Genomic DNA, 57,671 nt, shown 5'->3' with positions numbered 1-57,671 from the left:
GTGTGCGGGGCTGCTGCCCGCTGGCCAGCTTGGGAAGTACCTCCCGCAGCAGCGCGCCAAGTGCATCCATGTGCTTGTCGTACAGGGATCGCGCCGTTTCGTCCCGCGCCACATGGAAATAGCGTTGCGCCAGGATGTCGCCATCGTCGGTGCCCTCGCCTATCCAGAACAGGCTGGAGGCGGAAATGGGCTCATCCAGGAGGATGGTCCAGGGGATCGCCGCCCGCCCCCGCAGTCGCGGCAGGGGTGCCGGGTGGTAACCGATGGAGCCTCTCGCCGCGATGTTCAGGAACTCGGCGTTCACGATCTGTGACCAGCCCACGACGAAGACGTAATCGGGCTGGGCAGCCCTCACGGCCGACAGTGTTGCAGCATCGTTCGTGCGCGCCACATAAAGCAGTTCCGCTCCCGCCGCAGCAGCGTGCGGCGCCAGATCCACGATGTCAGAATGGCGGCCATGCAGTTCGGGGGGCAGAGTCACCACGAGCGGTACCTCCCAGCCTTCGGCCCTCGACAGCTCCGCGAGAAGGATTTCCGTGCTTCCCACGGCACCGACCACGGCAGCGCGCAACAATGCCGTGGCTTGCTCGGTCGAACATTCAATATCAGCGATCGGCATGCTCTATCCCGCGATCGGATGTACAGTGGTTTCAGCCTTCGCAAGGCCGGCCGGACAGGCGCCTGCCGCACCCGGAGAGGCTTCTCGATCGTTTGCCGGCTGCCCGGGATCGATCACCTGCGGCTTCCAGGTTTCCACGAGGAGATCCATTTCGTCGAGAAGCTGCCGATTGACCTTCCGCACGTCGTACGTGGCTTCGGCGATGGCTCTTGATCGCGCGCCCATGGCCCCGATGAGTTCGGGATTGTCGATGAAGCGTTGCATGGCGATCGCAAGGGCATCCACGTCACGCGGCGGCACCAGGAACCCGTTTTCACCTTCTGCCACCGGTTCGCGGCACCCTGGCGTGTCTGTGGTCACGATCGGTCGTCCGCACGACATGGCCTCGATGATCGTGCGTGGCAGGCCTTCACGGTAGTAGGAGGGCAGCACGAAGACCGAGCAGCCGGCGAGATAGGGTCTCACATCCGTGGTGCCGGGAACGAACCTGACGGGGTACTCCGCCGCAAGCTTGAGGCATTCCGCCTCGTCGATGCCGGTGGGGTTTGCCCGTTCGTAGTGGCCGAGCACCATGAACTCGCAGGTAGGATGATGCCGGCTGATCCGGCGTGCCGCTTCCAGAAACTCGTACACGCCCTTGTCGCGCATGAGCCGGCCCACGAAAAGGAAACGGATGACCGTCCGTGGCAGCGGAACATGGGGAAAGTGTGCAAGGTCAACCCCTGACCCGGGTACCTGTACCACGCGATGGGAGGCGTTCACGATCCCGAAGTCGAGCATGTCCTGGCGGTCGTCGGCATTGAACACGAAGATCGCACGCGTGCGTCGCACAGCTTCCCGATAGAGGAACGAGACCGCCTTGCGCAGCAGCTGTCGCTTGTCGTTATGCGGGCTGTAGACGTAGCCGAGGCCGGACATGAGCGCGAAGAACCGACGTCCACCGACAAGACGCGCCGCCAACCCGCCGTAGATGATCGGCTTCTGCGTGTAAGCGAGGATCAGGTCCGGCTTCTCATACATGATCAGCCGGGCGTATCGATAGAGTAGCGCCACATCGTGTATCGGGTTGGTGCCGGTTCTCTGCATCGGCACCACGCGAAAACCGATACCGGAACTCTTGAGTTCCTGTGCGACAGCGTCGTTGTGGTCAGGCGCGACGGCCAGGACGGTGTGGCCATTCGCGATCATTTCACGCAGCAACGCGCCCCGGAAATTGGTAAGCGAATAGGCCAGGCTCGAGAGTACCAGGATCTTCATGAGACAGCGTAGCCTTGGCTGCGATGAACGAGCGACCGCTGCATGCCGGAGCCGGGGGTGAACGGGGAATGCAGAGGTCTGAAGAGATCATGCGTCCGCACGCGCGAAGAGCAAAGGATCATAACGGCTGATAGCCCTTGGAGATCATGCACTCCAATTAAGAACCGGCGCTTCGAATTGTCGCTAAGACCTATGAAGTATCCGGATGAGCGAGAGGATGCGCCGTCTCCTAGGAGAACGGGCGTGGCAATTCGGGTTGATAACACATGCTCAGGTGCGCCGGGGGCAAGGCCGCCGTAAACGGTGCGTTACGACTGCCGCGACGGCAGTCTGATGTATTCCGCCGCTTTGCGAAGGTCGCCTCAATGGACCAGATCGTCTCCGGGAGCCGGCTCCCCTTTGCCACCGGCGCAATGCGCAACCGCCTCGTGAGCGTTCGAAAGATCGGCCCCAGGCGTGCAATCTCCGCCAGCGCTCAGTTCAGCCTGCGGCGCATGATCCGCAGCCTGACACTCATGTCGGTCGATTTCGCGGCTCTTTGCGCAACTCTCGTCATGGCCTTTTCGGTCGTTGGACGCACCGATTTCCCCGACAGCGAAATCGATACGCTTGCCGTCATGATCTTCTCCGCCACCGTCGTCATGATCTTTCTGGGCACGGGACTCTATCGACGCAGCTGGCGCTTCTTCAGCTTCACGCACGCCGTCCAGCTTTCCGCGCTTTCCCTGCCCAGCTTTGCGCTGGGCTGGGCGATCCTGTTTCTCTTCCCGGGCGTGCAGCAGGAGCGCGGGTTATGGGCGGAGATCGGCCTGGCCCAGTGGCTGCTCGGCCTTGCCGCGCTGATGTTCATGCGGGGCGTGCGCCGGGTCATCCGCGAGCGGGTGAACAGTCCGGCGCCGGTCAACCGCTTCGATCCGCGTATACAACACCTGCGGCGCGCTATCCTTGTCGGGTCACCGGACTGGGTGCTTTCGGTGATCCAGATGGTTCGGCGTGAGACCACTCCCACACTCGCGATCACCGGCATTCTGCTTCCCACCGTTGATGGCACTCTTCTGCAGATCGCCGATGTGCCCGTGCTGGGCAGCCACGACGACGTGCTGCAGGCCGTGGACGTCCTCGACAGGGAAGACCTGCGCCCGTCCCTCATCATCGCATGTGACGATGGCAACGACCTCAGCAATCGCGAGATGGCACGTCTGGCATCGCGCGCCCGTGGACTGAACATCGAGCTGTCGCGGGTACGCGAGTGCTGGAGCCACATCCTCCAGCGCAACCGGAGCGTCCAGCTTGAGGAACTCTCAGTCAAGGACCTGCTGGGTCGCAACGAACTGACGCTCGAAGGCGAGCAGATCACCAGCCAGATCGCCGGAAAGTGCGTTCTGGTGACCGGGGCTGGCGGCACCATCGGCGGTGAACTGTGCTGGCAGCTTGCCAGCTTCCGCCCCTCACGCCTCGTCCTGCTGGAGCAGAGCGAATTCCACCTCTACGCGATCGAGATGAAGCTGCGCGAGGTCTATCCCGACCTCGATATCCAGCCCGAGCTGTGCAACATCCGGCAGCGCAACGAAGTGCGACGGGTCTTTGAAAAGCACCGTCCGGTGATCGTCTACCACGCGGCGGCGCTGAAGCATGTGCCCATCGTGGAAACGAACCCCTGTGCGGGGGTACACACCAACATCATCGGCACCCGGATCGTCGCGGATGCGGTCTGTGAGTTTTCCGCCAAGGCCATGGTGCAGGTGTCGACCGACAAGGCAGTCAACCCCGTAGGCATGATGGGCGCGACGAAGCGCGTGGGCGAACTCTATAGCCAGGCCCTCGACATGTGCGGGGTCGACGATGCGGACGCCCCGCGGTTCATGACGGTGCGCTTCGGCAATGTGCTCGGATCGAGCGGATCCATCGTGCCGCTCTTCCATCGTCAGCTGCGTGAGGGCAAGTCCCTGACGGTCACGCATCCGGATATCGAGCGGTTCTTCATGACCGTGCGGGAGGCCGTGCAGCTCATCCTCCAGAGCAGTTCCACCGTCCTCAGCGAGGACTCCCGTCGCGGCACGATCCTCGTGCTGGATATGGGCAAGCCCATCCGCATCGTCGACTTGGCTTACAGGATGATCCGGCTCTACGGCCTGCAGCCGGAGATCGACGTGCCGGTCGAGTTCGTGGGGCTGCGACCCGGCGAGAAGCTCTACGAGGAGCTGTTCGATATCTGCGAGGAGCAGGTTCCCTCCGCGATCAAGGGCATCTTCGAAGCGCAATCGAAGCCGATACCGCTTCCCTACATCACCCATAGCATCGATCGGCTAAGCCGTGCCGTCGAGTTGGGCGACCACGCGGAGGCTCGTCGCATCACTCACACTCTGGTCAAGATACCGAGTGGAGCCGCCTTGCTGACACCGGTCGAAAACGATCTGCCCGTGCTGTCGGGCCGCAATGGGGAGCCTGTAAACGTATGAATGCTCTGTCCATCGAGAAGATCGAGAGCACCATCGCGCTCGTCGAACCCGCAGCACGGCAGGTCCGAAGCCGATGGCCCTGTCACGAAGCCGACGAGATCGAGGCCGTGTGCGAGGTGCTGCAGTCAGGTAGGGTGAACGCGCTCGTTCACGGCACGCATAACATAGCGTTCGCGGCCGAGTTCGCCGACTACATCGGTATGCCGCACGGCCTGTGCATCGCGAACGGCACCCTCACGCTGGAAGTCGCCTTGCGCGCTCTGGGAATCGGCCCCGGCGACGAGGTGATCGTGCCGGCGCGCAGCTTTTTCGCCTCAGCGAGCTGCGTACTTGCGGTGGGGGCGCTCCCGGTCTTCGCCGACGTGGCAGCCGACAGTCAGAACATCGATCCCGTGTCTGTCGAACGGATGATCGGGCCGCGCACCAGGGCCGTCCTGTGCGTGCACCTTGCCGGGTGGCCCTGCGACATGGATGCCATGGTTGCCCTCTGCCGGGATCATGGGCTTCTCCTGCTTGAAGACTGTGCGCAGGCACACGGCGCGACATGGAAAGGCCGCAGGGTCGGTTCCTTCGGCGCCGCTTCTTCCTTCTCTTTCTGCACGGACAAGATCATGTCCACGGGCGGTGAAGGAGGGGTTCTCCTGCTTCGCGACCAGATGACTTGGGAGGTCGCCTGGTCGATCAAGGATCACGGCAAATCTCACGCGATGATTGCGCCGCAGTCACCGCCATCCGGAGCGTTCCGCTACATCCACGACCTTGCCGGGTCCAATTACCGCATGACCGAGATGCAGGCGGCCATCGGGCGTCGGCAGCTCACGAAGCTTCCCGGATGGCTGGACATGCGCCGTCGCAACGCACGCATACTTCTGGATGCGTGGAAGGACCTGGACGGGCTTCTCCTGCCCCGGCTGTCTCCCGACGAGGGGCATGCGTGGTACAAGTTCTACGTCCAGCTTGCCGCTGAAGGGCGCGAGCCGGCCGCGGAGCGGGAGCGAATCCTCCAAAGACTGCTGGCTCGCGGGATTCCCGCCGGGACGGGCTCCTGCCCGGACATGAGCCAGGAAAAGGCCTTCACTCACCTGCCGGTGCGCCGTGATGGCGACTTGCCGAGGGCGCGCGCGCTTGGGCGGCGGACCCTCATGTTCCCCGTCGATCACACCATGGAGACTTCCGACATGAATTACATCGCAGAAGCCGTCCGGGAGGCGTTTGCGGAATGAGCGGTCGGGATTGGTATCCAAGCTTCATCGTCATCGGAGCCGTCAAGGCTGCCACTACCTGGATACAAATGCGGCTTCAGGAAAATCCACGGATCTTTCTGCCGGACTGCGAGCCCCATTTTTTCAGCGCCGGGTTCGAAAGAGGCGAGGAGCACTACCGCACCTTCTTCGAACCTCGGCCCTCCAGCGTGGAGATCGTCGGCGAGAAGTCTGCTGACTACCTTGCGCATCCGCTGGCGGCCCAGCGTGTGGCCAAGATGCTGCCGGACGTGCGGCTGGTCTTGCAACTGCGCAATCCGGTGGAGCGGGCTTATTCCGACTACAAGATGTTCTATCGCCGAGGGACGATTTCCGGCCCGCCCGAAGAGTATCTGTCACGGCCGGACTCGTCCGTCCCCCGATTTCTGGAAGACGGCCTCTATGCGCGTCACTTGCGGCGCTGGCTCGACCTGTTCCCTCGTGAGAACATCCTCGTCTATCTCTACGAAGACGTAGACAGGCGACCGGAAGAGATCGTGCATTCGGTCTCTCGCCACATCGGCGTGGAGCCCGTCTACGCGCCCGAGCGCGTAAGCCAGCGCGAGAACAACAGCCGGTCGGCAATCCTGCCTCTGCCTCTGCGCAGGGCGCTCGCCCCGTTGAAGGGTGTCGTGCGCCCCTTGCGCGGGAACCCTCTTTTCGAGGGAACGCGTTCGTTGATGGCGCGCGAAATCGCCTACCCTCCTCTGTCTCCGGCTCTGCGCCGGCACCTGATCGATTTCTACGCCCGGGATGTGGAGCAACTTGCATCCTTGTGCGATCTCGACCTGACTTCCTGGAATTTGAGTGGCCTTCAAAAGGTGCACTCCATCACGGCGGCGCCGTCTAGCACGTCGTCGCCCGTTCTTGCGCGGAGAGGTAGTGCCGCCAACTCGCGCGAGAGAACCGGATAATCCTTAATTCCCAAGGATTTTCGGAGCTTTACCGCCTACCCTCGTCAAACCGTTGTGAGCGCCCGGAACCAGGGCGCCTATCTCTTCAGGGGAGCGCACCATGCCCTTCAAAAGTCCTGTCTTGGCGCCCGTTCGCGCAGCCATGCTCGCCGCCACCGCCGGAGCCATGCTCCTGGGCGGCTGCGGATCGCCCACCAAGTCGATGCCAGCTCTTTCGGCAGCTCCCGCCGGCGCGTACCGGGTGAACGCTGGCGACAAGCTGCGCATCGTCATTCAGGATCTGGCCGCCGCGAACGGCGAATACACCGTGGAGGACAGCGGCATGATCTCGCTGCCCTACGTCAAGCAGATCGCTGTGGGCGGGATGACGTACCGCGAGATCGAGCAGAGCCTCGCGACCACCCTGCTGCGTCAGGGCATCATGACGGGTGATCCCGTCGTCAACGTCGCCCCTGTCCAGTTGCGCCCGTTCTACATCGTGGGTGAGGTGAACAAGCCCGGTGAGTTCGAATTCCGCCAGGGCATGACCGTACTTTCGGCACTCTCCGCAGCCGGCGGATATACATACCGGGCAAGCACCGGAGCCGTTTCAATAACTCGGACGGTGAACGGTGCTCCGATGACAGCCCGGGCCGACGAACACACCCCGATCCTGCCTGGTGATCAGATCCGCGTCTACGAACGGTGGTTCTGATCGATGCAGGTTCGCGCCCTTCTCCTTGCAGCTCCGGTGCCGCTTCTCCTTGTGAGCCCGCGCGCCATGGCTCAGTCGCAAGCGCGCGACATCGGCGAAACAGCGCCCGCCGTCTTTGCCAACGATTCCATTTACCGGGAGCGGCCCAGGCGGATCGGCAACACGAGCCTAAGCCTCGGGCTGGAGGCGAAGCTGGAATACGACAGCAACGTCTACGCGGAACCACGCGATCGAAACGACGACATCCGCACCGAGATCATGCCGCGCATGCGGTTGGCGACGGCGCCCGGTCCCTTATCGGCAGAGCTAGGCGCCTCGGGAAACATCCGGCGGTTCGCGGATCTCAAGACCGAAAATGCCGAGGCGTGGAGCATCGACGGCGCACTGCGTTGGGCGCCCACCGATTCCTCGGCAGCGTCCGCCCGCGGCTTTGTGCAGCGAGCGATCGAAGAGCGCGGCGATCCGGAGTCCAACGTCAGCCAGCAGACCGGGCCGCGAAAAATTGACGTTCTCGGCGGAAACCTGCGTTATCGGCGTGACAGCGGGCATGTACTGATCGACGTGGAAGGTGCGGCAACGCAATACGACGCGGTGTCGCAGCGGGACGCGGACCGTGACTTCACCAACTACAACGCCCGGGCGACCTTTGGCCTGCGTACGCGCTCCACGGTTTTCCTGACCGCGACGGGATTCGTCACGCGCCGCGACTTCCGCCTTGAAAAAACGGCAGCCGGCACCGGTCGGAACTCGACGACGTTCGGCGGGCGCGTGGGTGTCGACATTCAGCCGGGCGGGCCTCTCGAAGGCAACTTTTCCGCCGGTGTATTCCGTTTCGATCCCAGCGACGGGGGCGTGAAGGGGAGGACGGGCATCTCGATCGCGGGAAGCCTTGTCTACCGGCCACGCCGTCGAACGGCGATCCTGCTGGATGTTTTCCAAGGCGACGTGGCCACTTTCCGCACGGGTGCCCAGCAGCGCACGGACACCTCGTTCCGGCTGGCCGTGCAGCAGGAGATCCGCCACGACCTGTTCGCCACGCCGACGTTCGGTTTTCGACAGACCAAATATAACGGGTCAGGGGACAAGCAGAGAATATTCACTGTTGGCGGAGAGGTCGAGTACGTGATCTCACGCAGCATATCCGTTGTTGCCATGGCCAGCTACGGTGACCGGGATGCCGAGATCGACGCGAGGGACAGGTACAAGCGCTTCAGGGGCGGCGCTTCGGTCCGGATGCGTTTCTAACGAAGCCCGGCGCCCCTTTATCGCCCCTATTTCAACCGTCATGGCGAAGCCAGACGATCGTAGATCTTTGAAATCTGACGTACGTGATGCTCGCTTGAGAAGCGCAGACGTGCCTGCGCTGACGCCACTTCGCGCATGGCCTGCGCCTTGGCTTCATTCGCCAGAAGTTCGGCCGCAGCTGCCGCCATCGCGTCCGGATCATCAAGGGGGCAGAGCACGCCGCAGCCGCCATGGAGAGCCTCGGCATTTCCACCGGAATCGGTTGCTACCACCAGGGTGCCCACAAGCATGGCCTCGACGAGCGTGCGTCCCAGCGGTTCGCGCGCAGCCGGCACCAGCAGAAGGTCGCAACCGGCGAGCCATTCATGTCCCGGCGAACAGTAGCCCATCATATGGACGGCGCCCCTGCGCATCGCTTCTATCCGTCGGGGCAGGGCATCGCCCAAGTCCGTATTGCTTTCGTCGCCGAACATGAGGCCTGCCACCGGCCGTTCGCTCCTCTCCGCCAGGCGCTCGACGGCAGCCACAAACTCAAGCGGCCGCTTTCGGCTGATGAAGTTGCCGAAATATCCGCAAAGGACGGTGTCTTCCGAAGAGCCGATGCGCTGCAATATTCGTGCCCGCATGCTGGCCCGATCCGCTTGTATCGCTGTGTCGAAGGGGCTGTAGACAACCTGTGCCGTACTTAAGGCTCCCCGCTTCGTCGATGGAAGGGCAAAGCGTGAAACCGTCACCACCTGGCTGGCGAGAACGGGGGCGACGTGACGCAGGCCTTTGGCCTCCGGATCACCCCGGTGGTGCCATAGCAATCGCGCACCTGCGATCCGCGCGGCAAGCGCCCACGAAGCATGAGTCCGTCCGTCGTTGGTATGGACCAGTGCGACGCCCTCGCCACGAAGGAACCGGGCCCGCTTCATGGCACCCGAAAGGGCCTGCACCGCCTTCAGCAGTCCGAAGGGCTCCCCCGGAACGAACGGTCGCGAGGAGCGAGCGGGGTCGGCCTTTTGTTCGTATCCCGCGAAGCTGCGCGCTATCTTCCCGCCGGATACTTCCGGAACGAGGATGACCCGATAGCGCTCATGGTCAAGACCTTCCAACAGACCGCGCACGGAGACGTGACTTCCGCCCAGTTCGTCGCCGGAGAAAGGGAGGCAAATGGTCGGCCGGCCTTCGACCGGCGCCGGCACACGCGGCGCAAGGCCCGTCATGGCAAAAGCGTTCAAAGCCCCATACCCTTTTCGCGGAAGGTCAGGAATTCCTCGAAGTTGGCGATGCCGTCGCCATCCTGGTCGGCCCAAGGATCGGCAGCGGCCGGATTCATGCCCTGCGATCGTTCCCACGTGTCATCCATGCCGTCCTTGTCTGCGTCCGGGTAAGGAGCTGCGGTTGGCTGGCGCGGTATGGCGGGGTTCGGATAGTTGATGCGCCCGGTTCGGTTGCGCACGTCGGCGACCACTTGTGCATCGATCGCGTCTCTCGGAAAGGCCCCGGACTTCAACAGGACATCGGCGTAGGCAACGGCCGCAGTTCGCGGTGGGGCGGTGAGCGGACAGGGCGATGTCGTCACGACAGCGGCTTTCACTTCCGGGCTGATGTGGCTGAACGATCCCACGAATGCATTGTCCCACATGTAGATCTTGGCCATGCCGCGTGTGCCGGTGGTCTCACGCGCGATGCCGCGGCTCCCCGGGTTCGTATCGCCCCCGGCAACGAATGTATTGCCCACGATGGACACAGGTGTCCCTCCGTAACTTTCCCATACCTCCGCAAACTCGGACTGTGCGTTGTAGAGGATGTTGTTGACCACCTCGACACAGGACGCCGGCGGGAAGTTGATGTCTGGATTGCGATCTCCATTGTGCGCGCAGATGTTATTCACGAACGTCATACGCTGCTTGTCCTTCGGATCGCTTGCCAGCAGCGCGCACTTGTCATGCTTGGGGATGCCCCAGGCGAAGATCGAGTTGCTGATCGTCACGTCGTCGTTGTCACCGAAACCGTTGATGACCTCGTCCCTCGCCCAACTGCCGCTGACGTGGTCGATGATGACTCGGGTGCTGTTCTCGATGGTGATGTCGTCTTCGGCGCCCTGGAAGCCGCCTATCCGGTCCGTTCGCACCCGGACGTGGCGGATGATCACGTCGGTCGTATCCTTGATGACCAGCGGTGTCCGACCGTTGTCTCCCCCGCCGTGGGAGAGCGTGATGCCGCCACCTGGCGCCGTTTGCCCGGCGATGGTGATATACGGGTTCACGATCCACGGAGGCCTGGAGGTGAACCGGATGACGCCGTTCACGCGGAAAACGCAAACGCGCGGGCCCCGGGCTTCGATGCAGGCGCGAAGCGTGCCGACTCCGCTGTCCGCAAGGCTCGTCACGTGGATTATTCTGCCGTTCCTTCCCCCTGCGGCCAACGCCCCGTAGCCGAGAGCACCGGGGAAGGCCTTCTTCCCCGCAAGGTTCTTCACCGCAGGCTGCTGGCCCTGAGCCGGAGCAAAGAGGAAGAGCGCTGCCGATATGGAAAGAGCGGCAAGCGCAACGCTGCGCAGCCTCCTTTCGGGCTGAGGCTTGCGCGCCGCAATGAGCTTCGCCACCGGCATTTCGGCCTCCCTTGTCAGACGATCGCAGCCTCAAGGCGCGAGCGCCTGCCCCAAGCTGAACGACTGAACCTATCCCGCCCCCTCGCACGCGGCCAGCTACCAATAGGGCGTAGCGAACCGGGCCTTCTAACTCGTATGTGCTACCCTCTCTGCACCACCGCCTGACCTCCCTCGCCTTTGCTCCACAGAGCCGGGCCGCCCATCATAGGGTCATGGCAACAGCAACGTTCAAGGCTTCGCCGGATAGCGCTCCGAGACGATCGCATGGAGTGCCTCGTGGGCAGGAGCGTACGCCCTTCCCGGCATCCAGCATTGCGACCCCGCAGGAACGCGTGGTGGCGCTCCTCCTGCCAGTGGCGGCATTCTTCCTGTCGTGGTGGCAGGTGGGCCGGCTGCCCAACCTGAACATTTCGATTTGCGACATTCTGCTGCTTGTCTGCGCGGTCGCGATCCTCACCTCCCGAGGGCTGAACGGCGCTATGTTCGGGCGCATGTCGATCGCCTGGATCATGGGTGTGATCCTGTTGATCGGGGGAATGCTCGTCGGATCGCTGGCCCATGGCGAGTTCCTGCGCTGGCCGGTCGTCGGCGGGCAATACGCCTTTGCGTTCCTGCTTATCCCGATGCTGCTGACTACCTGTTCACGATCCCTGCTGGAGCGTTGCGCCATCGCCTATGTGCTTGGTGTGGCGACGTCTCAAGCGATCGGCGTCGCTCTGACCGGAACGCTCGATTACGAAACGATCACCCGGTATGTGAACCGGCACGTCGTCACCGGCAACGGGCGCCTCGGTGCCATGACCGGAGAGCCCAACTCGAATGGTGCAGTCTGCACGTTCGCGCTCATCTTCCTGTTGCACGCGGTCATAAACAACCGAATCCGTCGGGTCTACGCGGCTGGACTGGCGCTGCTGATCATCGCGGGCCTCGTAGCCAGCGCCAGCTTCACCGGAGTGGCTGCGGCCACCATAGCGGTCCTGCTCGTGCTCGTCCTGTCACAGCTTCGTTTGGTGGTCACCCTGGCGATACCCGTTGCTCTTGCCATCACCGGCTACGTCGTTCTCGACGGACCCGTTCCTGCCGCATTCGAACAACGTGTGGGCGAAGCGGTAATGACCGGCGATCCCACAAAGGCGGGCACGTTCGTGGGCCGGACCGTGCTCATAAAGGAAGCCTGGGACATGGCGGACCAGAACCTTGTCATAGGCCTCGGGAGCGACGGATACCGGCGTACCAGCGTCTACGGAATGCCGGTGCACCAGCTCTACCTGCTCGTCCTGAACGAAGGCGGCGTGCTCTCTTTCCTCGGCCTGTGCCTGATCATGGTCGCCATGCTCGTGGAGGCGATCATACTGATGGGGCGAAACCGGGTGGACGGCGTATGTTGCCTTGCCGGCTTTGCCGTCTTCTTCATTTACACGATGTCCCTTCCGCACATGTTCGGCAGGATGTGGAACGGGCCGCCCCTCCTGCTGTTCGCCCTTGCCAACGCCGGGATCCTCGCCCTCGGGCAACGTGTGCCGGCGGGAATACGTGAGCACCATCGGCGGGTCGCGCCTTGAGACAAGCAAACAATCCGGCTGCAGGAGCCGCCTGGACTCGTCGGGCAGGCGGGCTGGCGCAAGTCTGGCTGAAACGCTGGCGGGGCAGCGCGCTGCTGCGTCCGCGCCTGATCAGCGTTGCTCATCTGCTCTCCGGCAATCTTGGCAACGTGACGCTGATGATGGCCAGCCTTGCGATCGCCACGCGTGCGCTTGGTCAGCAGGAATTCGGGGTGATGGCCGTCGTGCTTACGATCGGCCGCGTGTGCGAGCGGTTCGTCCGCTTTGAATCCTGGCAACCGCTCGTCCGCTTTGTAGCGGCTGAAGAAGAGCGCGGCGATCCGGGGCGTCTGGCCTCGCTCTATGCCTATGGCCTTTTGCTGGATATCGCCGGATCGTGTCTTGCCGCCATACTGACGGTAATGGCTGCATGGCTGATAGGGCCGCTGGTGGGGTTGGATCCCAGCCATGTAGATCTGGTCGCGATCTACGCCCTCGCCATCGCTTTCAACATTCGCGGGATGGCCAGTGCAGCCCTGCGGCTCGCCGGCAAGTTTCGCGTTCTCGCATACATCCAGCTGGCGGGGTGCCTCTTGCGCCTGGCGCTCTCCGCGATCCTGCTGGCGGGCGGGGCTGGCCTCGTCGGGTTTGTCGTGGTCTGGACAATCACCCAGATCTTCGATGCCTTGCTGTTCAATCTCCTTGGCTTCAGGGCACTTCGGGCGACAGGGGTGCCCAACCCGATCTTCGCGGACAAGAGCGACCTGCCCGGGCGTTTTCCCGGCTTCATGCGGTTTGCCATGTCGACGAACCTGTCGTCGATGATCGGCACCGTCACTCACGAGATGGACACGCTTCTCGTCAGCACTTTCGCGGGGCCGAAGGCGGCGGGGCTCTATTACCTTTCCCGCCGCATCGCACGGGTTGCGCAGACGGCAGGCAACATGATCCAGACGGTAATATACCCTGATCTGGCCCGGCTCTGGACACAGGCCGGCGGGACCGCGTTGCGCCAGCTCGTCACAATGCTGCAGATGACACTGGCAGCCATGGCCCTCACCGCCATCGGGGCCTGCTGGCTGGCCGGCAAACCCGCGCTCGATCTTGCGTTCGGGGCGGGCTACGCGGAGAGCTACCCCATGCTGCTTGCCCAGCTTGTCGCCGTGATGCTGACGCTGCACGCCGCGCCGGCACGTTCGGCCCTTCTTGCGATGAATCGGCCCACGCACGTGCTTTTCGCCAGCGTGGCGTCCTTGTGCGCCTTCCTTGTCGCAGCATTCATGCTGGTGCCCCGCTACGGTGGCATCGGCGCAAACCTGGCCCATGTCGCAGCCGGCGCCGCCGCCGTGGTGATTACCGACACCATCTTCTGGCGAACCCTGAGACGAAGGGCCGCAGTCGCCGCAGTGGCGGGAGCCGAAGCATGAACGCACAAGCCGCACGGGTACCGCAAGCCGACGAGCGCCAGTCCGCTCGGATCTGTTCGATCCTGACGAGTCTCACGTCCGGAGGCGCAGAAAACCTGGTCACGAACCTAAACGTCGTATTCGCGGCCGAGATCGTGTCGCCCACGGTGCTCACGATGTGCGAGGCAACAACGCTGGGCAACTCCGCCTCAATGGAAGCAACTCTCGGAAGGCGCCTTGCGGACGCAGGATGCCGCGTGCGATCACTGTCCCTTGGCGCCGGACGTGGCCTGCTGAAGAGCTCCCTCGTCCTCAGGCGCTTCCTGAAACGGGAGCAGCCGCAGCTTGTTCACGCCCATACCGTGCGGGCGGCGCTCATGCTGGGCCTGGCGGGCTACCGCGGTGCCGTCGTATGCACGCACCACAACAGCCGCTTATCGTTTCCACCCTCCCTCTTCAGGATACTCGATCGTATCGTGGATCATTACGTGGCGATAAGCGCCGACGTGGCGGGTCTCTACCGCAGTCACTCCCGACGCCCGTTCACCGTGATCCCCAACGCGCCGGCACCGAGCCTGCGAGCGACCTCCCCGCGCACGCGAACGGGTTCGCGTCCTCGCATCCTGACCGTGGGGGCTATCTCCCAGCAGAAGAACTATACTCTCCTGATCGAGACTGCGCGAGTCATGCAGGCGCGTGCCGGTCCGGGACGGCCCGCGCCTCTCTTTCGCATAGCCGGCGGAGGAGCGGATCTCGCGCGGCTGCAGGCACAGGTTTCATCGCTCGGTCTCACGGATATCATCGAGTTCCTTGGCGAGCGAGCGGACGTGCCGGATCTCCTGGTCGAGAGCGACGTCTACCTGAACACTTCGCTTTACGAGGGATTCTCGATCGCCATACTCGAGGCCCTGTCCAGTGCCGTTCCTGTCGTTGCCACGGACGTGCCAGGCAACAGCGGCCTTGTTCGAACCGGCTATAACGGCCTGCTTTGTGCGGAACGTCCAGCAGCCCTGGCGGCTGCGATAGAGCGAGTGACCTCGGAGTCCACCTTGTACCGCCGCCTTTCGGAAGGCGCCCTTGCTTCAGTGGCCAATTTCACACTGGATGGAGCCGCACGGCGCCACCTCGATCTCTATGACTCGCTTTTGCGCAGGAGGGCTGCTCGAAGGGACTAGTCTCTATTGGAGCGCCATTCTGACGGATGCCCTTTTTGCCGCCTGTACGATCCGAAGCATACTCTCCTCAAACGCGAGCGGTCGAATGCCGCCTCGCACGCCGACTGGGTGGAGAAGCTAAATGTCGAATGCGATTACGGCAGGAGCCGCCGGCAACGTACCGAACCGATACAGAGGCCGGGCCGCTCCGCTTGAACCGACACTGAGCGGCGGGGCCATGAACCAGCAGATCGGGCCGCGCGACCTCATGCGCGTTCTGTATCGCTATCGCGGTCTGATGCTGGGCATCGTCGGCGTCGTTTCGCTGCTTGTTCTTTTTCAGCAGCTGCTTTCCCCCACGCTTTATCGTTCGACGTCCAACCTTCAGATCGAGCTTATCGACGAGGTCGGTACGAACCAGGCGGATGTCAATTCGCGCAACGCGGAGCGCGTCGCCAATGCCGTAAGGCTCCATCGCTCCCGCTCGGCCGCAGAGCAGGTCATCAAGGACCTGAACCTGCTGGAGGACCGCCGCTTCCTCCGCGAGTTGGGCAGCAGCCCGCCCCAGAAGAAGACGCTGTCGCAGGTCGCCACAAACCGGTTGCTGAGCATGATAGCGATCAACGCGCAGGCCGGCTCCGACCTTGTGGAGATCACGGTCACGTCGCGTTCGCCGGAACTGGCCGCCGCGATCGCCAACCAGTTGCCGGCATCGGTCCGCGCGCTTCGCCTCACGATGAGCAACGAACGCCGCGCCAAGCTGCTGAAGTCGCTGCTGAGCGACCTGAAGGTGCGCGATGAGGCGGCGAAGAAGGCCGCCAGCAACGTCGCGGAATTTCGACAGAAGAACCAGATGCTTGTTGGCAGCGGTAGCGAGGAGGATCTTGCCCAGATCAACCGTGTGGCAGCGCAAAGCGCCGTAGCCAGCGCCGCACGCGACGGCGCTCTGGCCCGCGCCGCGGGTGTCGCACGGGCCGCCGGCATGCGCAGCACGGCAAACGCGACTTCGGGATCGCTTGACCAGCTTGATCGTCAACGGGGCGAACTGCTTGGCGAGATATCGCGGCTAGGCACCAGCCTGGGACCCAATCACCCGGACGTGAAGCGTCTCAACGCGCAGCTTTCCGTTGTGGAAGGCACCATCGCGGCCGAACGCAACCGCGTACAGTCGGCCGCTCAGGCGGTAAGCAGCGCCGAGGCATCGCGCATGACGGAACTGGCCCGGAGCGAAGCCGCCAGCGATTCCGCGCAGGCGCTTCGACTCTCCGGTATCGTGGCTAGCCTCAACGGCAAAGCCTTCGCGAATTCGCGCAACATGGTCGAACTCCAGCGCCTCATGCGCGAGGCAAGTCTCACCAACGATGCTTACGAATCGGTTGTTAGCCGCGTCGAACAGGTGCGTGCGCAGATGCAGAACGAGGGTGTGTCCTCGTCGCTGCTTTCGCCCGCCGTGCCAAACTTCGACGCAGTGTCGCCGGCGCCCTTCAAGATGACGCTTACGGCGATGATCAGCTCTGCCGTTCTGGCCTTCCTCATCGCATTCACACGCGACTTCATGGATGATCGCCTTCGTACCATGGTGCAGATCCGCCGTCTGTTCGGTCTGCCCACATTGGGCATGTTGCCGCTCATGGATCGTGATCTTCCTGACGATCCCAACCAGAGCCCCGTCATCCAGGAGCCCCAATCCCTTTTCGCGGAAGTCGCCCGGTCAGCCTACTGCGAAGTGCGTGCGCTTCGTACCCGCCCCGGCGCACAGGTCGTCCTCATCAGTTCGCCGCTACCGGGCGACGGCAAATCCACGGTGTCGTTGACATTGGCTGCAGCAGGGCTGGCGATGGGGGAACGCACCGTCATTCTCGACCTCGACCTGCGCAAGCGGGGCGTGCTCCAGCAGCTACAGAACGAAACGATGGCACCCGACCTCGTGGACGTGGTCTGCGGGCGAGCGGACCTGGACAGCCTCATCGCAGCGTCCGGCAACAGCGGGTATGACGGAGTGCTTCCACTTCCAGAGGACGAGGGACGACGCCAGATGGTGCTCCTGAGTGCAAAGGAACCCGTGGCGGAACCTGCCGTCCTGCTTTCGTCGCGTCGCCTTCGCGAACTCCTGAGGCAGCTGCGAGAACGGTTTGACCTGGTCATCATCAACGCACCGGCTGCGCTCGCTGTGCGCGACGCGAGGGCCATGTGCCTCTTTGCCGATCACACCATCATGGTGTCCCGCTGGGGCCACACGACGGCGGACCAGATGCGCGCGGCCCTGGAGATGCTCGACAGCAGCGTAAGCGGCGTGATCTTCGATCAGGTCGACTATGCGGAGCACGCAAGGCGGCGCTATGGGGACTCGGTGCAGTTCTACGCGGACAGCGCATCGTATTACCAGGGTCCCGTGCCGATGCGGCCGACCTTCGCGGAGCGGGCCCGCCGCTTCACCCAGCCCCTTTGGCGGCGGACCGCTGAGGCCTGATGCGCACGCCCGCCATGAGGCTCGGCCAGTGGATGGCGCGCGGGGCGGCAGGCGTCCTTCTGATGCTTGCCCTCCCGCTTCTGGTCCTGCTCGCCGGGGGAGTGCTCCTTTCGCTGGGGCGGCCGGTTCTCTTCCGGCAGCAGCGGGCGGGGCGGGGCGGCGTTCCCTTCACGTTGCTGAAGCTGCGCTCGATGCGAAACACCTGCAATGCCTCGGGCCGCCCTCTGCCCGACGAGGCGCGTGTCACTCCTTTCGGCCGATTTCTTCGCCGCAGTCGCCTCGACGAGCTGCCGGGCCTGTGGAATGTGGTCGCTGGCGACATGGCCTTTGTAGGGCCCCGCCCCCTCCTGCCGGAGACGATCGCAGCGCTCGCAATGCATGGTGTCCAGCGTGGCGCGGTTCGGCCTGGCCTTACAGGCTGGTCGCAGGTCAACGGCAATACGCTCCTTGCGCTTGAAGAGAAGATTGCCCTCGACTTGTGGTATGTAGCCCATTCCAGCCCATTGCTGGACCTGCGGATACTGCTCCTGACCGTCTGGGTGATGGTCGGTGGCGAGCGACGTGCGCAAGGTGACCTTCTGCTCGCTGAGCCCGACCGACCCTGATGAGCAGGGTGCGTTGCTTCAGCGCACCCTGATTTCATCCAGGGACTCGATGGCATAGACGGCCGTGTGAGCCGGAGTCGGCGCGAGCTCGAAGTGTACGCGCTCTGGCCGCTGGATCTGCACCGTAAGCCAGCCACGCCGGCGCGGCTCGACGAAATCCTTGGTCGGGTTATCGGCGATATACACGTGGTCCTCGGGAGCCCGTCTTGACCATTCCTCGACCAGTTCGAAGGCAAGCGGGTGCGGTTTGCCGCAGTCGGGGCCGAGGCTGGCGGTGAGGATGATCCGCTTTAGATAGTTGCCGAGCCGCAAGGCCTCGGTCTTGTTGCGCTGGCAGATAAGCGGGCCGTCGGTGATCAGAGCGCCGGGTACGCCCCGCAGCCGCCGCAGGAGGTGAGCGGCGTCCGGTGCGAGGCGAATCTGCGGCTTGTGCGATCGGTAGACCTCCACAAGCTCGTTGACGCTGGGCATTCTGTCGGCGTGCTTCAGATCCGCCAGAGCATGATCGAAGATTGCCCGGCGTATGCCTTTGTCGAACAGATCCTGGCAAGCACCGCCGAAGCCGCGGATGGCGTGTCGTTCCTCGATCCATGCTCCTATTGCCTCAAACCCGCTTCGCGCGTAGTCGCGCTCAAGATAAAGCGTGTCGTCAAGATCCAGTACGATGACACGGCCGCTAAGGTCGATCATGAAAGATCGCACTGTCGTAGCGGAGCATGACCACGTCCTCGCGCCAGTCCATCGTGGCACACTCGCCGCGACCGGCCAGCCTGGCTATAAGGCTTTCAGCGAACCGGCCGCCGGCGCGATCCGCCAGTGGATAACCGCCGCCAAAGCGAGCGTTGATCTCGAACACGCATGGCCCACGGGACGGGTCGTCGATGAGCTGGAAGCACAGGGCGCCTCGCGCACCCGGCAGAGCCTTGGCGACTTTTTCCGCGATCTCGATAAAGCGCGTCTCGCGTACGGTCCGGCCCTTTTCCACCTCGCCAGCCCGGATCGAAAGCCGGCGGTGAGGGACGGCGGAAAGCAGGACGCCATCATCGGAGAGATAGATGTTCACGGTGTACTCATCCCCGCGCAGCAACTCCTGCGCGAGCATGGGCTCTTCGTAATCGTTCCTGATCTGGTGAGGCCCTTCGAGGACAGCGATCCCGCGGCTCGCGCTGCCTGCCACGGGCTTCACGAAAAACGGCCCTTCCCAGCAGCCGTCACCATTCGTCATCTTCTCGATCCTGGAGGTTCTCGGGACGGGAACGCCCATTGCTCGCAAGACTTCGACCGTCAGTTCCTTGTCGCGGACGATGTCGATGGTGGCAGGGGAACTGATGTGGACCTCGGTTCCGATTTGCGCGAACTGAGAACGGGCGTGTGCCAGCTGCTCAAGTTCGGTGTCGATGGTCGGGACCAGAAGATCGATCCGGGCATACGAGCAGTAATCGAGCAAAGACGTCACATAGCCGGGGTCGGTGCAGCGCGGCACCGCGAAACTTATATCGGCGGACAGGCAGGCCGCGCTCAGTTCGGGCATGAGATCGCAGGCATGTATCTCGGCATGGAACCCCTGTTTTTCCGCAGCTTCGCGAAAACAGTTGATCAGCTCCACCCGCCGCCCTGCGGACGTGAAAAGGATGCGTAACGTTCTCATAGGACTTACCTCCCTTTGACGGCTACATGGATCGAAGATCTCGGTGGTGAGGCTGAGGAATAGCGGGGCTCAAGCGCGGCATCCCACAAACGCAGCACGCGTTCAGGCCTGAAGCGGGCGACGGAGGCTCGAGCAGCCTTCCCCAAGCGGTCCCGCAGGCCTGCATTGGCCATGAGACGTGCCAATGCCCTGGACAGGTCCTGAGCGTCTTCCTCAGGAACAAGGAGACCGGTGACGCCATGTTCAATGAGATCGGCCGGTCCGAACTCGCAATCCACGGCGGCAACGGGCAATCCTGCCGCCATCGCCTCTCCCAGAGCGTTCGGGAAACCTTCATAGCGGGAGGACAGCACGAACACGTCGGCTTCCGCCGCCCAGGACCGGGGTTGCGGGCTCAACCCACGCAGGTTCGCACGACCGCTCAACCCCAGCGCGTCGATCTGCCTTTCCAACGCCGCCCGGTCCGGCCCTTCCCCCCAGATGTCCAGGTTCCACTCCGGATAGCGGTGGGAAATGGCGGCGAAGGCTTCGAGCAGGCGATCGAAACCCTTCTGCCGCGTGAGGCGCCCAACGGCGCAAACGCGGTTTTGCTGCCTGTTTCCCGTTCCAGCTTCTCCTGCAGGGACCGGGTTGGGGATGACAACGATGCGATCCTGCAGCGAAGCACCGAAGCAGCGGCGGACCCCTTGCGTCTGACAGATTATGAGGTCAGCCCTTCTGTAGGCCAGTCGCAAGGCCTGATTCCAGAACGGGTGAGCGTCCTGACGCTGCGGATTGTTCCGTTCCGAGCACACCAGCCGGACGTCCATGCCGAAGGTGGCAAGCGCTGCGATCAGGTTGATCTTGGTCAGGAAGGACACGACGACGTCAGGCTGAATATGCGCGAGCCGTTTGCGCAGCGCCCAAACCCGCTGTGCAGTGCCGGCGACGGAAAGCCGGTGAAGCCCGACCTCGGCGGGGAACACGTGGTAGACCGGGTCCTCCAGATCATCGAAGGAAACGATCTCCACGCGCTTCCCTGCGGAAAGCCAGTGATGCGCCAATTGCGCGATGACCTGCTCTGCTCCGCCGGCTCCCAAGCCGGACGTGACGATCGCTATGCTCTGAGGTGCGTCACGCGATGGAAGCACGGCTTGGTCCTTGAACTTTGGAGAACAACAGGCTGCAAAATAGCAAACCGCCGCCAGGAACCGGGCTGGGCATGCGATCTAACTCTTCGTCGCAGCCATGTGTTTTTAAAGAGACGCTACGTCCTGCGAGTTCGCAATGGCGTACTTCGCGTCAGCCTTAGGAGCTAAAACCTAATCGCGCTCGCAAGAACGGCTCGATCCGACATGATCCCGCAATGGATAAGGTGGGAGTTTGCATGCGCGAAGCAGCCTTGAAGCCGGGCGCACTTTCCAGTCGCGGTGCCTTACGCGCCGTCGGCGCAACAATCCTTGTTCTGGTATTTGCCGGCCTTTGCGGAAGGGTCCTGAACTTCCCCTTGAACCGTGACGAGAATCTCTTCGTGACGGTTTCAGCGATGAGCACGTTCGACAATCTCTACACGGTGCTCGGCTACAACCATCTTCCCTATCTGCCATGGCTCCTTGGCGCCATCTATCGTGTGACGGGCTCCGTTCATTACCTGCTTGTGGGACGCCTCCTCGTTCTCGCTGCATGGCTGGTCGCGATCCTTGGCTTACGCAGCATCGCGCGCCAGCAAGCTGCAGGTCCCGCCGTCTTCTGGGCCGCCACGTCGCTGTTGATCGGAAACATCCTTCTGCTTGGATCACCGGGCACGATGGTGACGAACAACTTCCTGCCCATTCCCGCCGCGATCTGGGCGTTCCGGTTCCTGCTTAAAGGCATGGACGAGGCCGCTCCGAAGCCTGTGTCCTGCGCCGTGGCGGGTGTGCTGGTCTCGGTGGCGGTCGGACTCAAAGCCAATTACATCTTTCTGGCGCCACTCTTTGCCGCCGCTACCGTTCTCGCCCCTCTGAAGCGACCGCTGACGCAAAGATTGCTGCGCCAGTGCCTGCCACTTGCCATCGGCGGAATCCTCGGTGCGCTGCCTATTCTGATGCTCGTGGCGTCCGGCCCGCAGACGTTCTTCGCTCACACCCTGCGCTACTTCACCGAGATGCAGGCCATCTACTGGTCCGTTTCGACAGAGCCAAAGGTGACGAGCCTGCCCCAGAAGCTTCTCCTGGCGGAGAGCGTATGGGCAAGTGGGGCTAGTCTGCTCGTCCTCGCGGGCCTGTTCGTTCTTCCGGCTCTCCAACTTGCGCGCGCAGAGCGACCGGGCGGTCGCCTGGTCCTGGGCTGGCCCGTATGGCTTGCTGCCGCGCTTTCTTTATGCGGCATCATCGTCGCATTCGTTCCGACGCCGTCTTTCCCGCAGTATTTCGTCCCGCCTATTCCGTTCCTCCTGATTGGTCTGATCCTTCTTCGCGCGCCCACCCGCCAGGACAATCCCGAGGCGGCGGACGCCATTCTCATTGCGCTGGGGCTGGTTGCGCTTCTCTGCAGCGCCACGCGGCTCGCCCCCGGCCTCGTCGACTTTGTTCGTCCCGGGAATTGGCGCAGCATCACCATTCACGACGAGATGCGTGGAATGTCCCGGCGCGCGGGTGTACGGGAAGGTGAGCTGGGCGTGACATTGACCCCCGTCCTTGCGCTTGAAGCCGGTCTGAAAGTGCCGCCCCAGTTTGCGGCGGGCCAATTCGTCTACCGCGTCGCCGACTACCTGCCTGCCGACGACAGGCCCTACTACACGACCACCTCGCCTACCCGATTGCAGGAATTTCTGAACGCCTCTCCTCCCGCAACCATCGTGATCAGCGGCGAAGAGGATATCGAGGAGCCCTTCGAACACTACGCCCGCCTCCATCGCTATGTGGAGTTCACCGGCTCCAGACCTGAGGGGCCAAGGCTATTCCGGCGGGCTATTTCGACTGCAGCCGTCAACGCTGATCCCGCACCGTAGCCTTTTGGCACCCGGCACCAGCTAAAGCTGCCTACCCCGGAAGAACACTTCTCGATGCAGGCCCTCTGCTCTTAGGCTTGGACCACAACCGGCGATCGGCAGATGCCGCACCAACTCCGGAGGATAGCACATGAAAGTTGTCTTGCTTGCAGGTGGCCTCGGGTCGCGATTGGCCGAAGAAACCGGACGCATACCCAAGCCCATGGTGGAAGTGGCGGGCAGGCCGATCATGCTCCATGTCATGGACATCTACGATCGCTGGGGCCACAACGACTTCATCATCGCCTGCGGATACAAGGCGATGGCCATGAAGAGCTTCTTCCAGGATCTCCACCTCATGTCCAACGACTTCACCGTTGGCATCGGCAACGGTGAGATGGCGCTGCGTCCGACATCGAAGGTGGACTGGCGCGTATCCGTCGTGGACACCGGCCTTGCGACCATGACCGGCGGGCGCATACGCCGCCTGCGTGACTGGCTTGACGATGAAACCTTCATGGTCACTTATTCGGACGGCGTCGGCAACATCGACATCGATGCGCTGCTCGCCTTTCATCGCGCCCACGGCAAGCTGGCGACAGTTACTGCAGTGCAGCCGCCCGCCCGCTTCGGCAACCTCGAGATCGAGGACGGCCAGGTGACCGACTTCACCGAAAAGGTGATCAAGTACGAGACCTGGATCAATGGGGGCTTCTTCGTCTTCGAACCCGGTGTTCTCGACTATCTCACGGGCGACGAGGAGCCACTGGAGCAAGCCCCGCTTGCTCGCCTTGCACGCGACGGACAGCTGATGGCCTACAAGCACAAGGGCTTCTGGCACCCGATGGACACGGTTCGCGACCGCGACACCCTCGACAAGCTGGGTTCGGCGTCGCTTCCTCCATGGATGGACTTTGCGAACGGCCAACCGGTCCTTTCCACCGATGCCAGGTTGCACCAGCATGCCTGAAGCCCCCCATCTCGCACCATCTCTGACAGACAGCTATCGCGGAAAGCGGGTTCTGGTAACCGGTCACACCGGCTTCAAAGGCGGCTGGCTCGCCTTATGGCTTAAGCGCCTCGGTGCGCACGTCATCGGCGTGTCACTTGAGGAGCCCGCCGCCAAGGACGCCTTCTTCCATGCCACGCGGCTGCGCGATGCGATAGACCATCGGCTGGCCGACATTCGTGATGCCGAGGCTTACGCGGCCGCCACGTCCGACATCGATGCCGACATCGTTTTCCATTTGGCAGCCCAGGCGCTCGTGCGGCCCTCGTATACCGATCCGGTCGGCACCTTTGCTACCAACGTTGCCGGAACAGCGGTCGTCCTTGAAAACGCCAGGCGCATGCCCTCCTTGCGCGCGGTCGTGGTCGTAACCAGTGACAAGTGCTATGAAAATCTGGAGTGGCATTCACCTTACCGGGAGAATGATGCGATGGGCGGATCCGATCCCTACAGCGCGTCCAAGGGCTGTGCGGAACTGCTCACGACCTCCTTCCGCCGCTCCTTCTTCTCGGATCCCGTCGGCTGTCAGCTTGCCACGGCGCGGGCGGGGAACGTCATCGGGGGCGGAGACAGAGCTCTCGATCGCCTCCTGCCGGACATCGTGAAGGCCACGCTTGCGGACGCTTGCGTGAAGATCCGCTACCCCGCCAGCGTGCGCCCGTGGCAACATGTGCTGGAACCGCTTTCCGGCTATCTTCTGCTCGGCGCTCGGCTCCTGGGCGAGCAAGGCCACAGGTTCGCGGAGGCTTGGAACTTCGGGCCGAGCGCCGAAGGATTCATTGACGTGGAAACGCTTGCGCGGTCCTTCCAGCGTGCCTGGGGACAGAACGCAGCTCCCATCACCTTCGACAAGCAAGTGACAGACCCTCACGAAGCGGGCCTCCTGACCCTGGACAGCAGCAAGGCTCGTGCCCGGCTGCACTGGAAGCCTCGCCTGTCCACGGCTTGGGCGGTTGCCATGACGGCGGACTGGTACCGCACCTGCGCGCAAGGCCGCACTGACATGCGCGCCTTCAGCGAGGAGCAGATCGAATTCTATTCCGGCGAAAGCCACGTTGAACTTGATGATAGTGTCGCAAGAAAGGTTCCAGCATGCGCGTAAACTACGGCCAGACTGTACATGGCGAGGAAGAGATCGCGGCGGTGGTTGAAGTCCTGCGAACATCGACGCAAATGGGTCCGAAAGTTCGTGAGATGCAGGAGAAGGTTGCGGCACTCTTCGCCAAGGATCACGGCATCATGGTCAACTCCGGTTCCTCGGCGAATTACCTTGCCGTAGAACTGCTCGACCTGCCGGAGGGTAGTGAGGTCATCACCCCGGCCCTGACGTTTGCGACTACTGTCGCGCCCATCGTGCGTTCGCGCCTTGTACCGGCCTTTGTGGATGCTGCACCCGGCACCTACAATATCGACGTGAACAGAATCGAGGAGATGATCGGGCCGAAAACGAAGGCCATGATGATCCCGTCCCTGATCGGCAACCTCCCGGACTGGGATCGCATCCGCGCGATCGCATCGGCACATGGGTTGCTGGTGATCGAGGACAGTGCCGACACTCTCGGAGCGACCCTACGAGGGGAGAGCACCGGCACGCGGTCGGACATTTCGACCACGAGCTTCTATGGCTCGCACGTCATCAACGCGGGCGGCAACGGGGGCATGCTTTGCGTGTCCGATCCGGATCTGGCCCGCGGGGCATTGCTGCTCCGCTCCTGGGGGCGGACAAGTTCGCTGTTCGTGGACTCCGAAAGCATCGAAAAGCGTTTCAATGTTGCCCTTGATGGCATCAGCTATGATGCGAAATTCCTGTTCGATGAACTTGGCTTCAACGTGGAGCCGTCGGAGATGGGTGCGGCGTTCGGACTTGTTCAGTTGCAAAAGCTGCAGAAGAACATCGAAGCTCGGGAATACAACTTCGAGCGCCAGTACCGCTTCTTCAGCCAGTACGAAGACTGGTTCGAGCTTCCGCGCCAGATGCCGGACTCCCGCACCGGTTGGCTGGCCTTCCCGCTGACGATCCGCAAGGACGCTCCGTTCACCCGGCGCCAACTGCAGATATGGCTGGAAGAGAGGGACGTGCAGACCCGTCCGGTGTTCACCGGCAATATACTCCGGCAGCCTGCCATGCAGTCCGTCGTAAGCGCGACATCGCGCAGCGGCTATCCGGTTTCGGACGATGTGATGCGGGGCGGCATTCTCCTGGCCTGTCACCACGGACTCGAGGACGCGCAGCTGGACTTCATGCATGAATGCTTCGAGGACTTCGTGAAGACCTTTTCGGTGACAGCGACTCTCGAAAACGCCGGGGCCTGACACTTGCACGTCCGGGTGCCGTCGCTGCAATGGCACCCGTGGAAAGCTGCCCCGCCGAAAGCATCAATGCAAAGCCAAGCCTCTGACCGGGTTCCGACCGGTCAGAGGCTTTCCTCGTAACAAAACGCGATCGTCGCGGGGGTCGCTATCGTTGCCTGAACACGACGAACCGCGTCAGAATGAAGAGCACGACAGCATAGGAGCCTATCGCCGCACCCTGAACAACGGCGCTGCTCTCGTATCCGATTGCAAGTCCGGCTGTGACTACGGCGAGGTTGGCGAAGAACGCTATCAGGAATGCGCAGAGGTACAGTGACGCCTCCCGAAGCGATCTGCGAGTGCGCGCACGGAACGTCAGCGATCGGTGCAGTAGGTAGGATATGGGTAGACCAAGGACGAACCCCAATATGTTTGCTGCATAGTCCCCCAGGCCTCCTTGAAGTCCGACAAGAATGATCCCATAGCCGAGACCGGTATTGGCCATCCCCACGAGGAGGAAACGTGCCACCTGCCCGACGTCGTCACTCCACTTCGATGCCGGCACCGCATTCCCTTCCTTCATCGATCAACGGGGGCCGGGCGGAAGCACCCTGCATGCCGCAGCAAGCATCTCCCGCCGGGCAAACGCATCATGGGAGCGGCCGATGCCCGACCGCTCCCATGATGTACCCGGGCGTCCTTTTGCGAAATATCAGCGCGCGAACCCGCCCGGCCTGCGCCTCAGAACGAACTCGCCAGTGCCAGCGATGGGGCCTTGGACGTGATCTGGTCGATGATCGCCGGGCTGAGCACATCTGCACCGACGCGATCACGGTATTCCCGGAACTCACCGGCATTCGTCACCAGGCCCTGATTGACAGCCCAGATCGCGGCCTGCGTACGGTTCTGTACCATGAGCTTACGCAGGATCGCTTTCACGTGCACCTTGACGGTGGCCTCGCTGATGTCGAGGCGGTAGGCGATGACCTTATTGGGATAGCCCATTACGAGACAGCGCAGCGTATCGATTTCACGCTCGGACAGAAGTTCGCTTAGCTGAACCTGCACTTCCGCCTGGTTTTCGGAGATCATCTGGGTATTCGGCAGATGCTGCAGGAGAATGCTTGGCAATACCTTTTCACCGTTGTTGACGAGCCGGAGGCAATCGATCAGCGGTCCGGCCCCGATTTCCTTCAACAGATAAGCGTGGATGCCGCAGTGGAATGCTTCCACCATCTGCTTGAAGTCGAAGCTGTCGACCATCAGGACAATGCGAGCGTCCGGAAGCGAGGTCTTGAGCTGCGCCAAATCATGAAGGAACCCTTCCGAGGACTTCACATCCACAATCGCGAGGCCGACTTCAGCCGTCGTGTTGCAAGCTGCTTCATACGTTGAAAAGAAACGGTGATCCTTGAATTCCGATTCACTGAGGATCCGGCAGATGCCTTCCCTGACTAGCGAATTGAACCCAATGATGGAAACTTCGATGCTCTCGTGATGTGCCATCGCCCTACCTCCTTGATCATGGAACCTCATGACGACCCGATTGCTGCCCACTCGAAATCGGCCGCCCGCCTCTGTTGAGGTCTGGACGAAAGTGGTTTTTGATGGAGAAAGCCTGTCGAACGCAGGAGCCGCCGCTCAGGCAGCTCGTCCGAATGACGAGAGACCCCTCCCCACACCTTCAAGGGCCTCCCGCCTTATGCAAATAAACCTAAACACAACGAGGTGTCGGAGTCGATAGATGCACTGCGACACACCGCGGCATGATACAGTCCATTTCGGATCTAATTTGTTCTTAAACAGATAGTTGACGCAAATCGCTGTTCTATTTCAGGTGGGAAAATCCCCCCCTGTCCTCTCCCGGAATGACCAACAGGTCGAAGTAGGTAGGGCGACAACCTGCATCATAGTTTTTCGTACTTAAGAAACTCCGGTATTTCAGGGCACTACAGCTGCCGCCCTGCCGAGCGATGACCCCATTCCAGATGGATCGGCACGCCGTCTCGACGAACTCAAATGGAGTTGCCCTCGCTGGCCGCAAGGCGATTCTGCGCCGCCTCGAACGATTCGTTGGCAGGAGAGACCGGTCGTCCGGCAAGAACGGCGTAACGGGTCCCCATTGGTTGACCTCTAAAGGGACGATTGGCGGGGCTGCCCGGAGCTTTATCATCTCTGCTCGGAGGTGCTCGCGGTGTTGAGGACCGGCTCCCTCCTCATAATCCTCGGCCCCGTGGCGGAGGCTCTCCTTCAACACGGTTCAACCGGAGGTCAGACGAATGCGCATCGGAATAGTAGGGACAGGCTACGTCGGGCTCGTTTCGGGCGCTTGCCTTGCCGATTATGGCCACGAAGTCGTCTGCATCGATACCGATCAGGACAAGATCGCAAAGATCGGTCGAGGTATCATGCCGATCTTCGAGCCCGGTCTGGACACCCTCGTTGCCTCCAATGTCGCGGCGGGTCGCCTCTCCTTCGCCACGGATATCCGGCCGGCCCTCACCGACGTCTCCGCTGTGTTCATTGCGGTCGGTACGCCTAGCCGGCGGGGGGACGGTCACGCCGACCTGAGCTACGTCTATGCGGCGGCACGCGAAATCGCGGCGGAGATGAGCGGCCCCGGAGTCATCATCACCAAGTCCACCGTACCCGTCGGCACAGGCGATGAAATCGAGCGCATCGTTGCCGAAGTCGCGCCCGGCAAGAGCATCGCCGTTGCCTCGAACCCGGAATTCCTGCGGGAAGGCGCAGCGATAGAGGACTTCAAGCGCCCGGACCGTATCGTGATTGGATGCGAGGACGAACTTGCCGAATCCATCCTCACGGAAATCTACCGTCCGTTGTCTCTCAATCAGTCGGCGCCGGTGCTGGTGACGCGGCGGCGGGACGCGGAACTGATCAAGTATGCCGCCAACGCCTTCCTTGCCGTCAAGATAGCCTACATCAATGAAATAGCCGACTTGTGCGAAGCCGTGGGAGGCGATGTGCAACAGGTCGCAAAGGGCATCGGCTTCGATCAACGGATTGGTTCCAAGTTTCTGAACGCCGGCCCCGGCTACGGCGGCTCCTGCTTCCCGAAGGACACCCTTGCCCTTCTCAAGACGGCGGACGACTATCAGGCCCACCTGCGCATCGTCGAGGCGGCGGTGAAGGCCAACGACCTGAGGAAGCGGGCGATGGCCCGAAAGGTGATCGGCGCTCTGGGAGAAGCGCGAGGACGCACGGTCGCGTTGCTGGGCCTCACGTTCAAGCCGAACACGGACGACATGCGCGATGCTCCATCCCTGGCGATCGTGGCAGCCTTGCAGGACGCTGGCGTGAACGTGCGCGCCTACGACCCGGAAGGCATGGACCAGGCGCGGGCAATGCTGCCGGGCGTTGCGTTCTGCACGTCGGCCTACGAGGCCGCAGATGGCGCCGATGCTCTCGTCCTTGTGACGGAGTGGGATGAGTTCCGCGCGCTTGATCTCGACCGGATGACTCAGCTTCTGGCGCGCCCGCTGATGGTTGACCTGCGCAACATCTACAAGCCGGAAGAAGCTCGCAGAGCCGGTCTTTACCTGGTGGGCCTTGGCAAGCCGAACTCGGGCCCGGTACTCGTCGGTGGCAGCCGGGCAGTCGCGTGAGACAGGCGCAGCCTGCACTAAGGGATAGGCTTGGCTCATTGAGCCAAGCCTGATGGTCAGTTGACCCGGAGGCCTTTGTCACATCAGGTGGTTTAAACCTGGAACACACAGAGCGGCGTCCTCAATCACCGCCACCGAAAGACCGCCATGGAATCTCTATCAACGAGCGAGCCTGTCCGCCCGCTCATTCACATCGGCTTCCACAAGACCGCTTCCACCCTCCTGCAGCAGGCGCTGTTCGCCCGCCCAGACCTTGGGTTCGAGCGTCCGTACAACGATCGGAAGTTCATCCAGGCGGATTTCGTCCGTCGCGGGCCCTTCGACGGCGTTCCTATCGAACGACAGGTCGAATATCGCAGGGTCGCGCAGGAAGCGGCCGAGGCCGGACGTACGCTCGTCATCTCGCACGAGCGTCTGTCCGGCTATCCCGGGACCGGGGCCTTTGACGGGCCAATCATCGCACAGCGGCTGAAGGAAACTTTTCCGGACGCGCGCATCCTGGTGTTCGTTCGAGAACAGCTTGAACTGATTGCATCGTACTACCTTCAGTATATCACGGATGGCGGCGCCCTATCGTTCCGGCGGCTCGTCACGCGGATCCAGCCCGGGATGTATCGCAAGCCGCAGTTCGATCTCGACGTTTTCTCGTTCGTGAAGACGATCAACCACTATCGCTCCCTGTTCGGGTCCGACAATGTACTGGTGGTGCCTTACGAAGCCTTGCGGCGGGATGGCTGGCAACTGGCGCGAACCATAGCGGAGTACGCGGGCCAGGACCCCGCGGGCATACCCGCCAACATATTCGATAGCCGCGCCAATTCCGGCATGCCCCTGGTTATGCAGATGGTCCGGCGTCACCTGAATGGCTGGATCAATCGCAATCAGCTGTCCCTGCAGGCACCGATTTCTTTCGGTCCGTTCAATCGCTGGTATCAGCGCCTACGTCCGGCGTTTGAATTCACCCGCGCCTTGGAAGGACCTCTGCGGCGAAAGCTTGAGCGGGAGGTGCGAGACTGCGTCGGTAATCGCTATGTGCAGACAAACCGCGAGCTTCAGACCCTGACCCCTTATGACCTCCAGCTGTTCGGCTACCGGATGGCGGATGGCCCGGTCGGCTCGCCTGCAGGCGCGCAGCGGCTAGCCCGGCTTGATCGGACCGGGCGCCTGGTCCCGCTGCCATGACAGTCGGACGGCAGATACACCGTCTCTTCGATGACTTCGAGCATCCTGCCCGTTCGAGATCGCACGACTTCGCGACACACAGGAATTCAGGTGTATAAAGGTCTGTAGATACCTTCATCAGCCCCCTCCCGCTAGCATTTGAACAGCTGGTTGGAATAGAAGAAGGGGGTGCTGTCAGTGACAGCTTTGGGAAAGATCGTAGCGGCTCGGCGGGATCGCGAACAGGACCGCAAGCTTCTGACACTAGACGAAAGCCTTGCGCTCGATAACGCGACGGCCATGACGCTCTACGGAGCGCACCTCAACCGCTACATGCTGCAGGTCTTCGATGTTCTTGGACTCAAGGACATGGATGTAGCCAGTGCGCAGGGTTCGACGATCACCTTGCGCGATGGGCGTACGATCCTCGACTTTTCCGGGGGCTTCGGCGTGCTGGGCCTTGGCCATAACCATCCCCGCGTGCTCGCTGCGGAACGGCGGTGCCATGAAGAGCGAGTGCTCGACTGCATCAAGATTGCTCCGCACAAGTTGCAGGGGGCCCTGGCCTACAACATCTCCCGCTTCCTTCCCGAACCGCTCGACGTGTCGTTTCTGGCCGTTTCTGGCGCGGAAGCGAACGAAGCAGCGATGAAGCTTTGCGAACGCATTCAGACACCCAAGGGCAAGACCAAGTTCGTGTGCATGCAGGGGGCTTTTCACGGCAAGACGCATGGCCCGCTCTCCGTCACCACGGCAACGGACGTACAAAGCGGATTCATAATGGGCGTGCCCAAGGAAAACGTGATCCACTGCCGCTACGGCGACATTGATTCCATCCGCGAAGTCATCGCGCGGGAGAGCCGTGGCCGAAAAAACCCGATCATCGCCGTCATGGTCGAGACGCTTCGCGGTACATCCTGTGAATCGCCGCCGCCCGGTTACTTCGAAGAACTTGTGGACCTCTGCCGCAAGGCTGACATTCTGACGATCTTCGACGAAGTTAAGGTAGGAATGGGCCGAACGGGTCGGTTCTGTGCCTTTCAGTTCGAAGACGCGGTGCCGGATGTAGTCACGCTTGCCAAGACGCTGGGCGGCGGCAAACGTGAAGTCGGTGCGATGGTGACGTCACAGGCCTTGTTCGATCAGGCTTATGGCAGTACTCAGACCTGCAACCTGCACAGTTCCAGCTTCTCAGGGATGGGCGGCAGTTGCGCCGTCGCCATCGAGACGCTCAATGTCATCGACGAAGAGCATCTGATCGAGCGCGCGGCGCGAATTGGTCGGTATCTTCGCAGCGGCCTAGAAAAACTGCAGCAGAAGTACCCGCGTCGCATAGCCTCTCTTCGAGGAAAGGGTTGCTTTCAGGCAATCGAATTCGCGTTCGGGCAGGAGACGGCCGGCAGGTTCCTTGATGTTCGGCGCAACCCTCTGTTCGTTACCTGGGAGACGGTCCTGATCGGCGCACTGACCCGGGAACTGTTTGATCGGCACGGCATCCTCGTCCACTTTCAACCCGGAGCGCGGGACCTCATCCACCTCATGCCTCCATTCATCGTGGAGGAAACCGAAATCGACCGGCTTCTTGTCGCGCTCGACGACGTACTCGATCGCGGCATAGCCGATGCGACGGTGCGCTTCGTCATCAAGAATATAAAAAGGGTGGTGGGCTGATGGCTTATGCACTCACAGGATCCCCACGGTTCCTCCGGGCCTCGTACGGCGGCTCTTCTCTGGATATCAGCCTCTCCCGTTCGGCGCTTCTCGCAGCATCCCTCCTCCTCTTCGCGGCCAATACACGCCACGGACTTGCTATTCAGCCGGACTCCACTCGCTACATGGGGATCAGCCCGGTTCCCTACGATGCGCCGGTTTATCATTGGCTGCTTACAGGGGGCCTCAGCCTCGATATCTCCCTGAGCGCGGCAGCGACGGCAATCGCCCTGCTGACCCTCGTTTCTAACGTGCTTCTCATACACGGGCTCATCCTGCGCGGCAGCGGAGACTGGCGCGTGGCTGCGGTCGGGGCGGGATTAGCGACGTTCGCGCCCCAGTTCGTCGGCTTGCATGCCTCCGCCATGTCGGAAGCGCCCTTTCTCAGCTTCCTGCTTCTAAGCATCTGGTGCGCTCTCAGCTATCTGCAGAGCTTCCGGCGCACGGATCTCGTCCTCAGCGCGGTGCTGCTCGGCGTTGCCAGCCTGACGCGCTTCACAGCCCCCCCGCTCGGAGCCGCAATCGCGGCAGCCATACTCCTAGACAGGCGCCGCGCTCTCCCTGATCGTCTGAAGGACTGCCTGCTTCTTGCTCTCGTCAGTGGGGGGATTTTCTTCTCCTGGGTAGCCTGGAGCCAGATCAGTTCCGGTCGGTCGATCGGACGAGAGCTCGCGTTCTACGGGAACATGGGAGCAGCCGAATGGCGGGCGAGCCTCGATGCATTCCTGGCTTGGGTGCTGCCCGGACGCTTCGGCCTGACGCTGCGCCTGGCGCTGCTTCTGGTGGTTCTGGGCACGGCATTGATGCAGGTCCGACGCGAGGTCGACCACCATCTCGACCGGCAGTCGCTGCCGGAGGGGCAAGCCGGCAACAGGGCAGCTTTGACCATCATTGTGGGGGGCATGTTCGTCGGCTATCTCGGCTTCGTGCTTCTTTCCACCACGATAGAAGCGAACCTTACGTTCGACGGACGCTACGCGCTTCCCGCCTATCTCTTCCTTGTCATGCTGCTGTCCGTCCAGTTCACGCGGCTTGAGGAAGCGCCAAGTCTAAGGACGTTCCTCCTGGCTCTGGCGGTGGTGGTAGGCCTCTCGCACGGTGTGCGAACCGCTGCGCATACGCTGAAGACGGCGCGGGATGGCGGCGGCTACAACGCCGACATATGGCGCAATTCGGCGACCATCGCTGCTGTTCGCAAACTTCCCGCCGACGCGGTGCTCTATGCGAACGGTCCTGACGTGACCGCCCTGAAGACGGGGCGCAAGACCTTTCTCTCGCCCCAGACGAAGCAATACCGCACCGATCGCCCCGAGCCCGGAAACGAGCTGCCCGCCCAGCTTGCCCGCATACAGCTCCAGGCCAGGACGCGGCCAGTCTTCCTCGTCTTCTACGACCATCTCGACTGGCGGTTCTACCTGGCTTCGGAGCCCGAGCTGGTGCGCCTGCTCTCCCTGCCCCGTCCCGCCCGCTTTGACGATGGCCGCATCTACCAGGTGCCTGACGGCGCAGCCGCACAGCAGGCACAGCCATGACCCGCCTCACCCCGAGCCCGGAGAACGCCGCAATGCAACCGGCCCTGCAAGGAACAAAGCCTTCCGCCCGCCTTCTGGATTACCTGACGCTAGCGCGGTTCGACCATGCCACCAAGCATGTCTTCATCATACCGGGCCTCATCCTGGCCTACGCCCTGCGGGAGCCATCGCTTGCCGACGCCCCTCTGCGCATCGGCATCGGCGTCCTCTCCGCGATCGCCATCGCATCGGCTAATTACGTCATCAACGAATGGCTCGATCGGGAGAGCGACGCCCATCACCCGGTGAAGTACCGCCGCACGGCCGTGTCGCTGCAACTCGCGCCCGAGATCGTCTACCTTCAATACGCGATCTTCGCCGTCTTTGGCCTTCTTCTCGCGTCCGTGCTGGGCAGCGCATTCCTTGTGACCAGCGCCGCCTTCCTGCTGTCCGGCCTCGTCTACAACGTGCGGCCCGTCCGTTCGAAGGATCGACCGTTTCTGGACGTAATCTCGGAATCGGTGAACAATCCGATACGCCTGGGCCTGGGCTGGTTGATGATGGATCCCACCAGCCTCCCCCCCGCCAGCCTCATGCTGGCGTACTGGACCGGAGGCGCGTTCCTGATGGGCTCGAAGCGCCTGTCCGAATACCGCGACATCACCGCGGGTGCGGGAACGGAGGTGCTCCGCCGCTATCGCAAGTCATTCGCCGGTTACACGGCTGAAAGCCTGATCGTGAGCTGCCTTGTCTACGCGATGCTCTCCTCCTTCTTCCTCGCCGTGTTCCTGGTGAAGTACCGCATCGAATTTGTGCTGGCGCTCCCCTTCATTGCCATGCTGTTCGCCTGCTATCTGTGGCTTTCGATGCTGCCGCATTCCATCGCGCAACGCCCCGAACGCATGTTCCGGTCTCGCCGCCTGATGAGCACGCTTGGCCTCGCCCTGACGGTGCTCACCGCCCTGTCGTTCCTCGACATGCCGGGCCTCGATCAGCTGACCAACCGAAGCTTCACGCCGGTAGACATGCAGCGAAAGGCACACCCATGAGCGAGGTTGACTGGCAGGACATCCGTCTCACCATCTTCGACCTTGATGGCACCCTCTACGATCAGCCGCCTCTACGGCGTGCCATGGCCTGGAGCCTTCTTCGGGACGCAGTGCGCAAGCGCAGCCTCCGGACGATCCTTATTCTGCGCTGCTTCCGCAGAGTGCGCGAGCGTCTGGGCGAGCAGACCGCCGGCACCGGCTGCGGCAACTTCCTGCGCGAGCAGTACCTGGAGACGGCCGTCGCCTGCGGGATCGACGAAGGTGAAGTCCGGGCCTGCGTCGAGGAGTGGATGGAGCGGCGTCCTCTCGCGCTCCTGTCGCGCTACAAGGCCGCCGGGATCGATGACCTGTTCGCCGCAATACGCGCGACCGGGCGCGCGGTTGCCGTGTGGTCGGACTATCCCGTTGCGGCCAAACTCGCCGCATTGGGTCTTGAGGCTGATCACGCGATCTGGGCGGGTGACAGCGCCGTGGGGCGTCTGAAGCCGGACCCCAAAGGGTTGCGAATACTTCTTTCACGCGCCGGCGTGCCGGCGCGCGAGGCAATCGTCATCGGCGATCGCCGGGACCGGGACGTGGCACCTGCGATCACGGTTGGCGCCAAGGTGCTCCTGCGATCCTCCCGCCGCTTCCGTGCGCTTCCCTCGTTCTGGCGCTTCGACGAAGCGATCTTCTCCGGCCTTCACAAGGAGACAGGCCATGGTTCCGCGATTTGATCGCACGGTCTGCAGCCTCATCGACGTGCTCGTCGGTGAAGTGAACCCGGAAGCGGACCCATTCCAGCGGCGGGAAGTGGCGCACTACGTGCTGGCGACAGTCGCAGCGATGCCTGACCATTTCCGCCTCGGTTTCCGGATTCTCGGCATGATCTTCGAATTGGCGGCGATACCGCTTTGCGGGCATCGGTTCTCAAGCCTGTGGCCAGACGATCAGCGGGCTTATGTGGAGCGCTGGCGCCGCTCCCGCGTGAGCGTGCAGCGCGCCATGATCGCCTTCTACACCGCATTTGCGACCCATGGCCTCTATCAGTATGTCCGGACTGCCCGCAGCGGCCGGCCGCTGGCGACATGAGCCCCTTGAGGCCGAGGCGGACCGAGACGCTGATCATAGGATCCGGCCCAGGGGGCGCCGTGACAGGCGCCGTCCTCGCCGAGGCGGGCCGGGACGTCCTCATGCTCGAGGAAGGCGCCGATCTGGCGCTTGATGCGGCCGCGCCGTTTTCCTGCGATGAGATGCTGCTGAAATACCGCAACGCCGGGGTGAGCGTGGCCTTGGGCAACAGCAAGCTTGCGTGGGTGGAAGGCCGCTGCGTGGGTGGGGGAAGCGAGATCAACCGAGGCCTCTACCACCGCACGCCCGAATACATCCTGGAGGAGTGGACGCGGCGTTTTCAGGTTAAGGATCTGCAGCCCGCAGTGATGCGGCCGCATTTCGAAGCCTGCGAGACGGTCGCCCGAGTGGAGTACGCGCATCACCGGGCGCCTGAAATCTCCCGGCGCCTGCAATCGGGAGCCGAGGTGCACGGCTGGCATGCAGGGGAAGCCCCCCGGCTGTACACGTACTCGCCGGAAGAGGCTCTTCGCTCCTCCGCACCGCCCGGTGGCAAGCAATCCATGTCCGCCACGTTCGTGCCGCGCTTCCGCCAGGCCGGTGGGCAGCTCCTGTCCTCCACCCGCGTCCGACGCCTGCGCCGGGAGGGATCGTTCTGGATCGCCGAAACCGAGCAGCGGGGTGCCGATGGTGGCTGCCATCGTTCGGAGGTCAGGGCGGACCGCATCGTGGTCGCGTGCGGGGCCGTGCAAACGCCCGCCCTGCTCCGGCGCTCCGGGATGACGCGCAACATCGGCAACACGCTGCGGTTTCATCCGATGGTGAAGGTCGTCGCCGACTTTGGGGAGATGGTGAACCGCGCGGGCGACTATGACCCGGTCCACCAGATCCGGGAGTTCGAGCCCCAGATCGGAATGGGCTGTTCCATCAGCACGCCAGCGCAATTGGGGATGGCTCTGGCAGGCCAAAAGGATGCGTGGTCGCTCGTCAGAGAGCACTGGCAGAACATGGGCCTCTACTATGTACAGAGCAGCGGTGGCAGTGCCCGGGTCCGTAACGTGCGGGGCTTCGTTGATCCCATGGTGCGCGTACGGTTCGAAGAGGACGACCTTGCACTTCTGGCCGTGAACCTGGCCCGTCTCGCCACGGCTCTCTTCGCGGCGGGAGCGCGACGCATCTATCCGTGCATACCGGGCTATCCCGTGCTGGAATCCCGTGCAGACATTGCCTCCCTCCCCGCCAGGCTTCGGCCCGCAGACGGAAGTCTCACCTCCGTCCATGTCTTCTCGTCCTGCCCGATGGGAGAGGATGAGCGGGTCTGCGCCGTGAATTCGTTCGGAGCGATGTTCGGGACGGAGGGCCTGTACATCAACGACGCTTCGCTTCTCTGTACTCCCACCGGAGTCAATCCGCAGGGCACCGTGATGGCCGTCGCGCGTCGCAACGCCATCGCTATGCTGGAGCGGCGGAGCCGATAGCGTTCGTGCCCCTTCTGAACTCGGCTGGTCGGGTCAGGAGGAGCCAGGCGATCCCGAACAGGACCGTTGGCAACCACAGCAGAAGGTGCGCCAGAAGAACGACCGCTGCTGCCGCTTCAGCCGGGACTCCGAGGACCGCGAACGACAGTACGCCGGCAGCGTCGTAGGATCCGAAATGGCCGGGCAGCGCAGGAACCAGTGTCCCGAGGGTCGCGAGGCCGAAGGCCACCAGAGGCTTCAGCCCGTCCTCGATCGTCCCGCCGAGGCTCATCCAGGCTCCGACCATGACAAGGCTTTCGAGCAACCAGAGCGCGACGGATACCGCCAGCAGCGCCGCCATTCGCCTAAAGCCACCCAGTGCCTTCAGCGCCAGAGCCAGGGACCGGGCTGCATCGGCAAGGCGCTGCAGCCACGTACGCTTCGTACGGGCCGCCAGCACAGTGCAGATCCCACTCGTCGCGCGCGGTGCGAGCAACACGATCACGCTGGCTCCTGCGGCGACAGCAAGAACGCCGGCAAGGTCATGCGCAATGCTGGAGGGAAGGTCGCTCCGCGCGAGCCACACAGCGGCCCCGGCGACGACCAGGATCGCCGCCAGATCGAGCAGCCTCTCGACAATCATCGCTCCGATCACGGCGGCCCCCGGCAGGCCGAAGCGCGTGTAGAACCAGTGAATGCGAAACAGATCTCCGAGGCGAAACGGCAGTATGTCGCTTATGCCGAAGCTGGCGATGAAGGGGGCAACCGTCGGACGAAGCGCAATGCGTTTCGTCTCACCCGGCTCCAGCAGGTACCAGAAGCGCACGGCGCGCAGCACGAAATCCATCGCGTAGGCCAGCAGCGCGAGAAACAGAGGCGCCAGTGTCGCGCGAGCGAGCAACGCACTCACCTGGCCCAGGTCGATCGATGTCCAGAGCAGCACGAGGAAACCGGCGCCGAGGACCACTCCGGCTGCGGCCGGGAGGATCGTGCGCGTTCTGGACGCCCCTGCGGCGCGATCGTTCACTCCTGCTCGGCCTGATGCCGGACGAAAAGAGTCGCAAGCGTGGTGCGGCTCGAAATTCCCAGTTTCCGGTAGACGTGGTGGAGATGGATGCTGACAGTACCCTCGGTTGATCCCACGGCTGCGGCGATGGCCTTGTTGGAGTATCCCCGGCAGACAAGCTCGCTGATCTCCCGTTCGCGCGGCGTCAGCGTTGCCAGCGCCCGGCCCGGATCGTTTCCACGCTCCTGCCGGGCCCGCGCAACCATCTCTTCAGGCAACCATCGCTCACCTTTGCCCACCTCGCGAAGGCAATTGACGAGTGTTTCGGCAGCGAAATCCTTCAGCAGGAGGCCGCTGACGCCAAGGCTCAGCGCTTCGGCGACCTGACGGCCGGACATGGTGGCACTGAGGAATACAACGCGAACCGGCCAGCCCCGCTCCTGCACCGTTCGCAGGATGGCCATGCCGCCGAGATCAGGCATCATCAGGTCAAGCACGGCGATCTCCGGACGCAGATCACGGATCAGGCCAAGCGCCCGGACCCCGCTGCCGGTCACCCCGACCAGGTCTATGCCCGGCGTCGCGCCGAGAAGGTCCTCAAGGCCACGGAGCAGCAGGGGATGGTCGTCCGCCACGAGTACGCGCTGGTTCACGCCGCAAGCTCCTCGACAGGCACAACAAGACGCACCGCGAGCCCGGGGGCCTGGTCGGACAGCGACATGGCGCCGCCCAGATGATGCATCCGCGCGCGCAGCGACACGGATCCGGTACCGTCACATCGCGGGTCCAGCCCCGATCCGTCGTCCACCACCGTCAACTCGATTGCCCCGCCACGCATCCGGGCGCTCAGGTGGACGCTGGAGGCAGCGCCGTGACGGACCGCGTTGGACGTCGCTTCCGAGAGAAGCTGCATAAGGTCGTAGACGAGGCGGCGCGGAAGCAGCATGGAACCACCGCGCCAGTCGAAGCGCACCGCCACCTCCCACATTCGTGAAAGCTCGCCGGCATGAGCGCGCAGTTCCTCGGCCACCTCCACCCGTGTATCGACGGCGGTATCGCGATGGTCTTCGACGAACCGCCGGATGCGGCGTTGCTGCTCGAGCACAAGCTTCTCGATTTCCCGCAGCCTTTCGGCATCGGCGGGGGTGACGGCGCCCAGTGCATGAAGCCTGAGACTGGTGGCCGTCAGATCCTGGAGGACGCTGTCGTGGAGATCCTGCGCCAGGCGGTTGCGCTCGGCCGCCCGCACATCGTCCGAATGCCTTGCGATGAGGTCCAGCCGCTCCAGCTCGGCACCGATCCGCGTCGCGATGATCTCGCTCAGCGCGACAGCCTCCTCCCAACGGCAGTTCGGTTCGAGCAGCAGCACCGCCCCTCCCAGGCGCAAACCGGAAAAGCCGGCGGAGACCACGAATGAGGAAGACAGAACCTCCGGAAGCCCCAGTCGGGTGAGTGCGTGCGCCACTGCCTGCACCTCACCGTCCCGGAGCACTCTCGCGGTCGTGCAATCGTAGGCGCCCGAAATAGCGGCATCGATCTCCGCGCTGCTGAGTGCAGCGCTGAGTTCGCGCAGGTCCAAGTCCGGCGTCTGCCAGCTCGCTAGAAATGCCTGGTCGGTCTCGTGTTCATGCCAGACGACGATGATGTGCTTACTTCCGATCACACTGCCGGCGTGAAGGCACAGCTCCTTCAGCCACGTGCGGCGGCTTCCAAGGGCCGGCTCAAGCGGCCAGCGGGCAAGCCGAGTCAGCCTCTGCCGGCTGCTTTCGCGGTACGCGCCGAAATAGCCGAGCATGAGCGCCGCGAGCAGCAGGAAGGCAGAGCGAACAACCAGAAGGTTGACTTCGGATTCTCCGTCCAGAATGTCCGGAATGCCGATGGCATACAGCACGAGCTCCAGAAAGAACGCGCCCAGTATGGCGCCCCCCAGTCCCCAGCGCATCGTCATCGCCATCAGCGTGAACGGGAGAAACACGAAAAACGGACTGGTGAGCTCGTTCGTCAGCAGTGCCAGACAGCCGAAGATGACGGTATCGAACACATGGCTGAACAGATGCGCCGGACTGTCCACCCTTCGCCTGGACGGCGCCAGCAGCATCAGCGCCGAATAGCCGAGATAGAAGGTCAGAAGGTAATGGACTTCGGTGTGGTAGAGGTAAGGCTGCGTGGGATCCAGCCAGATCGCCAAAACCGCGAAGGCCACCGTCATGAACCGGCCGAAGCTGATCAGGCGGTTCGGGTCCGACGCCAGAAGAGTGCTTCGCGCCGTCTCCAGCTGTGACCATAACGAGCGGGGCTGGGCGAAGATCGGTCCCTTCAATGCACGTCTTCTTCGTCAGCCTGCGGCAGCCCGGATCCGCATCATCCGGAACTACCACAGGTCTGTCGAAGGTGCGGGTGCCCTAAAGTCTTACTTCTCCTGCCCCGTCCGGAGCACCCGAGCCCTTCTATGGCCTAGCGGGCCGGACCGCCGAAATGGAAGCTGGCTTCCAGACCGATGGTGCGCGGGCGCAGCCTTGTCGAGGTGATATCGAAGATGTTGGGGCCAAGGACCTGAACCTCACGGAAGCTGGTCGCACCGTGCTCATCGGTGATGTTGTCCGCGAACAGGGCCAGGGTCACGTCCCGGAATTCAAGTCCAATGCGGGCATCCACCCGATCGATCGTATCGCCCGGCAGGAACGCGGCGTAAGACGAGTTGCGCCGCGGTGACGTGTGCTGCCATCCCACCCGTCCGAACGCCTGAAGCGTGTCGCTGATCGCGCGGGTGTAATCGACCGAGGCATTCGCCGTAAACTTCGCCACGTCATCCACGGCAGCGCCATCAACGATGGCGGTGCCCGGTACTTCGCCGGTGTACTCGGCGTCGACGTAAGCCCCGCTCGCCGCCAGCGAGAGCCCCGGAAGGGGCTGGAGGAGCGCGCTGAGTTCCACACCCTTGGTGCGGGTGCCATTGGAGTTGATCAGCCCGTTGAACGTCGTTCCCGGGATCGGCAGACGAACCGTGACATCCTCCCAGTCACTGTAGAACACAGCTGCCTCGAGCGACAGCCTGCGCTCCCACAGCTCCGCCTTCGCCCCGACCTCGTAAGTCCAGATGGTATCGGGACGCAGCACCGACGGCAGTTCCACACCATAAAGAGGCGCGAGTGCGAGCGGTACGGTTGGCTGAAGCTGGCCGGAGCGGAAGCCCTTCGCGGCGCTGGCGTAGATCGTGGTGTTGGCTTGGGGCCGCCATGCTACGGAGAACCGCGGATTCCACGACTTGTAGGTGTCGCCCGGTTGCAGCGTGATTTCGCCCGAATTCGCTTCCTGGCCGCCCAGCCGGTCCTCGAAATACCGCAGGCCCGCTGTCAGGTCGAGCTGCGTGCCCGGGATCGTGTAGGTTGCCTCCCCGAAGACTGCGCGGGTGCGGTTGCGCAGTTCAGCGTCGTTATCGATGCCGGCCGCCGAGAACTTCACGATGTCGTTGCGCTGTGCGTTGCGCAGATACCCACCGATTGTCCACTTGAGCGGCGCGTCAGTCGTAGACGCGAGCCGCAGTTCATGAGCCTCGACGCCGATATCGATCGAGACATCGATCGTGCCCAGAGGGGAGGCACCCTGCTGGGGAACCGCGAAGTCACTGTGCGAATAGGAATAGAAGAGCTCGGCGCCCCCAACGTCGTAGCGGGCGGTTGCACCATAAAGCTCGAGGCGGCTGCGGCTTGAAGGCACGGTGCCGCGCGTCTGTTCGCCATCGTCCCGGGCGTTGGAGCCACCCGCCGGGAACTCGGACGTGGACAGCCAGTAAGTCCCGGTAATCGACAGCCGCTGCGTGGGGTCGAACCGCAGGCGGGCACGGAAAGTATCATACGTCTGGTCGTTGACGTTCGACAGGCCCGTGGAACTGTTGTCCACCCAGCCTTGATAACGCTCGTGGGTTCCTGCCACGCGGACGGCCAGTACGCCGGGCAGGATAGGAGCGTTGAAGGCGCCCTTCGCGCCGGCATTGGTTCCGCCCCCGCGGGTATCCGATACCATCCCGAAGCCCTTGGCTTCCCAGTTGTCCAGATCGGCGCCCTTCGTCAGAATTCGAACCGTGCCGCCCATGGAGCCTTCGCCGAATAGCGTTCCCTGCGGACCGCGCAGCACCTCGATCCGGTCAAGGTCCCATGCCCGCACATCAGGGCTGAGGGGAACCGTGACGCCTGTGAACGGCAGGTCATCCAGGTAATACCCGTTCTCGTTGGCGCCCAAGGAGCTGGATATGCCGCGGATGGTGATTTTTGAGCCGAGGGCGGAGCCGCTATCGTAGATGCCGACGCCGGGTACCTCCTGCAGCACGTCCGCAAGGTTGCGCGCGCCGCGACGTTCCAGGCGCTCGCCGCTGATGGCTGCGACGGCGATCGGCACGTCGACAGCCCGCTCTTCACGCTTCCGCGCCGTGACGATGATGTCTCCGCCCTCGAAATCAGCGCTTCCGGCGCTCTCCTGAGCGAACGCGGACGTGCTCGCCATAGCGGAGCAAAGCAGTGCAACGTGACGAGCCAACCGGGTGGGCATAAGCGACCTCATTTTGCAGGCTGCAGCTTCAGAGAACGGGCTTGCAACCTGGATATTCCTGTTTTTACGACAAGGGCTTCAGCTTCGAGCCCCTTCCCGGTGGCGCTTTGGCGGCGAGTAGTAAATAAAGCCTGAATCCCCGGGGGGCCGACGGGCCCGCTTCGGCTAACAGCGAGTGACATGATGACGAATGGCGATGACGAGTACGTTTATGATGACGCGAGCGGCGAATGGATCACCGCAGCCGAGGCAGCACAGAAATCGACGGCCGATGACCGGGTCGAAGTTCGCGATGCGGTGGGAAACCGGCTTGCCGATGGCGACAGCGTGACGCTCATCAAGGATCTGACGGTGAAGGGTGCGAACCAGACGCTGAAGCGCGGCACGGTTATCAAGTCGATCCGGCTGACTGGCGACACACAGGAAATTGACTGCCGTTTCGAGGGTATCAAGGGACTGGTGCTACGTGCAGAGTTCGTTCGTAAACGCTGATCTACGTCATCTATAAAGATGAGGGCGCTTCCGACCAAGAAGCGGCCGACTCCCACCAGAGCGGTGATTCAGAGGGTATACTGCCTCACAGCTGCGCTTTCGTGCACAAGTACACGAAAATAAAGGCAAATTAGCCCCTTCAAATGTCGGGCTATTTGCCCATAATGGCGACATGCACAATTTGCCGATTCAACCCAGCCGCCGTGCGCTGATGATTTCTGGCGTCACGCTTGCAGTGGGCGCGCTTGCCCAGTCCACGAAGACCTTCACCACGCCCGCGCCGGAACGCGTGACGATAAAGCCTCCGAAAGTGCCGGCCGCCCCGCGCATTGCGCGACCGAACTCGCGTTTCGACGTCGAGCCGAAGCTCCTTGAACGCGCTCTCGCGGCGCTGAACCGGCATTCCTCCGCGATCAGGGAGCGGGATCGAATCGCCATTGTCGATTTCGATGCGCCCTCTTCCGAACCGCGCCTTCATTTCCTCGACGTGGTCAGCGGCAAGGCAACACGTATGCTCGTCGCCCATGGTTCGGGGTCTGATCCGGGGCATACCGGCTATCTGAAAACCTTCTCCAACGCGTTCGGTTCCAACGCTTCGAGCGAAGGCGCCTTCCTTACGGATGATTATTACGTCGGCAAGCACGGCCGGTCACAGCGTCTGCTTGGTCTGGACCATACCAACAACAACGCACTGGCCCGTGCGGTGGTGGTTCACAGCGCCTGGTATGCGAATGACGACATGATTTCGGCTCACGGCAAACTTGGACGCAGCCAGGGGTGTTTTGCGGTGGGCGAGGACAAGCTGGATGATGTGTTCGCTTTCCTTGGCAAGGGCCGCATGATCTACGCAGATCGCATGGGAGCAGCCTGAGCCGGACGTCTGCGCCGGTTTCGTGTGCAACCCTGCGCGTCCACCTCCGTTGTTATACGGGTCTTTCAAGGAGATCCGCGTGCGCAGTGGTGCAATTGCTTGTTCGTTGCTGACTTTGGCCTTCGCCCTCAGCGGATGCGATGCCTTCACGGGAGACCGTGAGAGCGCTGCAGCGGTGGCGAGTATAGACCAGGTCGACTGGTCCAGCGACACGGCCGGCCAGCTACGCTCCGCCATCGACGGCCGCGTAGCCCACGGCCTGGACGCGATGAACTTCACAGTCGAAGGCGATCCTGCAAATCAGGACGGCGATCAGGCGCTGACACGCAGCGCTCTGCGATACGCCGCCGCACTGGCCACCGGCGCCAGCGATCCGTCCAAGCTGCACGAAGTCTACACGATCGCGCGGCCGAAGCCTGACCTGGAGCGAGGATTGGCGCAGGCCGTTGCCGACGGCAAGGTGAAGGACTGGCTCGATTCTCTGGCCCCGCAGGACGATGGCTACCGCAGTCTGTCCAAGGCGTACACGGAACTGCGTCGGCAGCGGAACGGTCCTTCCCCCGTGATTCCGGACAAGGGTGAAGCCATCGACCCTGGCGCTACGGATAAGCGCATTCCGGTGATCGCGCGCCAGCTGGTGGCCTCCGATTACCTGGCTCCGGAAGCCGCGCAAGGCGATCGTTACACACCCGCGATGGTACAGGCTGTCCGGCGCATGCAGGCGGATTACGGCATCAAGCCCGATGGCGTGATCGGCAGCGATGCGCTGGGCATCCTGAACCTTTCGGACGACGACAGGGCGCGCGAGATGGCCGTCGCGATGGAGCGGATGCGCTGGCTGGAACGGCAGCCAGCGGCAACGCGGATAGATGTGAACATCGCTTCAGGCCGGTTGAGCTACTGGCGCGACGGCAAACTTGCCGACACGCGCAAGGCCATTGTGGGTGAACCCGACCATGAGACGCCCCAGCTTGGATCGCCGATTTACCGGCTTGTCGCGAATCCCACCTGGACTGTCCCTCGTTCCATCCAGAAGAACGAGATCGAGGGTAAGGGCGCGGGCTATCTGCGGCAGAACAACATGGCTTGGGAGGACGGCTGGATCGTTCAGCAGCCCGGGCCCAAGAACTCGCTCGGCCTGGTCAAGTTCGACATGAAGAATGATCACCAGATCTACCTTCACGACACGCCTGCCAAGCAATTGTTCAACGAGGTTCAGAGACAGCGCAGCCATGGCTGCGTGCGTGTGGAAGACGCCCTCGGCTTTGCCGAGATGCTCGCCCGTGACGAGGGCGTGCTTGAGGAATGGCAGCGGGCACGTGCAACAGGCAAGGAAACCTTCGTCCCCCTGCCCCGCGAGATACCGGTGCGGCTGATCTATCAGACGGTGCTGTTTGGGGAGGACGGAGCCCCGATCATCCGATCGGACCCCTATAGCTGGAATGACAAGGTCGCCACGGCACTGGGCTTCGCGTCTCACCAGGGGTACCGCGTCCGCACGGCAAACGGAGACGTCGGCCCTTAAAAAGCCACGTTGGTCCGATTGGCGGGAGATCGTCCGAACTCCCGCCAAGTTGCGATTTTCCGGGGGGCTGCTGGAACCTCTGGCATACCGATGCCTTGCGCCTCCATGGACACACCACTTGATTGCCTCATCATCGGCGCGGGGCCTGCGGGCCTGACCGCCGCGATTTACCTGTCGCGCTTTCACCTTCGGACGGGGCTGGTAGACGCGGGCAAGAGCCGGGCTGCCCTTATCCCGTGCACCCGCAATCACCCCGGCTATCCCGGTGGGATCTCTGGCGAAGACCTGCTGGCGCGGATGCGCGAACAGGCAGCCGAGTTCGGCGCTCATGTGACAGACGCGCTTATCGAAACGCTTGAGCGCAATGACGACACCTTCATCGCGCGCGGCGAGGGGCTGGAAGTCGCTGCTCGTACGGTGCTTCTTGCGACCGGCGTCGTCAACAAGCGCCCACCGATCGCACCCGAGGTCCATGACGCGGCGCTCGCTCGTGGGCTCTTGCGCTACTGCCCCATCTGCGACGGTTTCGAGGTGACTGACAAGCGTGTTGGCGTCATCGGCAGCGGCACTCACGGCTTCAAGGAGGCGCTTTTCCTGCGGATGTACACGCACAGCGTCACCCTCGTCGCGCCGGATGCGAAGCATGATCTGAGCGAACTTGAACGGGAACAGGTCAGCAGGGTCGGTATACGGCTTATCGATGGGCCCTGTGCGCCCCTGCGTCTTGCCGGGGAGGAAATGCTTGTTCCCACCCCAGCCGGCGAGCTCGCATTCGATTCCGTCTACCCGGCGCTTGGGTCAATCATTCGGTCCGAGCTGGCCCTGATGCTTGGCGCAGAAGCGACGGACGACGGCTGCCTGGTGGTCGATGATCATCAGCGCACGTCCATACCGGGGCTCTACGCTGCAGGAGACGTCGTCAAAGGGCTGGATCAGATCAGCCACGCCATGGGAGAAGGCGGAGTAGCCGCAACGACTATCCGCAATGATCTGGCCGAAACCGGGACATTGCTTCGATAAGCATCCCCGGCCTTCGCCATGGGTTCACGTTAGCGCCAGAAGAACTGTCGCGAACAACAGAAACGCCACACAACTCATTCCGCACAACGTGCCGAATGGACAAGCGTGAATGCTTGGATCGTACCTCTCCATACACCCTATCTCCGGATGCGTTTTATTATGATTCGGAGCGTACGCTTCATCGCATCCGCTCGCAAGCCGTGGCAGCGATGCCGCAGAAACAATCGTGCCGGATGCGAAGGGAACCGAAAGGGATCTTCGGCTTTGTCATGGATTGGCGGAAACTGGGGGGTGTGCTTGCGCGATATAATGATCTTGACGCTTTATTCGCTTGACGTAATGGGCAGCCTCGATGGCTGATGAACGCACTCCCCCTCAACCCGACGATGAACCTCGCGATGAAGCCGCCAACGAAGGCTCCCGCCGGCCGGGTCTGAGCAGACGGACAAAGGGCATCCTGCTGATTGCGGCAGCTGTCGTCCTGCTTGCCGTCGCCATCTGGGTCGTCCGGTACAAGACCTATGGCCAGTACTTCGAAGAAACGGACGACGCGCAGATCCGCGCAGATGCTGTCACGATCGCGCCCAAGGTTAGCGGGTACGTGACCGCAGTGCTCGTGGGAGACGACCAGGATGTCGTCGCCGGACAGCAACTCGTCTGGATTGATCCGGGTAACTACGACGCCCAGGTAGCCCAGGCCCGCGCTCAGATCGCGCAGGCTTCCGCGGGAGCGGAGAACGCGCGCGCGGCCATTTCCGAGCAGGAAGCGGCCATCGAGCAAGCGGAGGCCCAGCTCGAGGCTGCGAGGGACAAGGCCGCGCACGACGCCGCCGAAGTGGCACGTTACGCGCCGCTGGCGGCGAGCGGAGCCGAAACCCGGCAGCAACTCGCGCAGCTGCGGCTCGCGGCGGATCAGTCGGCGCAGCAGGTCCGCCAGCAAGCGGCCGCACTTGAAATGCAGCGCCGCCGGGTCTCCGGCATGCGCGCACAGGTCCGACAGGCGGAGGCGCAGGGCGAAGGAGCACGAGCCCAGCTGCAGGCGGCGGGGATTGATCTTTCCTCCACCCGCATGGCCTCCCCGACCGACGGCCGCATCGGTGACCGCACGGTTCGGGTCGGCCAGTTTGTGCAGGCTGGCACCCGGCTCATGACGGTGGTTCCGCTGGACAAGCTCTACGTGGTCGCCAACTTCAAGGAGACCCAGCTGGCACGCATGCGCCCGGGCCAGCCCGCCAAGATCGCCGTGGATGCTCTGGAGGGTACCGAAATTCGTGGCCGCGTGATCAGCGTCTCGCCCGGAACGGGCGCGCAGTTCTCCATCCTGCCGCCGCAGAACGCCACCGGCAATTTCACCAAGATCGTGCAACGCGTACCGGTTCGGCTCGCGATCGAGGCACCGGCCTCGGCGCGCAAGGTTCTGGTCCCGGGTCTCTCCGTAAGGGTCACCGTGGACACCCGGGGCGGAAAGGGCGAAATAGACCGCATCCAGAAGGACCAGGAGCAGCTCGAAAACAAGGCGAATTGACATGGCGTCATCCGCCGCCACCGCTGCCAACGCCGCGCAGACCCGACCGGCCAATGCGGACCTGAGTGCCTGGCTTGCGGTCGCGGCAGGAACCTTGGGCGCGCTGATGGCGACGCTCGATATCTCGATCGTCAACTCCGCCTTGCCGACCATTCAGGGCGAAATCGGCGCGTCAGGCACGGAAGGCGCCTGGGTGGCGACCTCGTACCTCGTGGCTGAGATCATCATCATCCCGCTTTCGGCCTGGCTGGAACGTGTCCTTGGATTGCGCACGTTCCTGCTGATCTCGGTGACCCTGTTCACCGGCTTCTCCATACTTTGCGGATTTGCCAACTCCCTCACGGTCATGATCATCGGACGAGTCGGCCAGGGAATCACCGGCGGCGCCATGATCCCGACCGCGCAGACGATCATCGCGCAAAGGCTTCCCCGGCATCAGCAATCGGTGGGCACGGCCGCCTTTGGCGTGGTGGCGATTCTGGGGCCGCTCGTGGGGCCCCTGGTCGGTGGCTGGCTGGCAGAGAACGTGAGCTGGCATTACGCGTTCTTTCTGAACGTTCCCCTCTCGATCATCCTCATCGTCCTTCTGCTCGTGGGTCTGCCGCACCAGCCATCCAGGCTGCATCTGTTTCGCGAGGCCGACTGGATCGGCATCATCGGATTGGCGCTCGGCATGGGTGGCCTGACTGTCTTCCTCGAAGAAGGTGCTCGGGAGGAGTGGTTTGCGTCCGGTCTCATCCAGCAGATGGCGATCCTGACGATCGTCGGCTTCGTGATGCTGTTCTACGGTCAGTTCACCGCCAAACGGCCCGTGATCAAGCTCTCGCTGCTGCTCGACCGGCAGTTCGGGTCAGTGGCGCTGATGGGTGTTGCACTTGGCGTCGTGCTTTACGGCACATCCTATGCCATCCCGCAGTTCCTTGCGGCCATCGCCGGGTACAACTCCCTGCAGTCGGGCCAAGTCGTGCTTCTTTCGGGCATTCCAAGCATCCTTCTGATGCCCTTCGTGCCCCTGCTGATCCGCTATGTCGACATCCGCATCGCGGTGGCGCTTGGCATGGGAATCATGGGCATTTCCGCCTATCTGGAAACCTCCCTGACCGCAGCCTCCGTCGGCAGCGACTTCACCGAGTCCCAGCTCATGCGCGGCGTGGGACAGATCCTGGGGATGCTGTTCCTGAGCCAGGCCGTCGTCCAGTCTGTCCCTCCCGAAGACGCTGGCGATGCCTCCGGCCTGTTCAACGCCATGCGCAACCTGGGCGGCAGCTTCGCGCTAGCGGGCATATCGATCCTTCAGCAGGACCGGCTATGGCTTCACTCCCGGCGGATCGAGGAGAGCCTCAACGCCAACTCCGCCGATGTACAGAATTACCTCTCCGGCCTGAGCAACGCGGTCGGCGGTGAGGCAGCGGGCCTGAGGCTTCTCGGCCAGCAAATACAGCAACAGGCGCTTGTCATGACCTACAACGACATCTTCTTCGCAATGAGCCTGGTGACGCTGGCGGTGGTTCCGCTGGTGCTGTTCCTGCGCCCCCTGCCGCGCAACGCTTCGCTGGCGGGAATGCATTGATGCGCCGCGCAACGATCCTCCTTCTCTCTGCCAGCGTTGCCGCGTGCAGCACAGGCCCCGACTATGCCGGCCCTCCGGAGGTCGGCAGCACCGCCACCGCGCGCGGCACTTTCGTGCGCGCGGGCGACCCGGCCCTCAACACGGGTGCCGCCGTGGCGCGGTGGTGGGAAACGCTCGGCGACCCTGTGCTTACCGGCCTGGTCGATGATGCCCTGAGCCAGAGCCCCGACATCTCCATAGCCCAGGCCCGCATCCGGGAGGCGCGCGCGAAGCTTCAGCAAGGGCGCGCTCAACTGCTGCCCACGCTGGCCGGAACGGGGATGTTCGTACATGCGCGCCTTCCCGGCACCGGTCTGGGCTCGCTCACCGGTGGATCGGGCGGCGAAGGCCAGGATGGCGGCGCGCAACAGGACGAGTCTTCGGATGGCTCCTCCCTCAACTTCTACAACATCGGCGCCAATGTTTCGTGGGAGCCGGATCTGTTCGGCGGTCGCCGTCGCGAGGTGGAAGCTGCGCAAGCGAACCTTGATCAAAGGTTCGCGGAGCTTGCCGATGCGCAGGTCTCGCTGAGCGCTCAAGTCGCGCAGTCCTACGTCAATCTCCGGGACGTGGAAGAGCGCGCGCGGCTTAACGCCCGGTCGAGCGAGTTGCAGCGCAGATCGCTCGAGCTCATGCGGCAGCGCCTCGCGGCAGGAACCGCCTCCCGCCTTCAGGTGCAGCGTCTGGAGACGGAGCTGGCCTCGACAGACGCTCAGAATATCCCTCTGGACGCGCAGATCGCACTATACAGGGACGCACTGGCCGTTCTCACCGGTCGTACCCCGGGCGAACTGGACGCGCAGCTTGCGGGTGTGGCGCCGGTGCCGCTTCCGCCCGCCGCTGTGCCAATCGGCGATCCTGCGACCCTGCTATCACGGCGGCCCGACGTACGCACCGCGGAGCGCGCGCTTGCTGCCGGGACCGCACAAATCGGCGCGGCCAAAGCGCGTGCCCTTCCCGGTATCAAGTTCTCCGGCATTCTGGGGCTTGGTGGAACGGAACCGGGCGATGTGCTCGACCCCGGGAACCTGGCGGCGCTGCTGATGCCGCAGCTCAGCTTTCCTGTTATCGACTTCGGCCGCAGCCGGGGAGCCGTGCAGGAAGCGGAGGCGCAAAGGGACGCCGCTGAAGGCCAGTACCGCAAGGCGGTGCTCTCGGCGCTTCAGGATGCTGAAGACAGCCTTGCCCGCTTTGGCGCCACACGGCGACAGCTCGCCCAGCTCATTCAAGCGGAACGCAGCGCTGCCGGCGCGGCACGGCTCAACCGCCAGCGGTTCGAAGCTGGAACCAGCACTCTGATCGACCAGCTGGACATAGAACGCCAGCAACTCTCATCGTCCATCGCGGTAGCGCAGGCGAAAGCGCAACTCACGATCGACTACATCGCAATTCAGAAAGCCCTCGGCCTTGGCTGGAGCGAGCCGGCGGAGCCCGCCACGCGCTAGTCCGAGCGTGGTCGGGCTAGGCCGATGACCCGGATGATCGCGCCCACCGCTTTCGTTCGCCGGTTTTCATGCCCACCAATGCCGTCGGGCGGTGCCGTGCTGACCGCGCCAAGCTTGTAGCCTGTATCAGAGCGGTGCCGGGCGGCGTTTGCCTTGCTACGGCGCCCTTGAGAGCGCATAATGGTGGAATGGCGCGCAAGGAAACATGTGGCCTGTTGGCGGCAGCAACAGCACTGACTTTCGTCTGTGCCGCTCCTTTGGCTGCTCAGGCTCCTGCGGTTATCAAGGCAGCGCCGGGCAAGACCACCAAACCACACCCGAAGCCACGCTGGCGCGCTTTTGCCGTTCCGGGCCAGGGCACAGTTTACGTCGTGCCGGTACAGCCGAAAGACACCCGCTCACCTAAAGAGCGATGCCAGGAAGAGGAAATCGCGCGCGAAGGTGGCTCCCCATCTGTGCTCGCGCAGGGCGCTATCGACCTGAAGTGCAGCCAAAGCTGATCGCGCAGTTCGGCGCAGATATTTCGAATAACTTCCGCAAGCCTTGATCATCTCTCTGCGGCCGCTGCCGCAGGGCGCAATGGCGTGCCAACCTTCTGCGATTACTCTCCGCAACGCGAATATGTCCCAGCGATACAACACACTTCCATCCGACTGTCCGTGATATTGCGAGTGACTCGCTTTAGCATCAAGTCTAATGCGCTCTTCGAATCAGGGAGCGACAGAGTGAAGGGCAGTCTTTTGAATACCGCAGGCGCCGTGGCAGCGGCGATCTTGGGCATGAGCCCGGCACAGGTTCGGGCGGCGGATGCCGAGGATACGCCCCGCTCCGGGGACATCGTTGTGCTGGGCAAGAGCTATGGCGTCGATGTGGGCAAGACAGTTACCCCGCTCAAGGATATCCCGAACACCATCACGCTTATCGATCGCGAGCAGATTGAGGCGCAAAACCTGTTTACCCTGGAAGATGCGCTGACGGCCACCCCGGGCATCACCGTTACCGGCGTCGGAAGCGAGGATCCTTCCTACATGTCGCGCGGCTTCGCGATCTCCAACTACCTGGTGGACGGCACCCCGACACTTTCGTTCGGGTTCCCTGCCGTCGTCCCGGATCTGTTCTTCTACGAGCGGCTCGAAGTGCTGCGCGGCCCGGCCGGCCTGTTCAGCGGTTCGGGAAACCCGGCGGGCAGCATCAACCTGGTGCGCAAGCGCCCGCTCGACGAGTTCAAGGCACAGGTCGCCCTCGGCTACGGCAGCTACCAGAACTTTCGCGGCGAGGTCGATGTGTCCGCCCCGCTTGCGCCCGGCGTCGCCCTGCGCGCTGGCGCCATGGTTCAGGACCAGGACCAGTTCTTCGACGTTGGGCACCGCAACCGACTGGCGGTATTCGGCGTCGGCAAGATCGACATCGGCGAGCGCACGACGTTCACCGTGGGTGCGAGCTACGACCGCTTCAAGCCGGCGGTCCAGTCCGGCCTCCCTGGCATCGCCGGCGGCTGGGACGGCAGCGACGGCCAACTGCTCGACATTTCGCGCTCCACCTACCTCGGCGCCGACTGGAACCGGTTCCGCTCCGATATCTGGTCGGTCTTCGCCGACCTGACGCACCGGATCAGCGAGCGTTGGACGATCCGGGCAAGTGGCCTCTACAGCGACGTGGAGCGCGTCGACATCTACAGCTACATCGGAAACCAGCCGGTCACCGCGACCAACGGCGTCACCAATCAAATCGCCTATCGCGGCGACAGCTTCATGAAGACGCGTTCGTTCGATTTCAACGCCCTTGGCACCTTCCCGGCATTTGGCCGCGATCAGACACTGATCCTGGGCGTCGATTATCAGGCCAGTTCATATCAGTCCTACTACACGCGCCTGTCCAACTACGCGAAGATCGACGTGTACGATCCCGTTTCGCCACTGGAGCCTCCGCTCAACCCGTATGGCCCCTCTGCCCCCTACCCGGTGCAAGGTGGCACCCCCGGACAGACAGCGACGCAGAACTACGGGGCATCGGACACCCGGATTGAGCAATATGGTGCCTACGGCCAATTGCGCTTCAGCCCGATGGACGGCCTCACCGCGACCGGTGGCGGGCGTCTCACCTGGTGGGAAACGACGACGCAGGCGCTGCTGCCAGCGCCGGGCCCGAAAGGGGGCTACACCGTCGAAGGCCGGTTCACACCGTATGCGGGACTTGTGTGGGACGTGACCAGCGACTGGAACGTCTACGGCTCCTACGCGGACAGCTTCACGCCGCAGGCCGCTCCCGCCGGCCGCTCTCGCCCCGAGGGAAAGGACATCGAGCCGCTGGTAGGCGCGCAGTACGAGGTCGGTACCAAGCTCTCCCTCATGGACGACAGGCTGCTGCTGTCCGGCGCTGCCTACCAGATCGAGCAGACCAACCGCCTCTTCAACGATCCGGACGACGCCACTGTGGTGCTCCAGGTCGGCAAGGTGCGCGCGCGCGGCGTCGAGGCCGAGGCGGCCGGCGAGATCCTGCCGGGCTGGCGCATCAACGGTGGGTACAGCTACACCCGAACCAAATACATCGAAGACGCCAATGCGCAGTACGAGGGCCTGCCATTGGTACCGATCATTCCGAAGCACTCGATCAAGCTGTTCACTAACTACAAGCAGCAGAGCGGCTCTCTTGCCGGGCTGAGCCTGGGCGGAGGCCTGACCTGGTTCAGTTCGACGTACGGCGGCGTGCCCGCTGTCCGCAACGCCGCCGGTGTCGTCACCACCCGCTCCACGATCGTGAGACAGGGCAGCTACGCCGTCGTCGACCTGCGCGCCGGATATGAAATCGACGAGCGCATCTCGCTTTCGGTGAATGTCAACAACCTGCTCGACAAGAGCTACTATGCGCGCATCTCTTCGACCGGCCGCGGCAACTACTATGGCACCCCGCGAACGGTGTTCGCGACGCTGCGGTTCACGTACCCGTGATCGGCCGCGGGAGCACTTCTGGCGGCGCGGCCTGGCGGCGGCGCGGCGATATGGCGCTGCGCATCATCGCCGCCGTGCCACTCGGCTATGCGGTTGCCAGTCTCTGGGCGATGGCGCTTGCCAGACTGCTCCCCGGCGACCGCGCCGAGGCGACGGCAGCGGCCACCCTCGTCTCCTTCGCGCTGTGCGCCGGCGCCGCTATGTGGGCGTTCGCCGCGCGCAGCGGCTGGCGTGCGGTGTGGACGCTCGCCCTCTGCGGCCTGCTGGCCGGCGGGGCGACCTGGCTTTCGATCATGAGTTCGGGGCGACTATGAGCAAGAGCTTCCGCCAATCGCAATCGTTCCTTCACACCTGGTCGGGGCTGCTGCTCGGCTGGGTGCTGTTTGTCGTGTTCGTCGCCGGAACGGTGGCGTTCTGGCGTGAGGGACTGAACCGCTGGATGCGGCCCGAACTGGACCGGATCGAGCAACCCTACGCGGTGCTGGCGGGGGCGCAGCGGTTCCTTGAAGGCAAGGCACCCGATGCGAAAAGCTGGTACATCACCATGCCCAGCGAACGCACGCCGGGCGCGCAGGTCTACTGGCAACCCCAACCCGAGCCGGGCAAGGAGCGTGGCCGACGCGGCCGGCGGGAGAACCAGGCGCTGATCGGTGCGGATGGTCTACCCGCCGCTTCGCGCGAGACGCGGGGCGGCGAGTTCTTCTACCGCTTCCATTTCGACCTGCACTACATGCCGATGATATGGGCGCGCTGGCTTGTTGGCGTGGCCGCGCTTGCCATGCTTGTTGCGATCCTGACCGGGATCGTGACGCACAAGAAGATCTTCAAGGACTTCTTCACGCTGCGCCGGCACAAGGGGCAACGGTCGTGGCTGGACGGGCATAACGCCACGGCGGTGCTGGCCCTGCCCTTTCACCTGATGATCACCTACACCGGCCTCGTCACGCTGATGGCGATGCTGATGCCCTGGACGGTCATTGCCAATTACGCCGACAGCCAGACGTTCTACGATCGCCTGTTCCCCACCATGGCGCAGACGCCCCGCAGCGGGACCCCGGTGCATCTGACGAACATCGCACGCGTCGCGCGCGATGCCGAAAGGCGGTTCGGCGGCCCTGTCGGGTATCTGACCATCACCGAGCCGGGCGATGCAACCGCCACCATCACAGTGACCCGGGCACCATCCTCGATGCTGTCTTCCCGCACTCCCTCTCTGACCTACCGCGGCGTGGACGGCTCCCTCGCCTGGCAGTCTCCACCCCCGGGCGGTGCCAACGTAACGGCAGGGGCGATGATCGGTCTGCACGCGGCGCGGTTCGCGGACTACGGCGTGCGCTGGCTCTACTTCCTTTCCGGCGTGGCTGGCTCCCTGATGGTAGCCAGCGGGCTGGTGCTGTGGACTGTCAAACGGCGTGAGAAGCTGCCTGATCCGCAGCGCCCGCACATTGGCTTCCGGATTGTCGCCTGGCTCAACGTGGCCGTCGTAGCCGGCTTTCCGCTGAGTATGGCGGCCATGCTTTGGGCGAACCGCCTGCTTCCCACCGCCATACCGCACCGCGCCGAATGGGAGGTCCATGCGCTGTTCCTCGCGTGGGCGGGAGCGCTGGCAATGGCGACGGTGCTGCGGGAAAAGAAGGCCTGGAGCCTGCTGCTCGGTTCGACCGGGGCACTTCTGGCGGCGCTTCCCGTCTACAACGCCTTCGCCACTTCACGCGGCCTCCCGGTCACCCTCGCGGGCGGCGACTTCATGCTGGCGGGGATCGACCTTGCGCTGATCGTCATGGGCGGCGCCTTTCTTGGGACGGCCTGGCGCGTCCATTGCTACAGCCCTGCCGCCAGAAGGGTGCGGCAGCCCCGTCCGGCCACGGTCCCCGAACCGGTCGTCATGCCCAACCCACCGGTGCTGGAGCCTGCCGAATGACGGCGCTTTGCCTTCTCCTTGCGGTCGTCGCCTTCGTCCTGTTCGGGCTGGCGACGGATCACCATCACCAGCAGCGCCTTGGCCAGCGCCTGACGCGGGGCCGCAAGCGCCACCTGCGCCGGCTGGCCTGGGTCGGCGTAGGGGCCTGCCTCGCCGCTGCCTTCGCTGCGCAAGGCTCAGTCTACGGCGCGATCGCGGGGCTGGGCGCTCTCAGCTTCGGCGCAGGCGCCGTATTCCTGTTCCTCAACCTGGTGCCCGCAGGTGGGCCCGACACCAAAGGGAAACCGAAATGAAGTTCAGGTATCTCACTCCATTCGTGCTCGCATGCATGGCTACAGGAGCGCAGGCCCACGAAGTCTGGATCGAGCGCGACGGCACCGGTCCTGCCCGCATCTACCTAGGTGAACCGGCCGAGGTGCTGCCTGCGAACGGCGATCCCGAGTTCCACCACCTGAAAGCACCCAAGGTCCTTGGCGCCGGGACGGTCGCACCGGTACGCAAGGCGGGCTATCTCGAGGTGGCGGTTCCCGCCGGGGATGTACGCGCGCAGGACGACAGCGTGTTCGCGCCTTGGGGTGCGGACGGTCGCAAGGAGGCGGTCGCCTACTTCGCCCGCGCCGGTCGCGCCGAGTCCGCCGCCCGGATGCCGTTCGAGATCACGCCCGTGGCAGCCAACGGTGACCGTTTCGCGCTGGTGCGTGATGGCAAACCGGTCGCCGGAGCCGAAGTGACTGTCATCGCGCCGGACAAGTGGACCAAAACAGCCATCACCGACAGCGAAGGCCGTTTCACTGCCCCCTCGAAGGGCAAAGGGCGCTACATCCTGACCGCCACGCAAAAGGACGAGGGCGGCGCACAGACCAGCCAGGGACAAGTCGCAGTGCTCCATCGTATCGCGACCACGACCTTCGTGATCGACTAAGCTCTCGGGAAACGGGTGCAGCAGCAATCGGACAACGCGGCCGGTAAACGATGGAGTGGATGGCTCCCGCTCACCGGCTGAGGCAGACTGCCTCGGCTGAAGAGCGAGGAGACGGACGATGAGTGAGATTGTCACGATTGGGCTGGATATCGCGAAGTCGGTGTTCCAGGTCCAT

48 protein-coding genes (1 of these 48 running past the window's edge) are annotated in these 57,671 nt (G+C 63.2%); 35 read left to right on the top strand and 13 right to left on the bottom strand.

Annotated elements, in window-relative coordinates:
- Window positions 1-619 carry the 5' portion of a methionyl-tRNA formyltransferase gene (locus C2R25_RS19820; RefSeq protein ID WP_233204175.1) on the bottom strand. The gene continues 338 nt to the left of window position 1, outside the view, so 619 of the gene's 957 nt are visible here — the first part of the coding sequence; the start codon lies at window positions 617-619; its stop codon lies beyond the left edge, outside the window.
- Window positions 620-622: 3 nt separating this feature from the next.
- Window positions 623-1,876: a glycosyltransferase family 4 protein gene (locus C2R25_RS19815; RefSeq protein WP_103730837.1), complete on the bottom strand. Its 1,254-nt coding sequence runs from the start codon at window positions 1,874-1,876 to the stop codon at window positions 623-625.
- A 365-nt stretch (window positions 1,877-2,241) separates the two neighbouring features.
- On the opposite strand from C2R25_RS19815, the gene C2R25_RS19810 reads away from it, so the two are divergent.
- From C2R25_RS19810 to C2R25_RS19790, 5 genes are all read left to right on the top strand, one after another.
- Window positions 2,242-4,335 carry a polysaccharide biosynthesis protein gene (locus C2R25_RS19810; protein WP_158250730.1) on the top strand — a complete coding sequence of 698 codons (2,094 nt, stop codon included), beginning with the start codon at window positions 2,242-2,244 and terminating at the stop codon, window positions 4,333-4,335.
- On the top strand, window positions 4,332-5,558 hold the full coding sequence (locus tag C2R25_RS19805; RefSeq protein WP_103730835.1) for a DegT/DnrJ/EryC1/StrS aminotransferase family protein: 1,227 nt from the start codon (window positions 4,332-4,334) through the stop codon (window positions 5,556-5,558). Before C2R25_RS19810 ends, C2R25_RS19805 begins: the two co-directional genes overlap by 4 nt.
- Window positions 5,555-6,490 carry a sulfotransferase gene (locus tag C2R25_RS19800; protein WP_103730834.1) on the top strand — a complete coding sequence of 312 codons (936 nt, stop codon included), beginning with the start codon at window positions 5,555-5,557 and terminating at the stop codon, window positions 6,488-6,490. Before C2R25_RS19805 ends, C2R25_RS19800 begins: the two co-directional genes overlap by 4 nt.
- 142 nt (window positions 6,491-6,632) lie before the next feature.
- Entirely contained in the window at window positions 6,633-7,184 is a 552-nt protein-coding gene (locus tag C2R25_RS19795) for a polysaccharide biosynthesis/export family protein (RefSeq protein WP_233204173.1), read from the top strand.
- Between the two features lie 36 nt (window positions 7,185-7,220).
- On the top strand, window positions 7,221-8,429 hold the full coding sequence (locus tag C2R25_RS19790; protein ID WP_233204171.1) for an outer membrane beta-barrel protein: 1,209 nt from the start codon (window positions 7,221-7,223) through the stop codon (window positions 8,427-8,429).
- 38 nt (window positions 8,430-8,467) lie between these two features.
- Here C2R25_RS19790 and C2R25_RS19785 read toward each other — a convergent pair whose 3' ends face one another.
- Window positions 8,468-9,652 carry a glycosyltransferase family 4 protein gene (locus C2R25_RS19785; RefSeq protein ID WP_233204170.1) on the bottom strand — a complete coding sequence of 395 codons (1,185 nt, stop codon included), beginning with the start codon at window positions 9,650-9,652 and terminating at the stop codon, window positions 8,468-8,470.
- On the bottom strand, window positions 9,649-11,028 hold the full coding sequence (locus C2R25_RS19780; protein WP_103730830.1) for a polysaccharide lyase family 1 protein: 1,380 nt from the start codon (window positions 11,026-11,028) through the stop codon (window positions 9,649-9,651). Before C2R25_RS19780 ends, C2R25_RS19785 begins: the two co-directional genes overlap by 4 nt.
- Before the next feature lie 212 nt (window positions 11,029-11,240).
- On the opposite strand from C2R25_RS19780, the gene C2R25_RS19775 reads away from it, so the two are divergent.
- From C2R25_RS19775 to C2R25_RS19755, 5 genes are all read left to right on the top strand, one after another.
- On the top strand, window positions 11,241-12,590 hold the full coding sequence (locus C2R25_RS19775) for an O-antigen ligase (RefSeq protein WP_158250729.1): 1,350 nt from the start codon (window positions 11,241-11,243) through the stop codon (window positions 12,588-12,590).
- The gene (locus tag C2R25_RS19770; protein ID WP_103730828.1) at window positions 12,587-13,996 is read left to right on the top strand and encodes a lipopolysaccharide biosynthesis protein; all 1,410 of its coding nucleotides are present in this window, start codon (window positions 12,587-12,589) and stop codon (window positions 13,994-13,996) included. Before C2R25_RS19775 ends, C2R25_RS19770 begins: the two co-directional genes overlap by 4 nt.
- Window positions 13,993-15,150: a glycosyltransferase gene (locus C2R25_RS19765; RefSeq protein WP_103730827.1), complete on the top strand. Its 1,158-nt coding sequence runs from the start codon at window positions 13,993-13,995 to the stop codon at window positions 15,148-15,150. Before C2R25_RS19770 ends, C2R25_RS19765 begins: the two co-directional genes overlap by 4 nt.
- A gap of 121 nt (window positions 15,151-15,271) precedes the next feature.
- Entirely contained in the window at window positions 15,272-17,599 is a 2,328-nt protein-coding gene (locus tag C2R25_RS19760) for an AAA family ATPase (RefSeq protein WP_103730826.1), read from the top strand.
- The gene (locus tag C2R25_RS19755; RefSeq protein ID WP_233204168.1) at window positions 17,599-18,204 is read left to right on the top strand and encodes a sugar transferase; all 606 of its coding nucleotides are present in this window, start codon (window positions 17,599-17,601) and stop codon (window positions 18,202-18,204) included. The genes C2R25_RS19760 and C2R25_RS19755 overlap by 1 nt, the downstream gene beginning before the upstream one ends.
- Window positions 18,205-18,222: 18 nt before the next feature.
- Here the strand turns inward: C2R25_RS19755 and C2R25_RS19750 are convergent, their stop codons facing one another.
- The 3 genes from C2R25_RS19750 to C2R25_RS19740 are packed head-to-tail and all read right to left on the bottom strand — an operon-like array spanning window position 18,223 to window position 20,982.
- Window positions 18,223-18,894 (bottom strand): HAD family hydrolase, encoded by a 672-nt coding sequence (locus tag C2R25_RS19750; RefSeq protein ID WP_103730825.1) that lies wholly within the window; start codon window positions 18,892-18,894, stop codon window positions 18,223-18,225.
- On the bottom strand, window positions 18,881-19,852 hold the full coding sequence (locus C2R25_RS19745) for an ATP-grasp domain-containing protein (RefSeq protein WP_103730824.1): 972 nt from the start codon (window positions 19,850-19,852) through the stop codon (window positions 18,881-18,883). The genes C2R25_RS19750 and C2R25_RS19745 overlap by 14 nt, the downstream gene beginning before the upstream one ends.
- Before the next feature lie 5 nt (window positions 19,853-19,857).
- On the bottom strand, window positions 19,858-20,982 hold the full coding sequence (locus C2R25_RS19740) for a glycosyltransferase family 4 protein (protein ID WP_103730823.1): 1,125 nt from the start codon (window positions 20,980-20,982) through the stop codon (window positions 19,858-19,860).
- Window positions 20,983-21,218: 236 nt separating this feature from the next.
- On the opposite strand from C2R25_RS19740, the gene C2R25_RS19735 reads away from it, so the two are divergent.
- The 4 genes from C2R25_RS19735 (at window position 21,219) to C2R25_RS19720 (ending at window position 26,124) form a co-directional block, all read left to right on the top strand.
- A complete protein-coding gene (locus C2R25_RS19735; RefSeq protein WP_103730822.1) occupies window positions 21,219-22,823 on the top strand; it encodes a hypothetical protein in 1,605 nt (534 codons plus the stop codon).
- Window positions 22,824-22,953: 130 nt separating this feature from the next.
- Window positions 22,954-23,772 carry a glucose-1-phosphate cytidylyltransferase gene (gene rfbF / locus C2R25_RS19730; RefSeq protein ID WP_103730821.1) on the top strand — a complete coding sequence of 273 codons (819 nt, stop codon included), beginning with the start codon at window positions 22,954-22,956 and terminating at the stop codon, window positions 23,770-23,772.
- Entirely contained in the window at window positions 23,765-24,913 is a 1,149-nt protein-coding gene (gene rfbG, locus C2R25_RS19725; RefSeq protein WP_103730820.1) for a CDP-glucose 4,6-dehydratase, read from the top strand. Before rfbF ends, rfbG begins: the two co-directional genes overlap by 8 nt.
- Window positions 24,904-26,124: a DegT/DnrJ/EryC1/StrS aminotransferase family protein gene (locus C2R25_RS19720; RefSeq protein WP_103730819.1), complete on the top strand. Its 1,221-nt coding sequence runs from the start codon at window positions 24,904-24,906 to the stop codon at window positions 26,122-26,124. Before rfbG ends, C2R25_RS19720 begins: the two co-directional genes overlap by 10 nt.
- A 145-nt stretch (window positions 26,125-26,269) precedes the next feature.
- Here the strand turns inward: C2R25_RS19720 and C2R25_RS19715 are convergent, their stop codons facing one another.
- On the bottom strand, window positions 26,270-26,668 hold the full coding sequence (locus C2R25_RS19715; protein WP_233204166.1) for a GtrA family protein: 399 nt from the start codon (window positions 26,666-26,668) through the stop codon (window positions 26,270-26,272).
- Window positions 26,669-26,844: 176 nt separating this feature from the next.
- Entirely contained in the window at window positions 26,845-27,609 is a 765-nt protein-coding gene (locus C2R25_RS19710; RefSeq protein WP_158250728.1) for a response regulator transcription factor, read from the bottom strand.
- Between the two features lie 773 nt (window positions 27,610-28,382).
- Between C2R25_RS19710 and C2R25_RS19705 the strand changes: the two genes are divergently transcribed.
- From C2R25_RS19705 to C2R25_RS19670, 8 genes are all read left to right on the top strand, one after another.
- Window positions 28,383-29,729: a UDP-glucose/GDP-mannose dehydrogenase family protein gene (locus C2R25_RS19705; RefSeq protein ID WP_103730816.1), complete on the top strand. Its 1,347-nt coding sequence runs from the start codon at window positions 28,383-28,385 to the stop codon at window positions 29,727-29,729.
- A 147-nt stretch (window positions 29,730-29,876) separates the two neighbouring features.
- Window positions 29,877-30,911, top strand: coding sequence for a sulfotransferase (locus tag C2R25_RS19700; protein WP_103730815.1), 1,035 nt, complete (start codon window positions 29,877-29,879; stop codon window positions 30,909-30,911).
- Window positions 30,912-31,097: 186 nt separating this feature from the next.
- Window positions 31,098-32,561, top strand: coding sequence for an aspartate aminotransferase family protein (locus tag C2R25_RS19695; RefSeq protein WP_103730814.1), 1,464 nt, complete (start codon window positions 31,098-31,100; stop codon window positions 32,559-32,561).
- Window positions 32,561-34,132 carry a glycosyltransferase family 39 protein gene (locus C2R25_RS19690; protein ID WP_103730813.1) on the top strand — a complete coding sequence of 524 codons (1,572 nt, stop codon included), beginning with the start codon at window positions 32,561-32,563 and terminating at the stop codon, window positions 34,130-34,132. The genes C2R25_RS19695 and C2R25_RS19690 overlap by 1 nt, the downstream gene beginning before the upstream one ends.
- A complete protein-coding gene (locus C2R25_RS19685) occupies window positions 34,129-35,160 on the top strand; it encodes a UbiA family prenyltransferase (protein ID WP_199183883.1) in 1,032 nt (343 codons plus the stop codon). Before C2R25_RS19690 ends, C2R25_RS19685 begins: the two co-directional genes overlap by 4 nt.
- Window positions 35,157-35,876 (top strand): HAD family hydrolase, encoded by a 720-nt coding sequence (locus tag C2R25_RS19680; RefSeq protein ID WP_103730811.1) that lies wholly within the window; start codon window positions 35,157-35,159, stop codon window positions 35,874-35,876. The genes C2R25_RS19685 and C2R25_RS19680 overlap by 4 nt, the downstream gene beginning before the upstream one ends.
- A complete protein-coding gene (locus tag C2R25_RS19675; RefSeq protein ID WP_103730810.1) occupies window positions 35,860-36,231 on the top strand; it encodes a hypothetical protein in 372 nt (123 codons plus the stop codon). The genes C2R25_RS19680 and C2R25_RS19675 overlap by 17 nt, the downstream gene beginning before the upstream one ends.
- On the top strand, window positions 36,228-37,688 hold the full coding sequence (locus C2R25_RS19670) for a GMC family oxidoreductase N-terminal domain-containing protein (RefSeq protein ID WP_103730809.1): 1,461 nt from the start codon (window positions 36,228-36,230) through the stop codon (window positions 37,686-37,688). Before C2R25_RS19675 ends, C2R25_RS19670 begins: the two co-directional genes overlap by 4 nt.
- Here the strand turns inward: C2R25_RS19670 and C2R25_RS19665 are convergent.
- The 4 genes from C2R25_RS19665 to C2R25_RS19650 form a co-directional block, all read right to left on the bottom strand.
- Window positions 37,663-38,694 carry a lysylphosphatidylglycerol synthase transmembrane domain-containing protein gene (locus tag C2R25_RS19665; RefSeq protein ID WP_158250726.1) on the bottom strand — a complete coding sequence of 344 codons (1,032 nt, stop codon included), beginning with the start codon at window positions 38,692-38,694 and terminating at the stop codon, window positions 37,663-37,665. The genes C2R25_RS19670 and C2R25_RS19665 overlap by 26 nt on opposite strands.
- Entirely contained in the window at window positions 38,691-39,326 is a 636-nt protein-coding gene (locus C2R25_RS19660; protein WP_103730807.1) for a response regulator transcription factor, read from the bottom strand. The genes C2R25_RS19665 and C2R25_RS19660 overlap by 4 nt, the downstream gene beginning before the upstream one ends.
- Window positions 39,323-40,993 carry a histidine kinase gene (locus C2R25_RS19655; protein ID WP_103730806.1) on the bottom strand — a complete coding sequence of 557 codons (1,671 nt, stop codon included), beginning with the start codon at window positions 40,991-40,993 and terminating at the stop codon, window positions 39,323-39,325. The genes C2R25_RS19660 and C2R25_RS19655 overlap by 4 nt, the downstream gene beginning before the upstream one ends.
- A 134-nt stretch (window positions 40,994-41,127) precedes the next feature.
- Entirely contained in the window at window positions 41,128-43,173 is a 2,046-nt protein-coding gene (locus C2R25_RS19650; RefSeq protein WP_233204165.1) for a TonB-dependent receptor, read from the bottom strand.
- 228 nt (window positions 43,174-43,401) lie between these two features.
- Between C2R25_RS19650 and C2R25_RS19645 the strand changes: the two genes are divergently transcribed.
- The 13 genes from C2R25_RS19645 (at window position 43,402) to C2R25_RS19585 (ending at window position 57,496) form a co-directional block, all read left to right on the top strand.
- Complete coding sequence (locus tag C2R25_RS19645) at window positions 43,402-43,710, top strand: alkylphosphonate utilization protein (protein ID WP_103730887.1); 309 nt, start codon at window positions 43,402-43,404, stop codon at window positions 43,708-43,710.
- 172 nt (window positions 43,711-43,882) lie between these two features.
- Window positions 43,883-44,581 carry a murein L,D-transpeptidase catalytic domain family protein gene (locus C2R25_RS19640; RefSeq protein WP_233204164.1) on the top strand — a complete coding sequence of 233 codons (699 nt, stop codon included), beginning with the start codon at window positions 43,883-43,885 and terminating at the stop codon, window positions 44,579-44,581.
- A gap of 79 nt (window positions 44,582-44,660) precedes the next feature.
- A complete protein-coding gene (locus tag C2R25_RS19635; RefSeq protein ID WP_103730804.1) occupies window positions 44,661-46,106 on the top strand; it encodes a L,D-transpeptidase family protein in 1,446 nt (481 codons plus the stop codon).
- A 105-nt stretch (window positions 46,107-46,211) separates the two neighbouring features.
- On the top strand, window positions 46,212-47,126 hold the full coding sequence (locus C2R25_RS19630) for an NAD(P)/FAD-dependent oxidoreductase (RefSeq protein ID WP_103730803.1): 915 nt from the start codon (window positions 46,212-46,214) through the stop codon (window positions 47,124-47,126).
- A gap of 352 nt (window positions 47,127-47,478) precedes the next feature.
- Entirely contained in the window at window positions 47,479-48,651 is a 1,173-nt protein-coding gene (locus C2R25_RS19625; RefSeq protein WP_103730802.1) for an HlyD family secretion protein, read from the top strand.
- Window position 48,652: 1 nt separating this feature from the next.
- Complete coding sequence (locus C2R25_RS19620) at window positions 48,653-50,221, top strand: MDR family MFS transporter (protein WP_103730801.1); 1,569 nt, start codon at window positions 48,653-48,655, stop codon at window positions 50,219-50,221.
- A complete protein-coding gene (locus tag C2R25_RS19615) occupies window positions 50,221-51,705 on the top strand; it encodes an efflux transporter outer membrane subunit (RefSeq protein ID WP_103730800.1) in 1,485 nt (494 codons plus the stop codon). The genes C2R25_RS19620 and C2R25_RS19615 overlap by 1 nt, the downstream gene beginning before the upstream one ends.
- A 188-nt stretch (window positions 51,706-51,893) precedes the next feature.
- Entirely contained in the window at window positions 51,894-52,205 is a 312-nt protein-coding gene (locus C2R25_RS19610) for a hypothetical protein (RefSeq protein ID WP_103730799.1), read from the top strand.
- A gap of 225 nt (window positions 52,206-52,430) precedes the next feature.
- Window positions 52,431-54,653, top strand: coding sequence for a TonB-dependent siderophore receptor (locus tag C2R25_RS19605; RefSeq protein ID WP_233204163.1), 2,223 nt, complete (start codon window positions 52,431-52,433; stop codon window positions 54,651-54,653).
- A 50-nt stretch (window positions 54,654-54,703) separates the two neighbouring features.
- The gene (locus C2R25_RS19600; protein WP_103730798.1) at window positions 54,704-54,967 is read left to right on the top strand and encodes a hypothetical protein; all 264 of its coding nucleotides are present in this window, start codon (window positions 54,704-54,706) and stop codon (window positions 54,965-54,967) included.
- Window positions 54,964-56,574, top strand: coding sequence for a PepSY domain-containing protein (locus tag C2R25_RS19595; RefSeq protein WP_103730797.1), 1,611 nt, complete (start codon window positions 54,964-54,966; stop codon window positions 56,572-56,574). Before C2R25_RS19600 ends, C2R25_RS19595 begins: the two co-directional genes overlap by 4 nt.
- The gene (locus tag C2R25_RS19590; protein ID WP_103730796.1) at window positions 56,571-56,867 is read left to right on the top strand and encodes a DUF3325 domain-containing protein; all 297 of its coding nucleotides are present in this window, start codon (window positions 56,571-56,573) and stop codon (window positions 56,865-56,867) included. Before C2R25_RS19595 ends, C2R25_RS19590 begins: the two co-directional genes overlap by 4 nt.
- Window positions 56,864-57,496: a carboxypeptidase regulatory-like domain-containing protein gene (locus C2R25_RS19585; protein WP_103730795.1), complete on the top strand. Its 633-nt coding sequence runs from the start codon at window positions 56,864-56,866 to the stop codon at window positions 57,494-57,496. The genes C2R25_RS19590 and C2R25_RS19585 overlap by 4 nt, the downstream gene beginning before the upstream one ends.
- Window positions 57,497-57,671 lie beyond the last annotated feature (175 nt).

Source organism: Novosphingobium sp. HII-3 (genome assembly GCF_002916655.1).
GTDB lineage: Bacteria > Pseudomonadota > Alphaproteobacteria > Sphingomonadales > Sphingomonadaceae > Novosphingobium > Novosphingobium panipatense.
The sequence above is the reverse complement of the archived record's forward strand: the minus strand, read 5'-3'. Positions and strand labels throughout refer to the sequence as shown.

What these genes read in the sequence shown, in the direction of transcription:
- C2R25_RS19590 (WP_103730796.1), top strand. Translation starts at nt 56,571, where the DNA reads ATGACGGCGCTTTGCCTTCTCCTTGCGGTCGTCGCCTTCGTCCTGTTC.
- C2R25_RS19690 (WP_103730813.1), top strand. Translation starts at nt 32,561, where the DNA reads ATGGCTTATGCACTCACAGGATCCCCACGGTTCCTCCGGGCCTCGTAC.
- C2R25_RS19610 (WP_103730799.1), top strand. Translation starts at nt 51,894, where the DNA reads ATGGCGCGCAAGGAAACATGTGGCCTGTTGGCGGCAGCAACAGCACTG.
- C2R25_RS19745 (WP_103730824.1), bottom strand. Translation starts at nt 19,852, where the DNA reads ATGAGAACGTTACGCATCCTTTTCACGTCCGCAGGGCGGCGGGTGGAG.
- C2R25_RS19800 (WP_103730834.1), top strand. Translation starts at nt 5,555, where the DNA reads ATGAGCGGTCGGGATTGGTATCCAAGCTTCATCGTCATCGGAGCCGTC.
- C2R25_RS19680 (WP_103730811.1), top strand. Translation starts at nt 35,157, where the DNA reads ATGAGCGAGGTTGACTGGCAGGACATCCGTCTCACCATCTTCGACCTT.
- C2R25_RS19765 (WP_103730827.1), top strand. Translation starts at nt 13,993, where the DNA reads ATGAACGCACAAGCCGCACGGGTACCGCAAGCCGACGAGCGCCAGTCC.
- C2R25_RS19750 (WP_103730825.1), bottom strand. Translation starts at nt 18,894, where the DNA reads ATGATCGACCTTAGCGGCCGTGTCATCGTACTGGATCTTGACGACACG.
- C2R25_RS19675 (WP_103730810.1), top strand. Translation starts at nt 35,860, where the DNA reads ATGGTTCCGCGATTTGATCGCACGGTCTGCAGCCTCATCGACGTGCTC.
- C2R25_RS19710 (WP_158250728.1), bottom strand. Translation starts at nt 27,609, where the DNA reads ATGGCACATCACGAGAGCATCGAAGTTTCCATCATTGGGTTCAATTCG.
- C2R25_RS19615 (WP_103730800.1), top strand. Translation starts at nt 50,221, where the DNA reads ATGCGCCGCGCAACGATCCTCCTTCTCTCTGCCAGCGTTGCCGCGTGC.
- rfbF (WP_103730821.1), top strand. Translation starts at nt 22,954, where the DNA reads ATGAAAGTTGTCTTGCTTGCAGGTGGCCTCGGGTCGCGATTGGCCGAA.
- C2R25_RS19815 (WP_103730837.1), bottom strand. Translation starts at nt 1,876, where the DNA reads ATGAAGATCCTGGTACTCTCGAGCCTGGCCTATTCGCTTACCAATTTC.
- C2R25_RS19645 (WP_103730887.1), top strand. Translation starts at nt 43,402, where the DNA reads ATGACGAATGGCGATGACGAGTACGTTTATGATGACGCGAGCGGCGAA.
- C2R25_RS19705 (WP_103730816.1), top strand. Translation starts at nt 28,383, where the DNA reads ATGCGCATCGGAATAGTAGGGACAGGCTACGTCGGGCTCGTTTCGGGC.
- C2R25_RS19700 (WP_103730815.1), top strand. Translation starts at nt 29,877, where the DNA reads ATGGAATCTCTATCAACGAGCGAGCCTGTCCGCCCGCTCATTCACATC.
- C2R25_RS19755 (WP_233204168.1), top strand. Translation starts at nt 17,599, where the DNA reads ATGCGCACGCCCGCCATGAGGCTCGGCCAGTGGATGGCGCGCGGGGCG.
- C2R25_RS19735 (WP_103730822.1), top strand. Translation starts at nt 21,219, where the DNA reads ATGCGCGAAGCAGCCTTGAAGCCGGGCGCACTTTCCAGTCGCGGTGCC.
- C2R25_RS19600 (WP_103730798.1), top strand. Translation starts at nt 54,704, where the DNA reads ATGGCGCTGCGCATCATCGCCGCCGTGCCACTCGGCTATGCGGTTGCC.
- C2R25_RS19670 (WP_103730809.1), top strand. Translation starts at nt 36,228, where the DNA reads ATGAGCCCCTTGAGGCCGAGGCGGACCGAGACGCTGATCATAGGATCC.
- C2R25_RS19640 (WP_233204164.1), top strand. Translation starts at nt 43,883, where the DNA reads ATGCACAATTTGCCGATTCAACCCAGCCGCCGTGCGCTGATGATTTCT.
- rfbG (WP_103730820.1), top strand. Translation starts at nt 23,765, where the DNA reads ATGCCTGAAGCCCCCCATCTCGCACCATCTCTGACAGACAGCTATCGC.
- C2R25_RS19620 (WP_103730801.1), top strand. Translation starts at nt 48,653, where the DNA reads ATGGCGTCATCCGCCGCCACCGCTGCCAACGCCGCGCAGACCCGACCG.
- C2R25_RS19805 (WP_103730835.1), top strand. Translation starts at nt 4,332, where the DNA reads ATGAATGCTCTGTCCATCGAGAAGATCGAGAGCACCATCGCGCTCGTC.
- C2R25_RS19810 (WP_158250730.1), top strand. Translation starts at nt 2,242, where the DNA reads ATGGACCAGATCGTCTCCGGGAGCCGGCTCCCCTTTGCCACCGGCGCA.
- C2R25_RS19720 (WP_103730819.1), top strand. Translation starts at nt 24,904, where the DNA reads ATGCGCGTAAACTACGGCCAGACTGTACATGGCGAGGAAGAGATCGCG.
- C2R25_RS19630 (WP_103730803.1), top strand. Translation starts at nt 46,212, where the DNA reads ATGGACACACCACTTGATTGCCTCATCATCGGCGCGGGGCCTGCGGGC.
- C2R25_RS19685 (WP_199183883.1), top strand. Translation starts at nt 34,129, where the DNA reads ATGACCCGCCTCACCCCGAGCCCGGAGAACGCCGCAATGCAACCGGCC.
- C2R25_RS19595 (WP_103730797.1), top strand. Translation starts at nt 54,964, where the DNA reads ATGAGCAAGAGCTTCCGCCAATCGCAATCGTTCCTTCACACCTGGTCG.
- C2R25_RS19625 (WP_103730802.1), top strand. Translation starts at nt 47,479, where the DNA reads ATGGCTGATGAACGCACTCCCCCTCAACCCGACGATGAACCTCGCGAT.
- C2R25_RS19760 (WP_103730826.1), top strand. Translation starts at nt 15,272, where the DNA reads ATGTCGAATGCGATTACGGCAGGAGCCGCCGGCAACGTACCGAACCGA.
- C2R25_RS19775 (WP_158250729.1), top strand. Translation starts at nt 11,241, where the DNA reads ATGGCAACAGCAACGTTCAAGGCTTCGCCGGATAGCGCTCCGAGACGA.
- C2R25_RS19650 (WP_233204165.1), bottom strand. Translation starts at nt 43,173, where the DNA reads ATGGCGAGCACGTCCGCGTTCGCTCAGGAGAGCGCCGGAAGCGCTGAT.
- C2R25_RS19585 (WP_103730795.1), top strand. Translation starts at nt 56,864, where the DNA reads ATGAAGTTCAGGTATCTCACTCCATTCGTGCTCGCATGCATGGCTACA.
- C2R25_RS19780 (WP_103730830.1), bottom strand. Translation starts at nt 11,028, where the DNA reads ATGCCGGTGGCGAAGCTCATTGCGGCGCGCAAGCCTCAGCCCGAAAGG.
- C2R25_RS19795 (WP_233204173.1), top strand. Translation starts at nt 6,633, where the DNA reads ATGCTCGCCGCCACCGCCGGAGCCATGCTCCTGGGCGGCTGCGGATCG.